This window comes from Streptomyces sp. G-G2 (assembly GCF_030063135.1).
In the GTDB taxonomy this organism is placed as follows: Bacteria; Actinomycetota; Actinomycetes; order Streptomycetales; family Streptomycetaceae; genus Streptomyces.
In genome coordinates, this window is the sequence record NZ_JASISO010000053.1 from 1 (window position 1) to 57,671 (window position 57,671).

Annotated in this window: 48 protein-coding genes and 3 pseudogenes (1 of these 51 running past the window's edge); 19 read left to right on the forward strand and 32 right to left on the reverse strand. The window is 70.6% G+C overall.

Annotated elements, in window-relative coordinates; genetic code table 11:
• From araA to QMF80_RS31775, 8 genes are all read right to left on the reverse strand, one after another.
• Nucleotides 1-1,491, reverse strand: a 1,491-nt coding sequence (araA, locus tag QMF80_RS31740; protein ID WP_283459588.1) for an L-arabinose isomerase, incomplete at its 3' end; no start/stop codon positions are given.
• Between the two features lie 320 nt (nt 1,492-1,811).
• Nucleotides 1,812-2,483: an L-ribulose-5-phosphate 4-epimerase gene (locus QMF80_RS31745; RefSeq protein ID WP_283459591.1), complete on the reverse strand. Its 672-nt coding sequence runs from the start codon at nt 2,481-2,483 to the stop codon at nt 1,812-1,814.
• Nucleotides 2,484-2,485: 2 nt separating this feature from the next.
• Nucleotides 2,486-4,210: a ribulokinase gene (locus tag QMF80_RS31750; protein ID WP_283459593.1), complete on the reverse strand. Its 1,725-nt coding sequence runs from the start codon at nt 4,208-4,210 to the stop codon at nt 2,486-2,488.
• 118 nt (nt 4,211-4,328) lie between these two features.
• Complete coding sequence (gene yjfF / locus QMF80_RS31755; RefSeq protein ID WP_283459595.1) at nt 4,329-5,303, reverse strand: galactofuranose ABC transporter, permease protein YjfF; 975 nt, start codon at nt 5,301-5,303, stop codon at nt 4,329-4,331.
• A complete protein-coding gene (locus QMF80_RS31760) occupies nt 5,300-6,346 on the reverse strand; it encodes an ABC transporter permease (protein WP_283459597.1) in 1,047 nt (348 codons plus the stop codon). The genes yjfF and QMF80_RS31760 overlap by 4 nt, the downstream gene beginning before the upstream one ends.
• A complete protein-coding gene (locus QMF80_RS31765; protein ID WP_283459599.1) occupies nt 6,343-7,878 on the reverse strand; it encodes a sugar ABC transporter ATP-binding protein in 1,536 nt (511 codons plus the stop codon). The genes QMF80_RS31760 and QMF80_RS31765 overlap by 4 nt, the downstream gene beginning before the upstream one ends.
• 73 nt (nt 7,879-7,951) lie before the next feature.
• Nucleotides 7,952-8,938 (reverse strand): ABC transporter substrate-binding protein, encoded by a 987-nt coding sequence (locus QMF80_RS31770; protein WP_283459601.1) that lies wholly within the window; start codon nt 8,936-8,938, stop codon nt 7,952-7,954.
• Nucleotides 8,939-9,405: 467 nt separating this feature from the next.
• Nucleotides 9,406-10,395: a LacI family DNA-binding transcriptional regulator gene (locus tag QMF80_RS31775; protein WP_502962963.1), complete on the reverse strand. Its 990-nt coding sequence runs from the start codon at nt 10,393-10,395 to the stop codon at nt 9,406-9,408.
• A 330-nt stretch (nt 10,396-10,725) separates the two neighbouring features.
• On the opposite strand from QMF80_RS31775, the gene QMF80_RS38455 reads away from it, so the two are divergent.
• Both QMF80_RS38455 and QMF80_RS31785 read left to right on the forward strand, forming a co-directional pair.
• Entirely contained in the window at nt 10,726-11,442 is a 717-nt protein-coding gene (locus QMF80_RS38455) for a transposase (protein WP_502962961.1), read from the forward strand.
• A 130-nt stretch (nt 11,443-11,572) separates the two neighbouring features.
• Entirely contained in the window at nt 11,573-11,773 is a 201-nt protein-coding gene (locus tag QMF80_RS31785) for a hypothetical protein (protein ID WP_283459604.1), read from the forward strand.
• A 186-nt stretch (nt 11,774-11,959) separates the two neighbouring features.
• Here the strand turns inward: QMF80_RS31785 and QMF80_RS31790 are convergent, their stop codons facing one another.
• Nucleotides 11,960-12,157 (reverse strand): hypothetical protein, encoded by a 198-nt coding sequence (locus QMF80_RS31790; RefSeq protein ID WP_283459606.1) that lies wholly within the window; start codon nt 12,155-12,157, stop codon nt 11,960-11,962.
• Between the two features lie 183 nt (nt 12,158-12,340).
• On the opposite strand from QMF80_RS31790, the gene QMF80_RS31795 reads away from it, so the two are divergent.
• The gene (locus QMF80_RS31795; RefSeq protein ID WP_283459608.1) at nt 12,341-12,586 is read left to right on the forward strand and encodes a hypothetical protein; all 246 of its coding nucleotides are present in this window, start codon (nt 12,341-12,343) and stop codon (nt 12,584-12,586) included.
• An 11-nt stretch (nt 12,587-12,597) separates the two neighbouring features.
• On the opposite strand, the gene QMF80_RS31800 is transcribed toward QMF80_RS31795, so the two are convergent.
• The gene (locus QMF80_RS31800) at nt 12,598-14,151 is read right to left on the reverse strand and encodes an alpha-L-arabinofuranosidase B (protein WP_283459610.1); all 1,554 of its coding nucleotides are present in this window, start codon (nt 14,149-14,151) and stop codon (nt 12,598-12,600) included.
• A 502-nt stretch (nt 14,152-14,653) separates the two neighbouring features.
• Between QMF80_RS31800 and QMF80_RS31805 the strand changes: the two genes are divergently transcribed.
• The 6 genes and pseudogenes from QMF80_RS31805 to QMF80_RS31830 all read left to right on the forward strand — a co-directional run bounded on the left by QMF80_RS31805 (nt 14,654) and on the right by QMF80_RS31830 (nt 24,208).
• Entirely contained in the window at nt 14,654-17,359 is a 2,706-nt protein-coding gene (locus QMF80_RS31805; protein ID WP_502962962.1) for a beta-L-arabinofuranosidase domain-containing protein, read from the forward strand.
• 155 nt (nt 17,360-17,514) lie between these two features.
• Complete coding sequence (locus tag QMF80_RS31810; protein ID WP_283459612.1) at nt 17,515-17,829, forward strand: hypothetical protein; 315 nt, start codon at nt 17,515-17,517, stop codon at nt 17,827-17,829.
• A 326-nt stretch (nt 17,830-18,155) separates the two neighbouring features.
• The gene (locus QMF80_RS31815) at nt 18,156-18,386 is read left to right on the forward strand and encodes a cellulose binding domain-containing protein (protein WP_283459614.1); all 231 of its coding nucleotides are present in this window, start codon (nt 18,156-18,158) and stop codon (nt 18,384-18,386) included.
• Between the two features lie 536 nt (nt 18,387-18,922).
• Nucleotides 18,923-20,332 (forward strand): annotated as a pseudogene (locus QMF80_RS31820) (glycoside hydrolase family 10 protein); the annotation flags it as partial.
• 112 nt (nt 20,333-20,444) lie between these two features.
• Nucleotides 20,445-21,860, forward strand: a pseudogene (locus tag QMF80_RS31825) (non-reducing end alpha-L-arabinofuranosidase family hydrolase).
• Nucleotides 21,861-22,414: 554 nt separating this feature from the next.
• Nucleotides 22,415-24,208, forward strand: a complete 1,794-nt coding sequence (locus QMF80_RS31830; RefSeq protein ID WP_283459616.1) for an alpha-L-fucosidase — start codon at nt 22,415-22,417, stop codon at nt 24,206-24,208.
• A gap of 56 nt (nt 24,209-24,264) precedes the next feature.
• Here QMF80_RS31830 and QMF80_RS31835 read toward each other — a convergent pair whose 3' ends face one another.
• The 11 genes from QMF80_RS31835 to QMF80_RS31885 all read right to left on the reverse strand — a co-directional run bounded on the left by QMF80_RS31835 (nt 24,265) and on the right by QMF80_RS31885 (nt 34,020).
• Nucleotides 24,265-25,056 (reverse strand): hypothetical protein, encoded by a 792-nt coding sequence (locus QMF80_RS31835; RefSeq protein WP_283459618.1) that lies wholly within the window; start codon nt 25,054-25,056, stop codon nt 24,265-24,267.
• Entirely contained in the window at nt 25,053-25,583 is a 531-nt protein-coding gene (locus tag QMF80_RS31840) for a SigE family RNA polymerase sigma factor (protein WP_283459619.1), read from the reverse strand. The genes QMF80_RS31835 and QMF80_RS31840 overlap by 4 nt, the downstream gene beginning before the upstream one ends.
• A gap of 128 nt (nt 25,584-25,711) precedes the next feature.
• The gene (locus tag QMF80_RS31845) at nt 25,712-26,680 is read right to left on the reverse strand and encodes an expansin EXLX1 family cellulose-binding protein (protein WP_283459621.1); all 969 of its coding nucleotides are present in this window, start codon (nt 26,678-26,680) and stop codon (nt 25,712-25,714) included.
• 234 nt (nt 26,681-26,914) lie between these two features.
• Nucleotides 26,915-27,226, reverse strand: coding sequence for an L-rhamnose mutarotase (locus QMF80_RS31850; RefSeq protein ID WP_283459623.1), 312 nt, complete (start codon nt 27,224-27,226; stop codon nt 26,915-26,917).
• The gene (locus QMF80_RS31855) at nt 27,223-27,855 is read right to left on the reverse strand and encodes a LutC/YkgG family protein (RefSeq protein ID WP_283459625.1); all 633 of its coding nucleotides are present in this window, start codon (nt 27,853-27,855) and stop codon (nt 27,223-27,225) included. The genes QMF80_RS31850 and QMF80_RS31855 overlap by 4 nt, the downstream gene beginning before the upstream one ends.
• On the reverse strand, nt 27,852-29,324 hold the full coding sequence (locus QMF80_RS31860) for a LutB/LldF family L-lactate oxidation iron-sulfur protein (protein ID WP_283459627.1): 1,473 nt from the start codon (nt 29,322-29,324) through the stop codon (nt 27,852-27,854). The genes QMF80_RS31855 and QMF80_RS31860 overlap by 4 nt, the downstream gene beginning before the upstream one ends.
• Nucleotides 29,321-30,061 (reverse strand): (Fe-S)-binding protein, encoded by a 741-nt coding sequence (locus QMF80_RS31865; RefSeq protein ID WP_283459629.1) that lies wholly within the window; start codon nt 30,059-30,061, stop codon nt 29,321-29,323. The genes QMF80_RS31860 and QMF80_RS31865 overlap by 4 nt, the downstream gene beginning before the upstream one ends.
• On the reverse strand, nt 30,061-31,047 hold the full coding sequence (locus QMF80_RS31870; RefSeq protein WP_283459631.1) for an aldo/keto reductase: 987 nt from the start codon (nt 31,045-31,047) through the stop codon (nt 30,061-30,063). The genes QMF80_RS31865 and QMF80_RS31870 overlap by 1 nt, the downstream gene beginning before the upstream one ends.
• Complete coding sequence (locus tag QMF80_RS31875) at nt 31,044-31,808, reverse strand: SDR family NAD(P)-dependent oxidoreductase (RefSeq protein ID WP_283459633.1); 765 nt, start codon at nt 31,806-31,808, stop codon at nt 31,044-31,046. The genes QMF80_RS31870 and QMF80_RS31875 overlap by 4 nt, the downstream gene beginning before the upstream one ends.
• Entirely contained in the window at nt 31,805-33,157 is a 1,353-nt protein-coding gene (locus QMF80_RS31880) for an L-fuconate dehydratase (RefSeq protein WP_283459635.1), read from the reverse strand. Before QMF80_RS31880 ends, QMF80_RS31875 begins: the two co-directional genes overlap by 4 nt.
• A gap of 11 nt (nt 33,158-33,168) precedes the next feature.
• A complete protein-coding gene (locus QMF80_RS31885; RefSeq protein WP_283459636.1) occupies nt 33,169-34,020 on the reverse strand; it encodes a fumarylacetoacetate hydrolase family protein in 852 nt (283 codons plus the stop codon).
• A 485-nt stretch (nt 34,021-34,505) separates the two neighbouring features.
• On the opposite strand from QMF80_RS31885, the gene QMF80_RS31890 reads away from it, so the two are divergent.
• From QMF80_RS31890 to QMF80_RS31905, 4 genes are all read left to right on the forward strand, one after another.
• The gene (locus tag QMF80_RS31890; RefSeq protein ID WP_283459637.1) at nt 34,506-35,558 is read left to right on the forward strand and encodes a sugar ABC transporter substrate-binding protein; all 1,053 of its coding nucleotides are present in this window, start codon (nt 34,506-34,508) and stop codon (nt 35,556-35,558) included.
• A gap of 97 nt (nt 35,559-35,655) precedes the next feature.
• The gene (locus tag QMF80_RS31895) at nt 35,656-37,224 is read left to right on the forward strand and encodes a sugar ABC transporter ATP-binding protein (protein ID WP_283459638.1); all 1,569 of its coding nucleotides are present in this window, start codon (nt 35,656-35,658) and stop codon (nt 37,222-37,224) included.
• A complete protein-coding gene (locus QMF80_RS31900) occupies nt 37,211-38,239 on the forward strand; it encodes an ABC transporter permease (protein WP_283459639.1) in 1,029 nt (342 codons plus the stop codon). Before QMF80_RS31895 ends, QMF80_RS31900 begins: the two co-directional genes overlap by 14 nt.
• 119 nt (nt 38,240-38,358) lie before the next feature.
• Nucleotides 38,359-39,078 carry a FadR/GntR family transcriptional regulator gene (locus QMF80_RS31905; protein WP_283459640.1) on the forward strand — a complete coding sequence of 240 codons (720 nt, stop codon included), beginning with the start codon at nt 38,359-38,361 and terminating at the stop codon, nt 39,076-39,078.
• A 60-nt stretch (nt 39,079-39,138) separates the two neighbouring features.
• On the opposite strand, the gene QMF80_RS31910 is transcribed toward QMF80_RS31905, so the two are convergent.
• From QMF80_RS31910 to xylB, 3 genes are all read right to left on the reverse strand, one after another.
• Complete coding sequence (locus tag QMF80_RS31910; protein WP_283459642.1) at nt 39,139-39,810, reverse strand: FadR/GntR family transcriptional regulator; 672 nt, start codon at nt 39,808-39,810, stop codon at nt 39,139-39,141.
• Between the two features lie 110 nt (nt 39,811-39,920).
• Nucleotides 39,921-41,072 carry an ROK family transcriptional regulator gene (locus tag QMF80_RS31915; RefSeq protein ID WP_283459672.1) on the reverse strand — a complete coding sequence of 384 codons (1,152 nt, stop codon included), beginning with the start codon at nt 41,070-41,072 and terminating at the stop codon, nt 39,921-39,923.
• Nucleotides 41,073-41,144: 72 nt separating this feature from the next.
• Complete coding sequence (xylB, locus tag QMF80_RS31920; RefSeq protein ID WP_283459644.1) at nt 41,145-42,575, reverse strand: xylulokinase; 1,431 nt, start codon at nt 42,573-42,575, stop codon at nt 41,145-41,147.
• Nucleotides 42,576-42,674: 99 nt separating this feature from the next.
• Here xylB and xylA point away from each other — a divergent pair, with 99 nt between their 5' ends.
• The 4 genes from xylA to QMF80_RS31940 all read left to right on the forward strand — a co-directional run bounded on the left by xylA (nt 42,675) and on the right by QMF80_RS31940 (nt 46,971).
• Complete coding sequence (gene xylA, locus QMF80_RS31925; protein ID WP_283459645.1) at nt 42,675-43,847, forward strand: xylose isomerase; 1,173 nt, start codon at nt 42,675-42,677, stop codon at nt 43,845-43,847.
• A gap of 835 nt (nt 43,848-44,682) precedes the next feature.
• Nucleotides 44,683-44,880: a hypothetical protein gene (locus QMF80_RS31930; RefSeq protein ID WP_283459647.1), complete on the forward strand. Its 198-nt coding sequence runs from the start codon at nt 44,683-44,685 to the stop codon at nt 44,878-44,880.
• Nucleotides 44,881-45,434: 554 nt separating this feature from the next.
• Nucleotides 45,435-46,292, forward strand: coding sequence for a helix-turn-helix domain-containing protein (locus QMF80_RS31935; protein ID WP_283459649.1), 858 nt, complete (start codon nt 45,435-45,437; stop codon nt 46,290-46,292).
• Nucleotides 46,293-46,548: 256 nt separating this feature from the next.
• A complete protein-coding gene (locus QMF80_RS31940; protein ID WP_283459650.1) occupies nt 46,549-46,971 on the forward strand; it encodes an STAS domain-containing protein in 423 nt (140 codons plus the stop codon).
• Between the two features lie 28 nt (nt 46,972-46,999).
• On the opposite strand, the pseudogene QMF80_RS31945 reads toward QMF80_RS31940, so the two are convergent.
• The 8 genes and pseudogenes from QMF80_RS31945 to QMF80_RS31980 form a co-directional block, all read right to left on the reverse strand.
• Nucleotides 47,000-47,527 (reverse strand): annotated as a pseudogene (locus QMF80_RS31945) (GNAT family N-acetyltransferase).
• Between the two features lie 192 nt (nt 47,528-47,719).
• The gene (locus tag QMF80_RS31950) at nt 47,720-47,857 is read right to left on the reverse strand and encodes a hypothetical protein (protein ID WP_283459652.1); all 138 of its coding nucleotides are present in this window, start codon (nt 47,855-47,857) and stop codon (nt 47,720-47,722) included.
• 204 nt (nt 47,858-48,061) lie between these two features.
• Nucleotides 48,062-48,628, reverse strand: a complete 567-nt coding sequence (locus QMF80_RS31955; protein WP_283459653.1) for a YcxB family protein — start codon at nt 48,626-48,628, stop codon at nt 48,062-48,064.
• Between the two features lie 41 nt (nt 48,629-48,669).
• Nucleotides 48,670-49,209: a hypothetical protein gene (locus QMF80_RS31960; protein WP_283459655.1), complete on the reverse strand. Its 540-nt coding sequence runs from the start codon at nt 49,207-49,209 to the stop codon at nt 48,670-48,672.
• Nucleotides 49,210-49,504: 295 nt separating this feature from the next.
• On the reverse strand, nt 49,505-49,999 hold the full coding sequence (locus QMF80_RS31965; RefSeq protein ID WP_283459657.1) for a CAP domain-containing protein: 495 nt from the start codon (nt 49,997-49,999) through the stop codon (nt 49,505-49,507).
• Nucleotides 50,000-50,466: 467 nt separating this feature from the next.
• On the reverse strand, nt 50,467-51,759 hold the full coding sequence (locus tag QMF80_RS31970; RefSeq protein WP_283459659.1) for a hypothetical protein: 1,293 nt from the start codon (nt 51,757-51,759) through the stop codon (nt 50,467-50,469).
• Between the two features lie 90 nt (nt 51,760-51,849).
• Complete coding sequence (locus tag QMF80_RS31975; protein ID WP_283459661.1) at nt 51,850-53,124, reverse strand: MFS transporter; 1,275 nt, start codon at nt 53,122-53,124, stop codon at nt 51,850-51,852.
• A 55-nt stretch (nt 53,125-53,179) separates the two neighbouring features.
• Nucleotides 53,180-54,448 carry a B12-binding domain-containing radical SAM protein gene (locus tag QMF80_RS31980; protein ID WP_283459663.1) on the reverse strand — a complete coding sequence of 423 codons (1,269 nt, stop codon included), beginning with the start codon at nt 54,446-54,448 and terminating at the stop codon, nt 53,180-53,182.
• 1,036 nt (nt 54,449-55,484) lie between these two features.
• Between QMF80_RS31980 and QMF80_RS31985 the strand changes: the two genes are divergently transcribed.
• The gene (locus tag QMF80_RS31985) at nt 55,485-57,134 is read left to right on the forward strand and encodes a Rossmann-fold NAD(P)-binding domain-containing protein (RefSeq protein ID WP_283459666.1); all 1,650 of its coding nucleotides are present in this window, start codon (nt 55,485-55,487) and stop codon (nt 57,132-57,134) included.
• Nucleotides 57,131-57,671, forward strand: the 5' portion of a protein-coding gene (locus QMF80_RS31990; RefSeq protein ID WP_283459668.1) for a Gfo/Idh/MocA family oxidoreductase. 548 nt of this gene lie beyond the right edge of the window; the window shows 541 of its 1,089 coding nt (coding positions 1-541); the start codon lies at nt 57,131-57,133; the stop codon falls past the right edge of the window. The genes QMF80_RS31985 and QMF80_RS31990 overlap by 4 nt, the downstream gene beginning before the upstream one ends.

Here is a 57,671-nt window from a genome sequence, read left to right on the forward strand (position 1 = left end):
GTGGTAGGCCTGGTTCCAGCGGATCTCCTTGATGAACTGGCGGATCGTGGTGTCCGCGTCGATGACCAGCAGCTCGGTGCCGAGGATGTCGGCGAGGTCGCCCAGCTCCTCGGTCCCGATCGCGCTCGACAGCACGGTGTGGTGGGGCGCGCCGGCTGTCAGCCACGCCTCGGTCGAGGTGCGCAGGTTCGGGCGCGGCTGCCAGACCGCGCGCGCGACGGGGAGGTTCGGCAGCGGTTCGACGGGCTCGACCACGTCGATCTCGTTGGCGACGAGGCGGAACCGGTCGCCCATGTCGGCAAGCCCGACCACGACGGCGGGACCGGTCCGGGCGTCGAAGACGAGGCGCACCGGGTCCTCGCGGCCGCCGATGCCCAGGGGGTGCACCTCGCAGGACGGTACGTCCGAGGCGATGGTCGGGCAGACCTCCAGCATGTGCGCGCCGAGGATCAGCTCCCGCCCCGGCTCCAGGTGGTAGGTGTAGTCCTCCATGAAGGAGGTGCCGCCGGGCAGCCCGGTGGACATCACCTTGAGCGTGCGCAGCAGGGCGGAGGTCTTCCAGTCGCCCTCGCCGCCGAATCCGTAGCCGTCGGCCATCAGCCGCTGTACCGCGAGGCCGGGCAGCTGGCGCAGTCCGCCGAGGTCTTCGAAGTTGGTGGTGAAGGCGTGGAAGCCGCCGCCCGCCAGGAAGCCGCGCAGGCCGATTTCGATCCTCGCGGCGTAGCGCAGTGAGTCGTGCCGGTCCCCGTCCGCGCGGAGCTCGGGCGCGAGGCGGTAGGTGTCCTCGTATTCCTTGACCAGTTCGGTCACTTCGGCGTCGGCGGTCGCGTCGACGGCTTCGACCAGGTCGTTGACGCCGTAGGTGTTGACCGAGACGCCGAAGCGGAGCTGGGCTTCGACCTTGTCGCCCTCGGTCACGGCGACGTCGCGCATGTTGTCGCCGAATCGTGCCAGTTTGAGGCTCTGCAGCTCGGCGCGTCCGGCCGCGGCCCGGGCCCAGGAGGCGATCCGGGCGGCGACCGAGGGGTCGCTGACGTGTCCGGCGACGGTCTTGCGGGCGACGCCGAGCCGGGACTGGATGTAGCCGAACTCACGGTCCCCGTGGGCCGCTTGGTTCAGGTTCATGAAGTCCATGTCGATCGACGCCCAGGGCAGTGCGACGTTGGCCTGGGTGTGCAGGTGGAGCAGCGGCTTGCGCAGCGCGTCCAGGCCCGCGATCCACATCTTCGCCGGGGAGAAGGTGTGCATCCAGGCGATGAGGCCGATGCAGGCGTCGTCGGCGTTGGCGTCCAGGCAGATCCGCCGGATCGCGGCGGCGTCGGTGAGTACGGGCTTCCAGACGATGTTCACCGGGATGTCGCCGTCGCCGAGCGCTTCGGCGATCCGCCGGGACTGCTCGGCTACCTGACGCAAGGTGTCGTTGCCGTACAGTCCTTGACTGCCGGTCAGGAACCAGACCTCGCGGCCCTCGATTGCCTTCTGTGCCTTCATGGGGGCGTGAGTCTCCTTAGTGCCTGTTTCTGAACCCCGTCACAGCAGGTCAGGGGCTATCAGTCTGAAATGAGAGCTTTGGGTGTGCGTTCGGGGAACGGTCACGGTGACCGCTCGCCGAACGGAAGCCGACGAGGCTCACGTGACGTGAGGGGAAGATGTGGCGTTCGCCGTGGCGCTGCTCATCAGCAGTGTCATCCAGAGGCCCCGAAGAGCCTGACAGCTTGATCAATCTCAAGTTGGTCACCACCAACTTGGTCCAGGCGCCGCCTGCTACCAAGCTACCGAACTCCCTGGCTCTGGGGTTCAGAAACAGGCACTTAACGGGCAGCGGACTGCTGGCCGTACACGTTCTGGTAGCGGTGGTTCAGGCGGTCGATGTCGTCCTGCGCTATCGGCAGGGGTTCGCCGAGCTGGCGGGAGATGTGGACGGTGCGGGCGACGTCCTCGCACATCACGGCGGCCTTGACGGCGGCCTTGGCGTCCTTGCCGATGGTGAAGACGCCGTGGCTTTTCATCAGGACGGCTGGTGAGCGGTGGCCCTGGAGGGTCTCGACGATGCCCCGGCCGATGGAGTCGTCGCCGATCAGCGCGAAGGGGCCGACGGGGATCTCGGCTCCGAACTCGTCGGCCATGGCGGTCAGTACGCAGGGCACCGCCTCGCCGCGCGCGGCCCAGGCGCTCGCGTACGTCGAGTGGGTGTGCACCACTCCCCCCACCTCGGGCATGTGGCGGTAGACGTAGGCGTGCGCGGCGGTGTCCGAGGACGGGGAGTGGTCGCCCTCGACGACCTTGCCGTCCAGGTCACAGAGGATCATGTTCTCGGGCGTCAGCTCGTCGTACGCGACGCCGCTCGGCTTGATCACCAGCAGCTCCTCGCCGGGGACGCGGGCGGAGACGTTGCCGGCCGTCCAGACGACGAGGTCGTAGCGGACCAGTTCCTGGTGGAGGTCGCTGACCTGGCGGCGCAGCAGATCGATCGGTGAATTCATGGTCAGACCTCGCTCGTCCGGGCGGCGGCCGGGGCGGCCTTCGGGTCGGCTTGTGCGGCGGTCAGCGCCGCGTTGCGCAGGGCGCGGAGGCGGTGGAGGAGCTTGTCGGGGCCGGTGCCGAAGTGGTCGTGCAGGGCGCGGTACTCGGCGTAGAGGAGGTCGTACGCGTCGGCGCGCGCGGTGTCCGGCTGGTAGGCGCCGCGCCACACCCGGCCCATGGCGGCGGCCGCGGTGCGTACGTCCGGGTGCGCGCCGGCGGCGACGGCGGCATGGATGGCGGAGCCGAGGGCGGGGCCCTGGGCGGATTCGGCGAGGGAGACGGGGCGGCGCAGCACGTCGGCGTAGATCTGCATGAGCAGGGGGTTCTTCTTCAGCCCGCCGGTCACGATGAACTCGGTGACGGGGACCCCGCCCTGCTCCAGGGCGTCGACGATGGTGCGGGTGCCGAAGGCGGTGGCCTCCAGCAGGGCCCGGTAGATCTCCTCGGGGCGTGTGGTGAGGGTGAGGCCGACGATGACGCCGGAGAGGTGGTGGTCGACCAGGGTGGAGCGGTTGCCATTCATCCAGTCGAGGGCGACCAGGCCGTGGCCGCCGACGGGCTGGTCGGCGATCTTGCGGGAGAGCAGCTGGTGGAGGTCCTCGCCGGTGGATTCGGCCTCGGCCAGGTAGGCGGTCGGCACGCCCTGGCGCAGCCACCAGGCGAAGATGTCGCCGACCGCGCTCTGCCCGGCCTCGTACCCGTAGGCGCCTTCGACGATGCCGCCGTCGACCACTCCGCAGATGCCGGGGACGTCGGCGAGGGCCGCTCCGTTGACGACGTGGCAGGTGGAGGTGCCCATGATGGCGAGGAGCTGCCCGTTCTCGACGGCCTGGGCGGCGGGGGCCGCGACGTGGGCGTCGACGTTGCCGGCGGCGACGGCGATGCCCTCGGGCAGGCCGGTCCAGGCGGCGGCCTCGGCGGTGAGGGAGCCGGCCCGGGATCCGAGCGGCGAGAGCGGGTGCTCGAGGCGGGTGCGCGCGAAGTCGGCGAAGTCGGGGTGCAGGGCGGCGAGATAGTCCTCGCCGGGGTACTGGCCGTCCTGATGGATGCCCTTGTAGCCCGCCGTGCAGGTGTTCCGGGTCTCCACGCCCGCGAGCTGCCAGACGATCCAGTCCGCGGCCTCGATCCAGCGCTCGGTGGCGTCGTAGGTGTCCGGGTCCTCCTCCAGCACCTGGAGCGCCTTGGCGTACTGCCACTCGGCGGAGATCCTGCCGCCGTACCGGGTGATCCACTTCTCGGAGCGCAGGTGGGCGAGGTGGTTGATCCGGTCGGCCTGGCTCTGGGCGGCGTGGTGCTTCCAGAGCTTGGGCCAGGCGTGCGGGCGGTCGCCCAGCGCCGTCTCGGCGAGCGGGGTGCCGTCGGCCCGTACGGGCAGGACGGTGCAGGCGGTGAAGTCGGTGGCGATGCCGATGACGGCGGCGGGGTCGATGCCGCTCGCGGCCACTGCGGCGGGGACGGCGGTGCGCAGCACCTCCCGCCAGTCCTCGGGGTGCTGAAGGGCCCAGTCGGGTGGCAAGGGCCGACCGGTGGTGGGGAGTTCATCCTCGATGACGCCGTGCGGGTACACGTGGACGGCGGAGCCGACCTCCTCTCCGTCGCGTACGCGGACCACCACGGCCCGGCCGGATAGGGTGCCGAAGTCGACACCCACGACATGGCTCTCCGTGGTCTGGGTGGGAGGAGTCACGGTCTTTCACATCCTTTCGTGCGGAGCCCGAGAGGGCGCAAGGGGCGCCGCCGGGGCGCCGCTCGTGATTGTTAGCGTTAACAAATTACCTGTCAAGGGCGAGCCTCCCGTCAGGCGATCAGACCTTGCGGCGGCCGGCGCTCAGGCGCTGCAGCAGGATGAAGGCGAACAGCAGGCCGCCGACCACGATCCTGGTCCACCAAGAGCTGAGCGTGCCCTGGAAGCTGATGACGGTCTGGATCAGGCCCAGCACGAGCACCCCCAGCGCGGTGCCGAGCAGGTACCCCGAGCCTCCGGTCAGAAGCGCCCCGCCGATCACGACGGCCGCGATCGCGTCCAGCTCCAGGCCCACCGCGTGGAGCCCGTATCCGGAGAGCATGTAGAAGGTCAGCAGCACTCCCCCGAGCGCCGAGCAGAAGCCGCTGACGGCGTACACGGCCATCTTCGTCCGCGCGACCGGGAGCCCCATCAGCCGGGCCGACTGCTCGCTCCCGCCCAGCGCGTACACGTTCCGGCCGAGCCGCGTGTAGTGCAGGACCACGAAGGCGATCACCAGCGCACCCACCGCGATCAGCGCACTGGGCGAGACGAACAGATCACCGGGGAGGGCGATCCTGGTCTGGGCGAAGGCCGTGTAGGTCGGGTCGGTGATGGAGATCGAGTCGATGCTGATCGTGTAGCAGAGGCCACGGGCCAGGAACATTCCGGCGAGCGTCACGATGAAGGGCTGGATCTCGAAGGAGTGGATCACCCATCCCATCGCGAGCCCGGCGCCCGTCCCCACCACCAGGACCAGCGGGATCACCAGCAGCGGCGGCCAGCCGTGCTGTTCCACCAGCCAGGCGGAGATCATCGTCGACAGCGCGACCATCGCGCCGACCGACAGGTCGATCCCTCCGGTCAGCACCACGAAGGTCATCCCGATGGCGACCACCAGCAGGAAGGCGTTGTCGATGAGCAGGTTGAGCAGCACCTGCCCGGAGAAGAAACCGTCGTACCGGACGGACCCGGCGCCGAACATCGACACCAGCAGGGCCGATGTGACCAGCAGCGGGACGTACGCACGGCCACGGGCCGCCGAGATCACGCTCATGCCCCCACCTCCGTTTTTTCTGCCGCCAGCGGACGCGGCTTCGTGCCGCGCCCGGCCCGGGCCCGCCGGCGCGCGGCCTTGGCCCGGAAGGCGGGTGACTGGATCAGGCAGACCGCGATCACCACGAAGGCCTTGAAGACCAGCGTGGTCTCCGGCGGGATGCCGATGGTGTAGACCGTGGTGGACAGGGTCTGGATGATCAGCGCACCGATCACCGTGCCGCCGAGCGAGAACCGCCCGCCGGTCAGCGCGGTGCCGCCGACCACCACGGCGAGGATGGCGTCCAGCTCGATCCAGAGCCCGGCGTTGTTGCCGTCCGCGCTGGAGACGTTCGAGCTGATCATGAGCCCGGCGACCGCGGCGCACAGCGCGCTGAAGACGTACACCAAGGCGATCAGGCCCATCGCCCGGATGCCGACCAGGCGGCTGGCGACCGGGTTGCCGCCGACCGACTCCAGCAGCAGCCCGAGCGCCGTACGCCGGGTCAGCAGCGACGTCAGCAGCGCGACCGCGCCCGCGAGCAGGATCGCGAACGGCATGGTGAGCCAGTAACCGCCGCCGATGAGCTTGTAGGGCTCGCTGGTGACGGTGACGATCTGGCCGTCCGTCACCAGCTGGGCGACACCCCGGCCGGCCACCATCAGGATGAGGGTGGCGATGATCGGCTGGACACCGATACCGGCCACCAGCAGGCCGTTGACCACCCCCAGGACGAGGGCCACCGCCAGGGCGATGACGACGGCGCCGAACACCGTACCGGGGCTTCCCGGGTCGGCCGCCCCGCTGATGTGCAGGCAGGCCAGCGCCCCCGCGATGGCGACGGTGGAGCCGACCGAGAGGTCGATTCCACGGGTCGCGATGACCAGTGTCATGCCCAGCGCCACCAGGATCAGCGGAGCGCCGAAGTGGAGGATGTCGATCAGGCTCCCGTACAGGTGTCCGTCCTTGATCCGGATCGCGAAGAAATCCGGAGTGAACACCACGTTGGCCAGCAGCAGGACCGCGAGTACGGCGGCGGGCCAGAAGAGGCGGTGCTTGGTCATGACCGGGCTCCGCTCGCGATCGTCGCCATGATGTGCTCGGGGGTGAGCGAGCCGTCGTTCGGCAGTTCGGCGACCAGCCGGCGGTCCCGCAGCACGCCCACCCGGTGGCTGAGCCGCAGCACTTCCTCCAGCTCGGCCGAGATGAACAGCACCGACATGCCGTCCTGGGCCAACGCGGCCACCAGCTTCTGTATCTCGGCCTTGGCGCCGATGTCGATGCCCCGGGTCGGCTCGTCCAGGATCAACAGCTTGGGGTCGGTGATCAGCCAGCGTGCCAGCAGTACCTTCTGCTGATTGCCTCCGCTCAGATGGCGTACCTGCGCCTCGGGGTTGTCCGGGCGGATGTCCAGTGACCGGATCCAGTGCAGCGCGATCTCGTCCTGCTTGGCGCGGGAGAGCGGGCGCGTCCAGCCGCGGGCCGCCTGCAGGGCGAGGATGATGTTTTCGCGTACCGTCAACTCCGCTACCAGTCCTTCGTTCTTGCGGTCCTCCGAGCAGAAGGCGATCCCGTACGAGATCGCGGTGCGCGGGGTGCGCAGCGCGACGGTGGCGTCCTCGATCCGCACCGAACCCCCGGTACTGCGGTCGGCGCCGAACATCAGGCGGGCCGCCTCCGTGCGCCCGGACCCCAACAGGCCTGCAAAGCCAACAACTTCACCGGGCCGGATGCTGAGGTCGTACGGCTCGATCGCGCCGCTGCGACCCAGGCCGTCGGCGCGCAGGAACGGCACGGCCGTGTCCGGTGCGGCGCTCTCGCGCCGGGCGGTGCCCGACAATTCCTCCAGGCTCCCCAGTTCGCCGCCGATCATGCGGGCGACCAGTTCGACCTGACTCAACTCGCTGATCGGGTACTCGCCCTCCAGCTTGCCGTTGCGCAGGATGGTCATCCGGTCGCAGATCTCGTAGATCTGGTCCAGGAAGTGCGAAACGAACAGGATCGCCACACCCTGGTCGCGCAACCGGCGTATCACCGCGAACAGTTGCAGCACCTCGTCGCGGTCCAGGCTGGAGGTCGGCTCGTCCAGGATCAGCACCTTGGCCGACACGTCCACCGCCCGGACGATCGCGACCAGTTGCTGGACCGCGATCGAGTAGCTGCCCAGCGGGGCGGTGACGTCGATGTCCAGGTCGAGGTCGGCGACCAGCTCGGCGGCGCTGCGACGGAGGGCCGCCCAGTGGATGAGTCCGAGGCGGCGCGGTTCCCGGCCGATGAAGATGTTCTCCGCGACCGACAGGTTCAGGCAGAGGTTGACCTCCTGGTACACCGTGCTGATCCCGGCCTGCTGCGCTTGCAGCGGGCCGGCGAAGCGCACGGGCCGGCCGCTCAGCGCGACCTCTCCGCCGTCCGACTCGTAGACGCCGGTGAGAACCTTGATCAGAGTGGACTTGCCGGCGCCGTTCTCACCCATCAGGGCGTGCACCTCGCCGGGGAAGATCCGGAAGTCGACCCCGTCCAGCGCCACCACGCCCGGGAACTCCTTGCGGATCCCGCGTACTTCCAGGACCGGTTGCTGTGCAGGGTGCGCAGGCATCCGCCCCTCCTCTCGTGGTCGAGACCGGGGCCGGCCGGGTCGGTCCGGACACAGCCCCTGGTCACCGGGCCGGTCAGTACTGGCGGGTCGGCAGGGCGGCCGCGGCCTGGTCCTGGGTGAAGACGCCCTCTTCGGTCTTGATCCGGCGCGGCACCTGCTCACCGGCCTTGACCTTCTTGATCAGGTCCATCAGCTGGTCGCCCAGGAGGGGGTTGCACTCGACTACGACGTTGATCTTGCCCCGGCTCATCGCGGTGAAGGCGTCCTTGACGCCGTCGACCGAGATGATCTTGATGTCGGTGCCGGGCTTCTTGCCGGCTTCCTCGATGGCCTGGATGGCGCCGAGGGCCATGTCGTCGTTGTGTGCGTAGAGCACGTCGATCTTCGGCTGGGACTTCAGGAAGGCCTGCATGACCTCCTTGCCCTTGGCGCGCGTGAAGTCACCGGTCTGGGAGGCCGTGACCTTGAACTTGGCGTCCGTCTTGATGACGTCGGCGAAGCCCGATTTACGGTCGTTGGCCGGGGCGGAGCCGGTGGTGCCCTGCAGCTCCACGATGTTCACCGCGTCACCCTTGCCCTGGTACTCCTTCACCAGCCAGTCACCGGCCTTCTTGCCCTCCTCGACGAAGTCCGAACCGAGGAAGGTGGCATAGAGCGACTCGTCCTTGGAGTCCACCGCGCGGTCCGTCAGGACGACCGGGATGTGGGCGGCCTTGGCCTCCTTGAGCACGGTGTCCCAACCCGACTCGACCACCGGCGAGAAGGCGATGACGTCCACCTTCTGCTGGATGAACGAGCGGATGGCTTTGATCTGGTTCTCCTGCTTCTGCTGGGCATCGGAGAACTTCAGCGTGACCCCGGCCTTCTTGGCCGCGTCCTGGACGGACTTGGTGTTGGCCGTGCGCCACCCGCTCTCCGCGCCGACCTGGGAGAAGCCCACGGTGAGCCGGCCGCCGGAGCCCTTGCCGTCGGCCGGGCCGCCGCTCCCGGAACCACAAGCGGACAGAGTGGCGATCATCGCGCCGGCGACGACCAGGGCCGCAGCAGCTCTCTTGGACATCTTGGGATCCTCTCGAGTGGGGAGTCCGCCTCCCCCGCGGCCGGATTGGCCGCGGGCAGATCGGCAGGGCAGAGCCGACCGGCGCGGGAGGCGGTGGGGAACACCGTCGGGGCGATGGGCGCCCGGTGCGGCACTGGTGCAGATGGCGATGCGGTCCGCGTGGTCCGTGTGAACGGGATGGTGCGGCGCCGTTTCGCCTGAGTGAAATTGTTAACGCTCACAATTTGTGGGACAAGAGGGCCGTCGTCCCGTTACCCAATCTTGACCACCCCCCGGGCCGTGCGGGCCCCGGCCACCCGCGGACCACGTACCACGTACCACGTACCACGTACCACGTACTAGTGTCCTGCGCCGGAAGTTCCTAGGTAGTTCCGGCTGAGCCGCGGGCGGTCAACGCGCCTGGTCGGCGGCCGGAGCCTAGAGGCCGGGACGAGGCAGATCTACCAACGGATTACTGGCGCAGGACACTAGCGGCGCGCCACCGGGCCGGCACTGCGGCGCAGCACCATCTCCGGCGAGATCAGCACGTGGCTGCGGGTATGGCCGACGCCGGTCAGCTCCTCCACCAGTAGCTCAAGGGCCCGGCGCCCCAGCTCGCCGAAGTCCTGACGCACGGTGGTGAGGGGCGGGGCGAAGTACGCGGCCTCGGGAATGTCGTCGAACCCGACCACGCTGATGTCGCCCGGAATCGCCCGGCCCGCCTCGTGGAACGCGCGGAGCAGGCCGAGGGCCATGTGGTCGTTGGCGCAGAAGACCGCCGTGACCAGGGGATCCTCGGCGATCCGCAGTCCGGCCTCGTACCCGGACCGCGCGCTCCAGTCGCCGCTCTCTACGGGCGGCACCTCGGCGCCGCAGGCCTCCAGGGCCCCCCGCCAGCCGTCTTCCCGGGTCTTGGTCTCCAGCCAGCCGGGCGGGCCGGCGACGTGGTGGACGGTGGCGTGGCCGAGGTCGAGCAGGTGTCGGGTGGCCGCCCGCGCGCCCGACTCGTTGTCGACGGCGACCATCGGCACGCGGGACTGACTGCCCGACCCGACCGCGACCACCGGCACCGCGCTGGACACCTTCGCCACCGCGCTCACCGCCGAGATCTGCGGCGCGATGACGACAATGCCCTCCACGCCCTGATCACGGAGCCGGTCCACCGCCTCCTGCACGGAACGGCTGTCCAGCGAACGCAGGCTCGCGACGCTGACGAAGTACCCGGCACTGCGCGCGGCCTGCTCGATCCCGTCCAGCATCGAGGCGGGCCCGTACAGCGCGCTGCCGAAACTCACCACACCGAGGGTCTGGGAGCGGCGGGTGACCAGCGCGCGGGCCGCCGAGTTGGGGCGGTAGTCCAGCTCCCGGATGGCGGCGAGCACCCGGTCCCGGGTGTCGGGCCGGACGTGCGGTGCACCATTCAGCACCCGGGACACGGTCTGGTGGGACACTCCGGCGACCCGCGCCACATCCGCCATCACAGGCTGGCGGGACTCCGGCTCGGTGCTTTCAGTTCCCACTCAAGGCCCCCTCATCGGTCGTACCAATACGGATCACAGCCGCACGGCAGAGACTACGACAGTCTCACGAGTGCTCCCGGGATTGTATTTGTTCGCGATCACAGGCCCGCACCAAACCCGCTCCCCGGGGCGGCCAGGACGTGTCCGATCGATCAGGTGACCGCTCTGTGCCGCCGTCGTTGATGTGGGCATGGGGCGGGGTGATCTGACGGATGGGGAGTGGGAACGGCTGCGGCTGTTCCTGCCGGTCGGCAACAGGCGTTGTGGCACGCGGCGGGACCACCGGCAGTGATCGACGGGATTCCGCACCGGGCGCGGACCGGGGCGCAGCGGCGTGAGCTGCCGGAACAGTTCGGGCCATGGGAGACGGTTTACGAACGCCACCGACTGCGGTCGGCCGACGGAACATGGGAACGTCTCCTCCAGAGGTCCAGGCCGCGGGTGACGCCGCGGGTGAGATCGACTGGGACATCTCAGTGGACTCCACCACCGTCCGAGCGCATCGGCACGCGCCTGGCGCACGCACCGACCCGCCGTCGTCCCCCGGACCAAAGGGGGTCGAACTGTCAGGACACCAGGTCAAAACCGCCTGCAGAGCCTTCACACCAGACTGGTGGAGGTGGTGCGGGAGGTGAGGGCCTGGGCCGCTCGCACGGTGGGTCCACCAGCAAGATCCACCTGAGCGCCGACGGCCGCTGCCGCCCGCTGTCCCTGACGACGCGGTATCCGCACGCCATTCCGGAGACCGACAGCCAGGCCGCCCGCCTATGCAGGGGATCACGTGGCGGACGGGAGATCTCGCCCACGTCGTGTCGAACGGCGGCGCTCCGAGGTCCTGCGTGGCAGGCACGATCTGCTCCTCGCCGAAGGGCTGGTCGTCGGCCTCCGACTCCCCCACGTCGACGACCTGCCAGCCGCCCCTCTCGCTCGGCGAGGGAGGTGGGCGAAAGCCCGGCGGGTGGGTTCCTGGGGTCCGCGAGCACCCCGTCATGGAACGCCTCGTAGAGCCCCTGGGCCCATTCCGCACCCCGATGGTAGATCAGGAAGGCCATCGGCTCCTCGTTTCCTCAGCGGAGGGGGAGAGGGCGAGATGTCCACCAGTGACGCTGTGTAAGCGCCCGGGCGGCAGCGAGCGGTGACACCCCCCTGCGGCATCGGTGACCGGAATCTGGCCAGTGGCGGCGCCGCGGTCGGCGACGGGACCACCACGGCGGCGTACTGGGCGACCAGCACCCCCGGGGCCACCCAGGGACCCGAGAGCCCCTTCACCGGGGTCTCCTCGCACGCGGACTGCTGGCGGGCAGCGCCGTCTTCTCGATGGCCGGGGCGGGCGTGACGGCGGCGTCTGCGTCTGAGCGCCCTGCACCCCAGCCGGCCGGCCGGACCGTCAGGCGAGCGGGCCCCTCACGGAATCCGAGGAGCCCGCCCGCGTGCGTCGCGCGGTCGTGCTCGGCCACCGAGAAGGCCCCGGCCTTGTGTCTGCGGTGGTCGTGCGGGACCGCCGACACCAGGACCAGCCGGATCAGCGCCGGGTCAGCCGGAGCGGGAGGCCCGCCCCGGTGCGGACCGGGGTGGATCGGTAGCCCTCGGCGTCGACCGTCACGGTGGCGAACTCGCCCCGGAACGGGAGGCCGCCGATGACCGGCACCAGCACCTCGCGTCCGAGCCCGCAGGTGTCGGCCGGCCTGACGGAGAGCCGCGCGCCGCGTCCGAGTGCCACCTGCCCTCGGACGCCCGCCCCAAATGACGACGGGCTGGACGACCCGGCGAATCCCGGCTTCCTGGACTCGGTCGGGCGCGAGCAGGACTCCTCGGTCCACAGCCGGACCGGTGCCATCGACCACTGGCGCCAAGCGGTGCGCGACCTGCCCAACCGCCTCTTCGTCCCGACTCGCGACGAGGAGTGCGTCCACCACGGCGTGGGGTCCACCTCACCGACCGGCTGCGCATCCTGCTCCCGCTGGCCGCCCACCGCCACCGGACCTCCCCGTCCGTGGTCTACCACGCCCTGATCCTGGGCCTGCTCGCCGCCCAGTCGGGCGCCCGCGCGCCCTCGTCCGCAGCCACTTCGCCGGACGCTCCCGCGAGGAGGAGCGGATCGTCGGCTGCTACGGGGCGGAACCGGCCGGTTCCGCCCCGCACCCGCTGAGCGGTTCGGGCTCAGCTCCAGGGTTGGGCGACCAGCCAGCTGGTATCAGCACTCCAACTGGTGCTGCTGTCCCAGCTGTTGGATCCTCCGTTGGCGGCGACGTAGACCGAGTGGTTGTAGTGGCGCAGGTACTTCGTCAGGTAGTTGACCGACTGGAAGGAGTAGCCCGTCCCGCTGTTGCCGGCGGTGGGGCAGAAGGTGGCGTCCTGGGCAAACAGGCTTCCCCCGTCGTCCACGCCGAGGTGGAGCTCGAAGTTGTAGTGCCGCAGGAACCGGCCGGGCTCGGCGACTGACTCGAAGGTGAGGCAGGAGCTGTTCGCAAGCCCGGCGCGGACGGTCCACGTGGCATCGGCCTTGAGGGCGGACGAACTCGAGGAGCTGACGGCCGAGATGGCGACCTTGTCGTCCGCGTCGTCGTGGGAGAGGTATTCGCCGGTGCAGCACGTGGTGGTGGCTCGCAGCGACACGTGCGAACCCGGGTTCAGCGTGCCCGTGCCGGTGGCGGCGCTGCTGTATCCGGTGGCAGCAATGTTGGCCTGGACGGCGTTCTCGGTGGTGTCCGAGGGGTAGCCGGAGGTCATCACACCCTCGTAGAAGGTACCCGCCGAGCCCTTGCTGTTGTCGCCGCCGATGCCGAGGATGATCGCGCCCTCCTTGTGCATCGGGTTGTAGCCCGCCGCGTTGGGCCGGGGCCCGCTGTAGTACGTGGACAGGCCGCCCGACTGGGCGTTGCCCGCGCGGATCGCCCACTGGTTCGGCGCGCCCTTGACGATCGCGGTCAGGAAGCGGTTGCTGACACTCGGGTCGTTGGCGTTGTAGCCGGCGTTCACCCCGGAGAACAGGCCGTTTTCCAGGTCCGCCATCACCCACGGCCCGGCGCCGGAGCCGTACCCCCAGACCTTGATGTTGCCGAAGTAGATTGCCTCCATGTGGCCGTTGCCTGTGTCGTTGCTGCTGGTCTCGGCGTTGCCGTAGTCGAAGCAGCAGCCGCCGTTGTAGTGCGTTCCGTCCAGGACCGCATACATGCCCTCGGGCTGGTCGCTGACCGCGATGCCGTTGGTGTGGTTGTTGCGGTAACCGGTTCCGGGCGCGATGTAGACGCCGTACGCCTTGTGGCCCCCCACCGTGACCGGGGCCTCGACCGCGTTGGCCAGGTTGTCCGGCCCACCGGCCGCCCCGCCGGCGGGCGCCTGGGTGAGGTGGTTGCCCTTGCCGGACTGGTCGTAGAGGACGGTGATCACGCAGCTGGTGCCGGCGCAGAAGGCATCCTGCGTGGCGGCGTTGGCGTACCCGCCTGCGCTCAGCACGCCGATGTCCATCACGGCGCCGTCCGACGCGCGCTTGACCTGGTAGAGCGCGCCACTGTACGAGGCGTACAGGGCGCGGGTGGTGCTGTGGGCCGCCACACAGGGCGTACCGCCAGCGGCGTAGATGTCACACGGCCCCTGCGTGGCCGCCTGCGAGGTGGCGGCCGTACCGGCGAGGACACCGGCGGTGAGTGCGGCCGTCGCCCCGGCCGCAAGAAGGGTACGCCGAGCACGGCGGATCAACTGATGGAAGGCCATGGAAAGCTCCTGCACGGGTGAGGGAAAGAGCTTTGTGAGCGCTAACATTTCCCGTTTCGAGCGAGGCAGACCGAAATCCTCGAGGGGTGGGTGAGCGGCTCACGTCAAGTGGCACTCACTATCGCCACCGGCTGACGTGACGTCAAGACATGATGCAGGCCCGTCCAGCACTCGCCACGCCGTCGAGGCGATACGGCGAAGGCCCAAGCGTGTCGTCGCATCGCCGCCCTGACCGGCCGGGCCACTCTGCGGGCCGACTGCGCTCAGCCCCCTGGACACGGTGGAGGCGTCGAGGCTATAAACGTGGCACCTGTTGACGGCAGGTGTCGCGGTCTCCGCGCCCCGGCGGCCCTTCGACGCCACCCGCACCGCTCGCTGCCCGCTCCGCCAACCAGGCCCCCCTCATGGCCCTTTTGAGTCACTCTGGTCTGAATCGCCTTGTTAGCGCTAACACTTGGGGTGTCCGCCTCCTCCCCTCCACCCGGAAGAAACAGGTTTCGCGATGTTGCCTCCTCCCCTGAGCCGCCGCAATCTGCTCAAGGCAACCGGTATTCTGGTGCTCGCACCGGCCGCCGACCTCGGTCTCGCCCCAGCGGCCGCCGCGGCGGCCGCCGTCGGAGTCCCAGCGTTGCCGTTCGACCTCGGCCAGGTCCGGCTCACCGCCGGCCGGTGGCTCGACAATCAGAACCGGACCCTGGCGTACCTGCGCTTCGTCGACGTCGACCGCCTGCTGTACAACTTCCGCGCGAATCACCGGTTGTCCACCGATGCGGCTGTCGCGCCAGGCGGTTGGGACGCCCCGGCGTTCCCCTTCCGGACTCACGTGCAGGGGCACTTCCTCAGCGCGTGGGCCCAGGCCTACGCGGGACTGGGCGACACCGTCTGTCGCGACAAGGCCGCGTACATGGTGGCGGAGCTGGCCAAGTGCCAGGCCAACAACGCCGTCGCGGGATTCGTCCCCGGCTACCTCTCGGGCTTCCCCGAGACGGACTTCATCCAGCTCGAGTCCGGCACGCTCAAGAACGGCAACGTCCCCTACTACTGCGTCCACAAGACCATGGCCGGCCTGCTCGACGTGTGGCGGCTCATGGGCAGCACTCAGGCCCGGGACGTACTCCTGGCGCTGGCCGACTGGGTCGACCGGCGCACCGGCGGGCTCGGACACACCCAGATGCAGGCGCTCCTGGGTGTCGAGTTCGGTGGCATGAACGAGGTCCTGGCCGACCTCCACATCCAGACCGGGGACGCGCGCTGGCTCGCGGTCGCCCAGCGCTTCGACCACGCCGCCGTGTTCGACCCGCTGGCTGCGGGCCAGGACCAGCTGAGCGGCCTGCACGCCAACACCCAGGTGCCCAAGTGGATCGGCGCCGTCCGCGAGTACCGGGCCACCGGAACCGCGCGCTACCACGACATCGCCTCCCACGCCTGGGCGATCTGCACCACCGCGCACACCTACGCCATCGGCGGGAACAGCCAGGCCGAACACTTCCACGCTGCCGACGCGATCTCCGCCTACCTGACCAACGACACCTGCGAGCTCTGCAACTCGTACAACATGCTCAAACTCACCCGTGAGCTGTGGCAGTTGGACCCCGGACGGGCCGCGTACTTCGACTTCTACGAGCGCACCCTGCTCAACCATGTCATCGGCGCACAGAACCCCGCCGACCCGCACGGGCACGTCACCTACTTCACCCCGCTCAAGCCCGGCGGCCGCCGCGGCGTGGGCCCGGCCTGGGGCGGCGGCACCTGGAGCACCGATTACGACACCTTCTGGTGCTGCCAGGGCACCGGAATGGAGTCCAATACCAAACTGGCGGACTCCGTCTACTTCCACGACGGCGCCACCCTCATCGTGAACCTGTTTGTGCCAACTGTCCTCACCTGGGCCGAACGGGGCATCACGGTCACCCAGTCCACCTCGTACCCTGCGGAGGACACCACGGCGCTGCGGGTCACCGGCAGCGCCGACGGCACGTGGTCGATGCGCATCCGCATTCCGGCCTGGACATCCGGTGCCACCGTCAGCGTCAACGGCGCGGTGCAGAACATCGCCACCACCCCGGGCAGCTACGCCACCGTCACCCGCTCCTGGACCTCCGGCGACACGGTGACCGTCAAGCTGCCCATGCGCACCGCGCTCCGGGCCGCCAACGACAACTCGGACGTCGCCGCGATCACCTACGGTCCGGTCGTCCTGTGCGGCAACTACGGCAGCACCGCCCTGACCGCCCTCCCGGTCCTCGACCCGGCGTCGATCACCCGGACCGGCACGACCGGCCTCGCCTTCACCGCGACCGCCAACGGCTCGCCCGTCAGCCTCACCCCGTTCCAGGAGGCGCAGGGCTTCAACTACACCGTCTACTGGAGTATCAGGAGCGCCGGATTCCGCCTGGTCAACGCAGCCAGCGGGCTCGTGCTCGGCATCCGGGACATGTCCGGCGCAGACGGTGCGCCCGCCCTCCAGTGGTCCGACTCCGGCACCGCCGACCACGACTGGGTGCCCGTGGTCGACGGCACCGCGCTGCGCCTGCGCAACGCCAACAGCGGCAAGGTCCTGGGCGTGCAGAACATGTCCACCGCCGACAACGCCTCCGTGCTCCAGTGGTCGGACAACGGCACCGCCGACCACCGGTGGTCCGTCACCGAGGCGGCCGATGGTGCGTACGGACTGCGGAACGCCAACAGCGGCAAGCTGCTCGGAATCGCCGGCGCCTCCCTCGCCCAAGGGGCCCTGGCCGTGCAGGTCCCGGACACCGGCTCGCCGACCAGCCGGTGGCTGTTCGTTCCGAGTGGCACCCGGCGCATCCAGAACGTGGCCGGCGGGCTTGTGCTCGGCGTGCTGAGCATGTCGACCACCGACGGCGCGCCGGCGATCCAGTGGAGCGACAACGGCACCGCGGACCACCTGTGGACCGCGGTGATCGACACCGGAGGCTACCTGCGGCTCAGGAACTCCAACAGCGGCAAGGTACTTGCCGTGGAGGGCGGCAGCACGGCCAACGGCGCCAGGATCGTCCAGTGGACCGACGACGGAGCCGCCGACCACCGGTGGCGCCTACGACACGGCGGCGGCGACACCTTCCGCATCCAGTCCGCCGTCAGCGGCCGCGTCCTCGGAGTCTCCGGGGCCTCCACCACCGAAGGAGCCCAGGTCGTCCTGTGGGACGACAACGGCACGGCCGACCACTTCTGGCGCTTCATCTGACCGGATGATCTCTGCATGGAGCAAGCGGTACGACGTGTGCGAGCCCGGGCCCGTGTCGATCACCGCTACCGTCGCCCCCCCACCCCCCCACCACCAACCCGCTCAACCAGCAACTGTTCGGCAACACGTACTCCTTCGCGACGCTGCGCTGCGCCGTGGAAATCCACCGTGCCGACAACGTGGACCGGGCCGCCCACCCGACCGGCTCGGCCCACGTGTTCTGCTACTACTACGCCGTCCGGCAGCCGAGCCGGCCGGGCACCATCGTGGTGCGCAAGCACGTGCTGGGCACCACCGGGGCACAGCCATTCACCTTCGACGGCCACCTCTCCTACAACCCTGGCGGCCTCTTCCAGTCGGCCGCCGGGCCCGGCTCCGACGGCGAGCAGACCTCTTCCAGCGCGCGGCGACCACCGAGACCAGGCCGCCGTGGACCGTGCAGGAGCAGGTGCCTGACGGATGGACCATGACCGCGCTCGCCCGCATCTCCGCCAACGGCACCAGTACCAGCACCAGCACCAGCGGCACCCGGGAGTCCGTCGACCTGACCGCCGCCGGCACGGTCACTTGCGCCTACACCGACGCGCCGAGCGACAGAGTCGCCGCTCACCCTGCTGAAGCAGACCGGCGGCGGCACGGGCGGGCCGTTCGGCTTCACCACCGAGGACGGCACCGCGCTCGGCCAGGCCCCCACCACGCAGCAGGACGTCCCCGCCGCCGCTGGTACGACCTACCGCGGACTCGTGCGGTCGGCCGGCGTCGACCTGCACGCCGTCTGCCCGTCAGGCCTCCCCCGGTGACCGTGCTGCACCTGACCTTCACCCTGCCCTCCGGCCAGACCGTCACGTCCGACTGGAACACCACCATCACCCCGGTCGGCGGCCAGGTCTCCGCCAAGAATCTCAGCTACAGCGACCCTACCGCCCCCGGCGGGTCAACCTCCTTCGGGTTCCAGGCCAACCACACCGGCAACGCCGGAGCCGCCACCCAGATCAGCCTGAACGGCACTCCCTGCACCACCGGCTGACAGCCACTCCCCCATGGGGCCCGCACCCCCCAGCCCCCACGAGGCGCGGGCCCTTCGGCGGGGGGCTGGGGAAGCCGAAAGCACAGCAGATCATCTCGGATGTCCGCCGAACTGCCGACGCTCCTGTGGACGTTGGTTCCGCTTCACGAGAACGGCCCGGCCGTGCAGAAGTTCTTGACAGTCGATTCCGCCCCGTGCTTTTCTCCCTTCCAGACACCGGATGTACATGTTTCAAATTGTTAACGCTCACAACTCGCTGGCACCCCAGAACGCGCGCTCCGGCGCCCCACCTCAGAGAGCGGCGCGTCGACCGACAGCACGGCTCTCGGGCGGGACCAGGCACCGTCCTGGACACGCACCGGCCGCCCTGCCCGGCAGGAACGGCTGGGCCGAGTACGCGCTCGCACGGCCGTCAGGACGAGGCGCCGGCTCCCGACCGGTGCGCAGGCATCCCCCACACACAAGGAGAACGATCCGTCATGCCATGGCCCAACAAGCAGCGCCGTCTCCGCAAGGTCCTGACGGCGGCCGCATGCATGGTCGTCAGCTCGGTAACGGCCGTCACCGCGAGCACCGCGGCCCATGCCGCCGGGGCGACCACGCTGGGTGCGGCAGCGGCCGGCAGCGGCCGCTACTTCGGCACGGCAGTACCCGCGGGCAAGCTCGGCGACTCGATGTACTCCACCATTCTCGACCGGGAATTCAACATGATCACCCCGGAGAACGAGATGAAGTGGGACGCCATCGAACCCTCGCGCGGGTCGTTCAACTTCGCCGCCGCCGACTCGATCGTCAGCCACGCCACCGCGCACGGCCAGCGCACGCGCGGCCACACCCTGGTCTGGCACTCCCAACTGCCCAACTGGGTGAGCTCCATCACCGACGCCAACACCCTGCGCAGTGTGATGAACAACCACATCACCACCGAGATGACGCGCTATAAGGGCAAGATCTACGCCTGGGACGTGGTCAACGAGGCCTTCGCCGACGGAAGCACCCAGCACCGCAGCTCCGTGTTCCAGAACCTGCTGGGCAACGGCTTCATCGAGGAGACATTCCGCACCGCCCGGAACGCCGACCCCTCGGCCAAGCTCTGCTACAACGACTACAACATCGAGAACTGGTCCGACGCCAAGACCCAGGGCGTCTACAGCATGGTCAAGGACTTCAAGTCCCGCGGCGTACCCATCGACTGCGTCGGCCTCCAGAGCCACTTCGGCACAGGCGGCCCGCCGGCGAGCTTCCAGACCACGCTGTCCAACTTCGCCGCACTCGGCGTGGACGTCCAGATCACCGAGCTCGACATCGCCCAGGCGTCCACCACCGCGTACACCAATACCGTGCGGGCCTGCCTCAACGTCGCTCGCTGCACGGGCATCACGGTCTGGGGCATCCGCGACAGCGACTCGTGGCGCACCGGTGAGAACCCGCTGCTGTTCGACAACAGCGGCAACAAGAAGGCCGCCTACGGCGCAACACTCACCGCCCTGGGCGGCAGCGGCAGCGGCACGCCGGGCGGAGGCATCGTCTCCGGCACGGTCTACACGCTCTCCGCCGTGGCCGCCGGACGCGTTCTCGACGAGCCCGCGGGACAGAACGACAACGGCACCCCGCTCCAGGTCTGGGACGCCAGCGGTGCCTCCAACCAGCAGTGGCGGGCCGGCCAGAACGGCGACGGCTCCTACACGCTGACCAACGTCGCCAGCGGCCGGGTACTGGAGGAGCCGGGCAACCAGACGGGCAACGGGACGCGGCTGCAGGTCTGGGAACCCAACGGCGGCGCCAATCAGCGCTGGCGGGCCGGCCAGAACAGCGACGGCTCCTACACGCTGACCAACGTCGCCAGCGGCCGGGCGCTGGAGATCCCCGGCGGTCAGACCGCCAACGGCACTCCCGTCCAGATCTGGGACTCCAACGGCGGCGCCAACCAGCACTGGCAGTTCAGGTGAGCCGAGCCGCGGGGCGAAGGCCTACGCCAGATCGCCTCGCCCCGCCCCGCCGGGAAAACCGCCGCGAGCCGGCCGCGTGACAGCTCCATCCGTTCACAAAGGAGGTCCCATGCGCAGACGAAGTTCCAGCCGCAGGCATCTGTCTGTGGCGCTCACCGCCGTGGTTGCGGCCGTGGCGGCGTTGGTGGCGACGCTCGTCGCCAACCCGGCTCAGGCGGCCACCAGCGGCGCCCTGCGCGCTGTGGGTTCCGGTCGGTGTCTCGATGTGCCGAAGGCCGGCCAGACCGACGGCACGTACCTGCAGATCTACGACTGCTCGAACGGGACCAACCAGCTGTGGACGTTGACGTCCGGCAACCAGCTGACCGTGTACGGCAACAAGTGCCTGGATGTTCCGGGCCACGCCACCACGGCCGGTACCCGGGTGCAGATCTGAACCTGTAGCGGCGCCGCGAACCAGCAGTGGCGGGTGAACTCCGACGGCACGGTGGTCGGAGTGGAGTCCGGGCTGTGCCTGGACGTCAAGGGCGCCGGTACGGCCAACGGCACCGCGGTGGAGGTCTGGACGTGCAACGGCGGCGGCAACCAGAAGTGGACCGCGCCGGCGCCGACGGGCGGCACGTGCGCCCTTCCGTCGACGTACCGGTGGACGTCGACGGGTGCGTTGGCGCAGCCTGCGAACGGGTGGGCCGCGGTGAAGGACTTCACCGACGTGGTGTACAACGGCAAGCACCTGGTCTACGCGTCGAACGTATCGGGATCGTCGTACGGCTCGATGATGTTCAGTCCCTTCACGAACTGGTCGGACATGGCGTCGGCAGGCCAGAGCGGGATGAGCCAGACAACGGTGGCGCCCACGCTGTTCTACTTCGCGCCCAAGAACATCTGGGTGCTGGCGTACCAGTGGGGTTCGTGGCCCTTCATCTACCGCACGTCGAGCGACCCCACCAACCCGAACGGCTGGTCCGCGCCGCAGCCGCTGTTCACCGGCAGCATCCCCAACTCAGGCACTGGCCCGATCGACCAGACCCTGATCGCCGACGGCCAGAACATGTACCTGTTCTTCGCCGGTGACAACGGAAAGATCTACCGGGCGAGCATGCCGATCGGGAACTTCCCGGGCAACTTCGGCTCGTCGTACACGACGGTCATGAGCGACTCGGAGGACAACCTGTTCGAGGCGCCGCAGGTCTACAAGGTCCAGGGGCAGAACCAGTACCTCATGATCGTTGAGGCGAAGGGTGCGAAGGGGCGCTACTTCCGCTCGTTCACGGCCTCCAGCCTGAACGGTTCGTGGACCCCGCAGGCCGGCAGCGAAAGCAACCCCTTCGCCGGCAAGGCCAACAGCGGTGCCAACTGGACCAACGACATCAGCCACGGTGACCTGGTCCGCAACAACCCCGACCAGACCATGACGATCGACCCCTGCAACCTGCAGCTCCTCTACCAGGGCAAGTCCCCCACCGCGAGCGGCCCCTACGACCAACTGCCCTGGCGGCCGGGTGTCCTTACCCTGCAGCGCTAACCTGCCCGGTCCACGGTGATCGCGATCGGGTGGCGCCTGTCGGCGCGTAGACGAGCGGTTTACGTCGTGGGCACTCCACCTGCTGACCGATATTCACCGCTTCGAGGAGCCCCAGCCGTGCGTCGGCCGGGGCTCCTCACATTTTCCGCCGGCCCGCCTCCCGTCCCGCACCCAGCGGGCGGCCCCCATCGGCTCTTGAACCTGGAGACACGTCGACTGACACCGACTCGACAGCGACATACATCCCATGACTAGCCTTGCGTTATCGCTAACAACGCCCGGATTACGATCCAATCGAAGATTACGCCACAGATTCATCGGACCTCCCTCTTGTCCGCCAGGTTTCGGGCTCGTAAAGTCCTCGGTACCGCGAGCCACCCGACGACAACGGCGCCGGGGCGGGTCCGCCAGTCCCGGACGGCTCGCACTGCGCCGTCGCGCTGCGTTCCGCGGCCGCCGGCAACCAGGGAACCGTCGAGGACGGCCCCCTGCCGGGCGACCACACCGGCGAGCGGCCCAACGATCAGCAGCACCCCTCATTCCAGGAGCCGCACATGTCCCCTCACCACCTGAATCGCCGTCAGCTGATCCGGGCCGCCGCCATTGCCGGGGGCGCCGTGGCCTTCGGCCTGCCCCAGATCGTGCTGAGCGACACCGCCGAGGCGTACTCGGTGCCCGCCAAGATGGCCTGGTGGTACCAGGCGCGCTTCGGCATGTTCATCCACTTCGGGTCCTACAGCCACCTCGGCCACGGCGAGTGGGCCTTCTCCTCCGAGAACTGGACCAAAGCCACCTACCAGCCCCAGGTGTCAGCACCCTTCAACCCCACCGGCTTCAACGCGAACACCATCGCCGACCTCGCCCTGAACGCCGGCATGAAGTACCTGGTGATCACCGCGAAGCACCACGAGGGCTTCGCGATGTACAACTCGAACGTGGCGGGCTTCACCGACACCGCCGGCACGCCGTACAACCTCCCCGAGTACACCGTCTACCAGAGCGACCTGCTGGCCGCTCTCAAGAACGCCTGCGACGCCCGCGGCATCAAGTTCGGGCTCTACTACTCGATCATGGACTGGAGTCACTGGTCCCAGACCATCAACCACCGCACGACCTACACCGACATGGCGTCGATGAGCGCCCGCTCCTCCTACATCGGCGACATGAAGGCGCAGCTGCAGGAGCTGCTCACCAAGTACGACCCGGCCATCCTGTGGTTCGACGGCGACTGGGGCGGCAACCCCGCCTCCCCCACCCTCACCGACTGGTGGACCTCGGCCGACGGAATCGACCTCTACAACTGGCTCATCGGCATCAAGCCCAGCCTGATCATCAACGAGCGGGTCAAGCGGGACGTGGGGCTCGGCGACTTCGCCTGCCCGGAGCAGACCGTGCCCGCCGAACCGCTCGGCCGCCCCTGGGAGACCTGTGCCACGATGAACGGCGCCTGGGGGTACGCCTCCTGGGCCGAGAACTCCTACAAGTCCGTCCGGACCATCCTCCAGGAGTTCGTCACGGTGGCCTCCCGTGACGGCAACTACCTGCTCAACATCGGCCCCAAGGGCGACGGCACGCCCACCCCGGGCTCGGTCACCATCCTCCAGGGGCTGGGCGGCTGGATGGCCGACAACAGCGACAGTATCCACGGGACCAACGGCAGCCCGTTCACCGCCGAACCGTCCTGGGGGAAGCTCACCAGGAAGTCGGGCAAGCTGTACGCCCACGTGTTCAGCTGGCCGAACAACGGCACACTGCAGATTCCGCTGGTCCACAACACCATCAACCGGGTCTACCTGATGAGCAACCCCACAGCCTCGCTCTCCTACTCGGTCAGCGGCGGGAACCTCAACGTGTCGGTGCCGGCCACCGCCCCCGACGCCAACGACTCGGTCGTGGTGGTCGAGGTCAACGGGATGCCGGCCGTCGTCGCCGACGGCGTCTACCAGCTGGTGTGCGCACGCAGCGGCAAGGCCCTCGACAACGGCAACACCTCCACGTCCGGTGGCCAGGTGATGCAGTGGACCGTCAACGGCGGCATGACGCAGCAGTGGACCCTGACCGGCCTGGAAGCGGGGCGGTTCAAGCTGGTGTGCTCCCGCAGCGGGATGGCCCTCGACAACGGGAACAGCACGACCGCGGGCAGCACGCTGGTCCAGCAGCCCTACAACGGGAGCGACCGGCAGCAGTGGAGCATCCTCGCGCTGGGCGGCGGCTACTACCAGCTCACCAACCGGCGGAGCGGGATGGCCCTGGACAACGGGAACGGCACGGTGGACGGCCAGTCTGCGATCCAGTGGAACGTCAACTGGGGCAGCCAGCAGCAGTGGCGGCTGGTCAAGGTCGGCTGAACCGCGCCCGGTCGAGATGAGCGGCAGGGGAGGCGTCCCCTGCCGCTCATCGGTGTTCACCGGGCCGGGACGAACCCGCCCCAGACCGCGGCGGGGCCACCCTGCCCGTGGGCGTCGACGCGGTAGCTGTCGCCCGCGGCGATGCGCGCGCCGGTGGCGTGGTTGAACTGGGCGGCGAACTCGTGCTGCCCGGCAGGCACGGTGAGGCCCGGCTTGAGCACCCAGCGGTAGACCAGCGAGCCGCCGGCCGCCTTGACGGTGACGGTGAAGTCCTCGCTCGGCAGGGTCCGCCAGCTGCCGGTGTTCTGTACGTTGCCGGTCAGCGCGATGCGCAGTTCCACGGTGAGAGAGGTGAGCGGCTGGGTGGTCCTGAGGGTGACGTTGTTCTGCTCCCAGTACACGGTGCTGTGCGCGTCCACCGAGCCGGCCGACCGCAGCGGCCCGTTCTGGACCTGACCGGCAGCCGAGGGCGTCGGGCGCGAGCTGCTCGGGGGCACGGCCGGGGCCGCACCGGGGCTGGTGGCAGCGTCCGACGGCATCGTCGACGTGGTCGGAGGGGACGGCACGGTTGGCGACGGTGTGGCGGGCGTGGTGCTGGGCGTCGTGGCGGTGCCCGACGTGGGCGGAGTGTGGACGATGCCGGCGACGGCGAAGCCACCGGTCGCCAGGATGCCGACCGCGGCCAGGCCGGCGAGGACGACCTTCGGTCCCGACCTGGCGAGCGGGCGCGCGCGGTGCCGGATGGCGGGGCCGGCCACACCGCGCTGGGCGCGGGCGAGCATCCGCGCGCGATCCGGCTGGTGGGCCTCACCGGCCTCCCGCAGCCGACGGGCGATCTCCTCGTTCACCGGTTCCTCCTCCCTGCCACCAAGTCGCCGACCGCTCGTGCACCCAGTATCGCTTCCAGCTCGGCCATGCCCTTCGAGGTCTGGCTCTTCACCGTGCCGACCGATATGCCCAGCGCCGCCGCGGTCGCCTTCTCCGACAGGTCGAAGGCGTGGCGCAGCACCACGCAGGCCCGCTTCCGGAAGGGCAGGCGGGCGAGCGCCGCGCGCACGTCCAGCACGGCCGCAACGTCCGGCCCCTCCAGCTTCTCCGGACTACGGGACCAGAACAGCGCGATCCGACGACGCTCGCGGACCGCGCTGCGGATCCGTTCGAGCGCCATGTTCGCCACCACGCCGCGGGCATAGGCCAACGGATGGTCGGCGCTGCGCAGCCGGTCCCAGCGCTGCCACAGGGCGACCAGGGCGTCGGCTGCCAGGTCGTCGGCCGCATCGGTCTCTCCGGTCAGGAGGTGGGCCAGGCGGGCGAGCTCGGCGTAGTGGCGTTCGAAGAAGTCGTGAAACTCCGCGGACGTGTCATCGAGGAGCATGTCCCTCGGTCGTCCTCTCCCTGCATTGTGCGCGTTAACAAGAGGGCGCAGCATAACAAGACCCGACCTCGGATCCGGACGGCGGTCGCCCCAGGCTTCGGGGTGGTGGCGGCACGCGGGCGGGCTGGTCAATGCCGGGCGAACTGGACGCTGGTGGGCTGCGCGACGTCAGGTTTTATGGCGATGCGGTCGACGGTCAGCTGTTCCCCGTAGATGTCCGTCATGCGAATCGGCCCGCCGCAGCCGGTGCCATCGGTGGAGAGGAAGTGGTTGAAGTCGGCACGTGGCAGCTTCCGCCAGCCGTCCCCGGCTCGGACTTCGAGCGTCGCGAGCGGGTTCCGATGCCCGATCACCTGGATCCCGCACCACCAGCGGTTGGAACCGGTCTTGTAGCGGACCGAGACGGTGCCCACCGCCTCGGGGCTCAGCAGCTTCCAGGTGATCGGGAGACGGCCCACCGAGAGTTCGGCGAGCTTGGCGAAAGCCTGTTGACTGAGGTCGATTTGGCCGGGTGCGCAGGGCAGTGGGCAGACGTTGACGATCCGGACCGTGAGGGAGGCCCCATTGGCGGCGTGGATCTGCACGTACGCCCCGCACGCCTTGGCCACCTCGTAGTCGGTGAAGTTCATCGCCGCGACCATGAGGTCGTCGGACGGGCCGTACAGGCAGGAGCCGTTGCCGTCACCCGCCGCGTAGGCCGTCGCGACGCCGTGGTAACTGACTCCGGGCTTGATCCGGCCGGGCGAGGCCGCTACCGCGGACGCCGGGCTCGTGGCACTGGCCACCGGGGGCGTCACACCGGCCGAGACCGAGGGTGACGGCGCGGCCGAGCTCGGCGGCGGCGCGGAGGTCGGCGCTGTCGGCTGCCCCGCCGCACCCGTACCCTCGGCGGCATCGGACCCGGCAACCGGCGGCCTGCTCGCCGCAGTGGCCCCGGCGGACGGGTCGAGGGCCCGCCCGGCCATGGCCCCGCCCCCGGTGGGGGAGGTCAGGACCACACACACCAGCACCCCCACGGCCAGCAGCACCAAGGGAATGCCCGCGATCAGCCCGCGCCTGCGCCACGGCTGCGGAGCGGCGTGCTTCGTTGCCTTCATGCCCATCCATTCGGTCGTTCGAGTCGGTGGTTCGCTCCCCAGTTGCCACCGCGCCGGGAAAGGTTGCCGCTCGCCACCGAGCCGTCGCCCTTCAGGTGCCACTGCCGGCCGGCCTGACCGGGAAGGTGTTCCAGCTCTACGTCCACGACGAAGCCGCCGTGGTAGCGGCCGGACGGGTCGAGGATCACGGTCGCGGACGACGAGTCGACCGGACGTACCGTCAGATCCTGCCCGTCACAGCTGCCACACCACGGGCAGACCGGCGGCGGCGCCGTCGGCGGAGTAGTCGTGGACCACGTCCAGGAGCTCTGCCATCCGGGCCTGCCAGGTGACGTTGACCGGCAGCTTCTCCAGCTCGGCCAGCAGCCGGGCGTAGTCCTCGCACTCGAGCAGGTGGAAGATCTCGGTGCCGCTGCGCCAGATGGTCCACTCGGTGACGCCGGCGGCGCGGATGGCGGCGGTGAGTTCGGCGGGGACCTCGCGGTGGGCGGCCTCGTACTCGGCGATCCGGTCCTCGCGGACACGGGTGTGCAGGGCGACTCTCATGGCGACTCCGGTTCGACGATGACGACGTGCAGGGTGCGGGGGCCGTGCACACCCTCGACTCGATCGAGTTCGATGTCGCTGGTGGCGGACGGGCCGGAGATGAAGGTGAGGGGGCGGGTGGGGTCGAGGCGGGCCAGCGCGTCGGGGACGTCAGCGGCGATCTGTTCGGCCCGGATCACGCACAGGTGGTAGTCGGGGACGAGGGAGAGGGCGCGTCGGCCCTGCCCGGGGCCGGCATCCAGCACGATGGTGCCGGTGACCGCGATACCGCCGGCGGCCAGGGTCACGACACCGTCGAGCCGGTCCAGCTCCGGGACGGTGAGCGGCTCGTGGTGCCACTGCCGATCGGAGTCGGGCGGCAGCAGCTCGGCCGGGAAGCCGGTGGGCAGTGCCAACTGCCTTACTGCCCGACCGGCGAGGGCGGCCTCGATGGCGGCGGGCAGGCCGGCGGGGTCGGTGCGGGTGACGGCGGCGCGGTAGTCGGCGACCCGCTCGGCGAACAGGCCGACCACGTCCTCGCCCGGGGACAGGTGGCTGCGACGGTAGGCGCGCGGGATCGGCGCGTCCTCGGCCGGGGTGTCGGCGAGGGCTGCCCTGATCCGTCCCAGGATGGCCTCACGGCTGCTCAACTTCGCTCTTCTTCACGGTTTTTGCGCCACCAGCCGCGGAACGACTCGGTGGGCGGGGCGGGAGTGTCGCGGGTGTCGGTCCAGCCGTGCAGCGGTCCGGGGATCCGACCGATCCGTCCGTCGCGGGCCAGCACCTTCCCGCCGAGTGCCGCCGCCTTCTGGGCGGCGCCGAACAGCCGCGGCGAGTCGAGCACCTTGCCGGCCGCCTTCATCGCCAGCGCCTCCACCGTGTGGCCGCCCTTGGCCTCGACGACTTTGGCCCGCAGGTGGGCGAGCACCTCCGGGATGTTGATCTTCACGGGGCAGGCGTCGTAGCAGGCCCCGCACAGGGTGGAGGCGAACGGGAGCGAATCGGCACTGCTTTGATTGTCACTGCCGATGCCGACCAGCTGTGGGGTGAGTACGGCGCCGATCGGCCCCGGGTAGACCGAGCCGTAGGCGTGCCCGCCGGTGCGTTCGAAGACCGGGCACACGTTGAGGCAGGCCGAGCAGCGGATGCAGCCGAGCGCCTGGCGGCCGACCGGGTCGGCGAGGGTGTCGGTGCGGCCGTTGTCGAGCAGAACCAGGTGAAAGCTTGACGGGCCGTCACCTTCCGTGGTGCCGGTCCAGGCCGAGGTGTACGGGTTCATCCGCTCCCCCGTTGAGGAGCGCGGCAGCAGCTGGAGGAAGACCTCCAGATCGCTCCAGGTCGGCACCACCTTCTCGATGCCCATCACGGTGATGAGCGTCTCCGGCAGCGTCAGGCACATCCGGCCGTTGCCCTCGGACTCCACCACGAGCACGGTGCCGGTGTCGGCGCAGGCGAAGTTGGCTCCGGAGACGGCGACCTTGGCGGTGAGGAACTTCTGCCGCAGGTGCCGGCGCGCCGCCTCGGCGAGCTCGCGCGGTTCGTCGGTCAGCCCCTCGGGGGCGGGCTGTCCCCAGTGCCCCATCTCGGCGCGGAACAGGTCGCGGATCTCCGTTCGGTTCTTGTGGATCGCCGGGACCAGGATGTGCGAGGGGCGGTCGTCGCCCAACTGCACGATGAGCTCGGCCAGGTCGGTCTCGTAGGCGGTGATGCCGTGCTCCGCCAGGTGCTCGTTGAGCCCGATCTCCTGGGTGACCATCGACTTGACCTTGACCACCTCCGACTCACCGGTGGCGCACACCAGTTCGGTGACGATCCGGTTCGCCTCGGCCGCGTCGCGCGCCCAGTGCACGGTGCCGCCCGCCCTGGTGACCGCTTTCTCCAGCTGAACCAGGTGGCCGTCGAGGTGACGGGCCGTGTGCTGTTTGATCGCGGCGGCCGACTCGCGCAGCTCCTCCCAGTCGTCGAGTTCGGCGGCCACGGCGAGACGCTTGTCACGGATCGTGCCGGTGGCACGCTTGAGGTTGGCCCGCAGCTGGGTGTCCTTCAGGGCAGTGCGGGCGGCCTCGGGAAAGGCCGGGGAACCGAGCCAGACCACGCCGCGGTCGCCGGGAGTGCTCATCGGGCGGCTCCTTCCGAACCGGCGAGGATCTCGGCCAGGTGCATGGTCCGCACGGCGCTGCCCTGGCGGGACAGGCCGCCACCGATGTGCAGCAGGCAGGAGTTGTCGGCGGCGCACAGCACCTCGGCACCGCTGGCCCGGACCGCGTCGGTCTTGTCGGCGAGCATCGCGGCGGAGGTGTCGGCGTTCTTGACCGCGAAGGTGCCGCCGAAGCCGCAGCAGGAGTCGGCCGCGGGCACCTCGACCAGTTCGATGTCCCGGACCGCGCTCAGCAGTTCGTAGGGGCGCTCGCCCAGGTGCAGTCCGCGCAGCGAATGGCAGGTGGGGTGGTAGGCGACCTTGTGCGGGAAGCGGGCGCCGACGTCGGTGACGCCCAGTACGTCGGTCAGGAACTCGGTGAACTCGTGGACCCTGGGCACGAGGTCGGCGACGTGGCGCTGGAGTGCCGCGGGTGCGTACTGCGCGGCCAGCACCGGGTGGTTCTCCCGGACCATGCCGGCGCAGGAGGCGGACGGGGTGACGATCGCGTCGTAGTCGGCGAAGGTGCGCGCGAAGCGGGCGACCAGCGGGACGGCGTCGGGGCGGTAGCCGGTGTTGAAGTGCATCTGGCCGCAGCAGGTCTGCTCCTGCGGGAAGTCCACCGTGTGGCCCAGGCGTTCCAGGACCTCGACCACGGCACGTCCGGTGCCGGGGAAAAGCGTGTCGTTGAAGCACGTGATGAACAGGGCGATCCGCATCAGCGCACCTCGTCAGGGGTCGGAACCTCGGGCGGCAACAGCCCGAGGTCCTTCAGTTCGGTCCACAGCGGGGCCGGCACCGGGTGCCGGACCATCGCGGCCGCGTCCTCCACCTCGGCGGCGCTGCGGGCACCGACCAACACGCTCGCCACGGCCGGGTGGCCGAACGGAAAGCGCAGCGCGGCTGCCCGCAGCGGCACCCCGTGGCGTGCGCAGACCGCTTCGAGCTGCAGGGCACGGTGCACCAGCTCCTGCGGCGCCGCGGCGTAGTCGAAGGTGGCGCCGGGTTTCGGGTCGGCCAGCAGGCCGGAGTTGAAGGCTCCGCCGACGACCACGCTGACGCCACGTTCGGCGGCGAGCGGGAGCAGCTCGGTGAGGCCGCGCTGGTCGAGCAGGCTGTACCGGCCGGCCAGCAGGACCACGTCGAGGTCGGTCTCGCGCACGAAGCGCGCGGGCAGCTCGGCCTGGTTCATGCCGATCCCGATCGCGCCGAGCATGCCCTCGTCGCGCATCCGGGCCAACGCCGGGTAGGCCTGACTGAGCGCTTGCCCGGCATGGTCGACCGGGTCGTGCAGAAACGCGATGTCGATCCGGTCCAGGTCGAGCCGGTTCAGGCTCTCCTCGATCGAGCGGCGCACACCGCCGACGCTGAAGTCCCAGCGCCGACGGTGGGTGGCGGGCACGGCGAAGCCGTTGGCCAGGTCGTCACCGCGAGCTCCCGGGACCGGTTCCAGGAGGCGCCCGACCTTGGTGGATATGACGTACTCGTTCCGGGGGTACGAGTGCAGGGCGCCGCCCAGGCGGCGCTCGGAGAGGCCGAGCCCGTAGTGCGGGGCGGTGTCGAAGTAGCGGATGCCGGACGCCCAGGCGGTGGCCACCGCTTCCTCGGCATGCGCATCGATGACCGGGGCGAAGAGGTTGCCCAGGGCGGCCGCACCGAAGGCCAGCCGGCTCACTTCGACCGCGCTGCGGCCGAGCGTCGTCACGGTGCGGGCTCCGGTCGCAGGCGCAGCCCCGCCATCCCGCCGTCCACCGCCAGCGCCGTCCCCGTGGTGCTGCCCGCGGCCGGCGAGGCGAGGTAGGCGATGGCGGCCGCCACCTCCTCCGCGGTCACCAACCGCCCCGTGGGCTGACGGGCCTCCAGCGCGGCGCGCTCGGCCTGTGGGTCGGCGGCCGCGTCCAGCAGACGGCCGACCCACGGCGTGTCCACCGTCCCGGGGTTCACGCAGTTCACCCGGATGCCCTCCCGCACGTGATCGGCCGCCATCGCCAGCGTGAGCGAGAGGACCGCCCCCTTGCTCGCCGAGTAGAGGGCGCGCTGTGGCAGACCTGTGGTGGCGGCGATCGAGCAGGTGTTCACGACCGCCGCGCGCCCGGAGTGCCGCAGGTACGGCAGGGCCGCACGCGTGGTGCGCACGATGCCGAGCACGTTGACGTCCAGGACCCGGTGCCACTGCTCGTCGGGGTTGTCCTCGACGGTGCCGGCGGCGCCGATGCCGGCGTTGTTGACCAGGATGTCGATCCCGCCGAGGGCCTCGGCCGCCCCTTCGACGGCCGCGCGCACGGACTGGTCGTCGGACACGTCTGCGGTGTACCCGCGCAGTGGGGCGGGCGTACCGCTCGGGTCCAGGTCGAGCACGGCGACCCGCGCGCCGCGCTCGCCGAGCAGTTGGGCGGTGGCCAGCCCGATACCGCAGGCGCCGCCGGTGACGAGCGCCTTGAGCCCGTCGAGGTCGCGGGTGGTCATGCGGTCAGCTCCGTTTCGGCGAGGGCGGCCCCGGCCAGGTCGGCGGCCCAGAACGAGCCGTGCGGGTAGACGAACGTGTCGATCGCGCCCTGGTGCATCTGCGCGGAGAAGCCGGGCAGGGTGGGGGCGCGGTAGTGTCCGGCCTCGATCACCACGGGGTCCAGGAAGTGCTGGTGCAGGTGGTCGACGTACTCGATCACCCGGTCATGGGAGGTCCCGGAGAGGGCGACGTAGTCGAACATCGACAGGTGCTGGACCAGTTCGCACAGGCCCACCCCGCCCGCGTGCGGGCAGACCGGCATACCGAATTTGGCGGCCAGCAGGAGGATCGCCAGGTTCTCGTTGACACCCGCGACCCGGGCCGCGTCCAGCTGGAGCACATCGATCGCACCGGCCTGGAGCAACTGCTTGAACACGACCCGGTTCTGCACGTGCTCGCCCGTGGCGACCTTGACCGGGGCGACCGCCCGCCGGATGGCCGCGTGCCCGAGCACGTCGTCGGGGCTGGTGGGCTCCTCGATCCAGTACGGGTCGAACTCCGCGAGCGCGTTGGTCCAGTCGATCGCCTCGGCCACGTTCCAGCGCTGGTTGGCGTCGATGGCCATCCGGATGTCGGGCCCGACGGCGGCGCGGGCTGTGCGGCAGCGACGGATGTCGTCGGCCAGGTCGGCGCCGACCTTCAGCTTGATCTGGGTGAAGCCGTCGGCGACCGCCTCTTTGGCCAGGCAGATCAGCTTCTCGTCGGAGTAACCCAGCCAGCCCGGCGAGGTGGTGTACGCGGGGTACCCGCTCCGCAGCAGTTCGGCGGCCCGTTCGCCGGCACCCGCCTTGCCCCGGCGCAGCAGCTCCATCGCCTCCTCGGGGGTGATCGCGTCGGCGATGTAACGGAAGTCCACCTGGGAGACCAGCCACTCGGGCTCCGCATCGGCGAGCAGCTGCCACAGCGGCTTGCCCTCGCGTTTGGCGGCCAGATCCCAGGCGGCGTTGACCACGGCGCCGATCGCCATGTGCATCACGCCCTTCTCGGGGCCCAGCCAGCGCAGTTGGCTGTCACCGATCAGGTCCCGGTACAGCGCCCCCGGATCGGCGCACAGCTCGGCCACCGGGCGGCCCACGACGTGGCCGCGCAGCGACTCGATCGCGGCGACCTGCACGTCGTTGCCGCGGCCGATGGTGAAGGTGAAGCCGTGGCCCTCGTGGCCGCCGTCCGAGGCGCGCAGCACCAGGTAGGCGGCCGAGTAGTCCGGGTCGGGGTTCATCGCGTCGGACCCGTCCAGCTCCCGGGAGGTGGGGAAGCGGATGTCATAGGTGTCGACGGCGGTGATCCGCACGGTGGAATCAGCAGACAACGGGGGGCCTTTCACGCGTTGGCGAAGGTCTGGCGCTGGGTGCCGAGGCCGTCGATGGACAGCTCGACGGTGTCGCCCGCGCGCAGGTACGGGGTGCCGGGCAGGCCCAGGGCCACGCCGGCCGGGGTGCCGGTGTTGATCACGTCGCCGGGATTGAGCACCATGTACTGGCTCAGGTACCAGACCAGGTGATCGACGGCGAAGACCATGTGCTTGGTGTTGCCCGCCTGCCGGACCTCACCATTGACCGCCAGCCCGAGAGCCAGGGCCTGCGGGTCGGCGATCTCGTCGGCCGGCACGAGCCACGGACCGAGCGGGTTGAAGCTCTCGCAGGACTTGCCGAGGTCCCACTGCCCCGAGTACTCCAGCTGGAACTCGCGCTCGGAGACGTCGTTGCTGATCGCGTAACCGGCGATCACCCCGGCGGCGTCCTGCGGCGAGGACAGGTAACGGGCCTGACGGCCGATCACCACCGCGAGCTCGACCTCCCAGTCCGTCTTGACCGAACCGCGCGGGATCAGCACCTGGTCGTACGGGCCGACCACGGTGGCCGGGTCCTTCAGAAAGACCACCGGACGCTCCGGGATCGCCGCCCCGGTCTCCTCGGCGTGGTCGCGGTAGTTGAGCCCGATGCAGACCACCTTGCCCGGCCGGGCTACCGGGGCGCCCACCCGCAGGCCGGCTGGGTCCAGCTCCGGCAGTGTGCCCGCCGTGAGCGCCTGACGGACCCGCTCTACGCCGTCCCCGGCGAGGAAGCTCCCGTCGATCTGTTCGGTCAGACCCGACAACGCATACGTGCGCCCGTCATCGGTGAGGACCGCAGGCGTCTCCGCAGCGGGATCGCCGAGCTGAATCAACTTCATGTGCGCGTCTCCTTGTCGCTCCGAAGGCCACCGCCTCCATCGCTGAACACCTCTCGCGGTACCGGTCTGCCCGCAGTGCGTCGCTCCGGACGACTGGGCACTGACCCCGCGAGATACATCCGATCTATCGGCGCCCTCCGACCATACGAGCAGCATCCCCGCTATCGCAAGAAGTCCTCCGATGTCTCTTCTCGCATCTCGCACCGACCCTCCCCCGCTCTCCGTGTGAGCAGCTGGCACAGGTCGCGGGCTGCGGCTCGTCACTCGAATATCACGGTGGAATTCATCAGAGGTCTCCTCTTGTCAGCTTTGTTTCAGGCTCGTAAGGTCCTGCCTACCGCGATCCATCCGATGACTGCGGGAGATGCTCCGCCGCCAGCTCGGCAACAGTGCTCCCGGTTCTCGCACCCACACACCGGCTGCCGCGGCCGCTTCACCGCTCCCCTGCCTCACAGGACCCAGGCCTTCCAAGGAGACCAAGCACCATGAAGCCTCGCTCCTCCAGAATCGCGGCCGCGGCCGCCACCCTCGTCGTGCTGGCGGGCTTCGCCACGGCCTGCAACCGCGGCAGCGACTCGAGCTCCGCCGCGTCCGGTGGCGGGAAGCCCAAGATCGGCATCGACCTGCCCCGCGCCGACTCGGACTTCTGGAACTCCTACGCGCAGTACCTCAAGTCGGGCGTCTCGTCCGAGGGCCTGAACATCCTGCCGGTGAGCAACTCCGGCAACGACGTCACCAAGCTGGTCGCCAACGTGCAGATCTTCCAGAACACCGGCGCCAAGGCGATCGTGATGGCCCCTCAGGACACCGGCGCCATCGCCACCACCCTGGACGCGCTGGCCGCCAAGAAGATCCCCGTGGTCAGCGTCGACACCCGCCCGGACCAGGGCCAGGTGTACATGGTGGTGCGCGCCGACAACAAGGCGTACGGCACCAAGGCCTGCGAGTTCCTGGGCAAGCAACTCGGCGGCAAGGGGAAGGTGGCGGAGTTCCAGGGCTCGCTGGACTCGATCAACGGGCGCGACCGCTCGCAGGCCTTCGCCTCCTGCATGAAAAGCCAGTTCCCCGGCATCCAGGTGATCGAGCTGCCCACCGACTGGAAGGGCGACGTGGCCTCCGCCAAGCTGCAGTCCACTCTGGCCGCCAACCCCGACCTGAACGGCATCTACATGCAGGCGGGCGGCGCCTTCCTGCAGCCCACCCTGGCCCTGCTGCAGCAGAAGGGTCTGCTCAAGCCCGTCGGCCAGCCCGGCCACATCGCCATCGTCTCCAACGACGGCATCCCCGCCGAATTCGACGCGATCCGCCAGGGCCAGATCGACGCCACCGTCTCCCAGCCCGCCGACCTGTACGCCAAGTACGCGCTGTTCTACGCCGAGGCCGCCGCGGAGGGCAAGACCTTCCAGGCCGGCCCCACCGACCACCAGTCCACCATCATCTCGCTGCCCAACGGCCTGGAGGACCAGCTGCCCGCCCCGCTGGTGACCAAGGACAACGTGGACGACACATCCCTGTGGGGCAACAACGTCGGCCACTGACACACACCGATCCCCCGCGAGCGGCGAGCCCTCGAACCCCTGCCCCGACGGGGGCTTGCCGCTCGCGGGCACCTCCGCGGAAAGGACCCCAGCCGCCATGGCGGACCCCAGCCCCAGCCGGGCCCCCGTCGTCCAGGCCGACGGGATCAGCAAGCGCTTCGGCGCCACCGTCGCCCTCAGCGACGCCCGGATCACCGTCGCCCCCGGCGAGTCGCACGCCCTGGTCGGCCGCAACGGCGCCGGCAAGTCCACGCTCGTCTCCATCCTGACGGGCCTTCAGCAGCCCGACACCGGCATCCTGCGCTTCAACGGCGAGCCGTCACCGGCACCGGGCGACACCGTGGCGTGGCGGGCCCGGGTGGCCTGCGTCTACCAACGCTCCACCGTGATCCCCGCACTCACCGTCACGGAGAACCTGTTTTTGAATAGACACAGCCTGGACCGGCAGAGTGACAGGACGCTCCGCCCGATCAGCTGGAAACAGCTGCGTCTCCAGGCTGCCGAGCTGCTCGCCGAGTACGGCGTGGACGTCGACCCCACCGCCCGAGCCGAGCAACTCACCGTCGAACAGCGCCAGTTCGTGGAGATCGCACGGGCCCTGTCGTTCGGTGCCCGGTTCATCGTCCTGGACGAACCGACCGCCAAGCTCGACGCCCGCGGCATCGAACGCCTCTTCACCAAGCTGCGCGAACTCCAGCAGCACGGCGTGGCCTTCCTCTTCATCTCACACCACCTCCAGGAGGTGTACGAGCTCTGCAGCACGGTCACCGTCTACCGCGACGCCCGGCATGTCCTGACCGCCCCGGTCGCGGATCTGGGCCGACTGGCACTGGTGGAGGCGATGACGGGTGAGCGCGCAGAGGGCACCGGGCCCGTCTGGTCGGTGGGCAACCGCACGACGGCAGCAGGCAGTGCGCTGCTGGAAGTGACGGGCCTCGCCCTGCCCGGCAGCTACCAGGGCTGCTCGTTGACCGCGCACGCCGGTGAGGTGGTGGGCCTGGCCGGCTCGGCCGCCAGCGGGAACGTCCAGCTCGGCGAGACCCTGGCCGGGTTGCACCGTCCGCACAGTGGCACGATCACCGTCGCGGGCCGCCAGGTGCGCACCGGCCGGGTCCCGGCCTCGCTCGCCGCCGGCATCGGCCTCGTTCCCGAGGACCGGCACATCCAGGGCCTGATCCCGCAGCGCAGCGTGGCCGAGAACGCCACCCTCACCGTGACCGACCAACTCGGCCCGTTCGGCTCCGTACTGCCCTCGCGCACCCGGGCCTTCGCCGAGCGGATGATCACCGGCCTGGACATCAAGACACCCAGCCACGCCACCCCCGTCGCGGCACTCTCCGGCGGCAACCAGCAGAAGGTGGTGATCGCCCGCGCCCTCGCCACCGAGCCGCACGTCCTGGTCGCCATCCGCCCCACCAACGGCGTGGACGTCAAATCCAAGGAAGCCCTGCTCGGCACCATCCGCCAGGTGGCCGAGGCCGGCAGGACCGCCCTCATCGTCTCCGACGAGCTCGACGACCTGCGCGCCTGCGACCGGGTGCTGGCGATGTTCCACGGCCTGATCGTCGCCGAGTTCCCGGCCGGCTGGCGCGACGAACAGCTGGTCGCCGCCGTGGAAGGCATGGCCGACCCCACCGAACCGAAGGACCGTCATGACACCCACTGACCTCGGCCGGCGCCCGGCCACGCTCGCCCCGGCCACCGGCGGTCGCCGCTTCGACCTGGCCCGCTACCGCGACCTCTCGCTCGTCCCGGTCCTGCTGGTCCTCGGCCTCATCGGCTTCGCGGTCTCGCCCGCCTTCCTCACCACCGACAACCTGCTCGGCGTTGGCCAGCAGGCCACCGAGCTCAGCCTGCTGGTACTGGCCGAGGCGCTGATCCTGATCGCCGGACGGATGGACCTCTCGCTGGAGTCCACCATCGGCGTGGCACCGGTGATCGCGATATGGCTGGTGCTGCCGGACCACGGCGGGCGCTTCAACGGCATCGGACTCTTCCCGAGTTGGACCGCCATCCCGCTCTGCCTGGCCGTCGGGGCGCTGATCGGGGCGGTCAACGGCTTCCTGATCCTCAAGCTGCGCCTCAACGGATTCATCGTCACCCTCGGTGCCCTCACACTGTTGCGCGGCCTCCAGGTCGCCATCTCCCAGGGCCAGTCCATCGTCAATGTGCCCTCCTCCTTCCGCTACCTGGGCAGTGCGAGCTGGCTCGGCGCCCCGGCCGCGATCTGGATCTGCGCGCTCCTCTTCCTGCTCGGCGGCTGCGCGCTGGCCTGGCTCCGCCACGGGCGGGCGCTGTACGCGATCGGCGGCAATGCGGAGGCCGCACGCGCGGCCGGCATCCGGGTCGACCGGATCACCTGGACCGTGCTGATCCTCGGCGGCACCCTGGCCGCGTTCGCCGGTGTGCTCTACTCCGGCCACTACGGCTCCCTCTCCGCCGAGCAGGGCAACGGCTGGATCTTCCAGGTGTTCGCCGCCACCGTCATCGGCGGGGTCAGCCTCAACGGCGGGCGCGGCACGCTCTTCGGGGCCCTGACCGGCGTACTCACCCTCCAACTGGTGGTCAACGTCATGACCCTGGCCGGAGTGCCGCCGCTGTGGAACCAGTTCCTCAACGGCGCGATCATCATCGTCGCGCTGATCATCTCCCGCTTCGCCTCCGGCGAGAGGCAGGAGTAGCCGCGGGCCCCGGGCCCGCACCCCAAGCCGCCGGAGTGGCGCGGACCAGCAGGTCGGGGTACTCGGATCGGTCCGCTCCGGCACCAGCCTTTCACCAGCGCCACGGAGAGAGCAGCGTCATGACGGTCACCGACCAGGCCATTGAGAAGATCAAAGAGATGATCGTCGGCGGTGCGCTGCAGCCAGGCTCCCGACTGCCCGCCGAGGCGGAACTCGCCGACCAGTTGGGCCTGTCCCGCAGCTCGCTGCGGGAGGCCGTGCGCGCGCTGACCGCGATGCGGATCCTGGTCACCAAGCAGGGCGACGGCACCTACGTCTCCGGCCTCGAGCCCCACCTGCTACTCGAATCCATGGCCTTCGCCGCCGACGTCTCCCACGGCCACTCGACTCGCCAACTCCTCGAAGTACGCCGAATGTTGGAACCGCAGGCGGTTGCGCTGGCGGCTGGTCGGCTCACCGACCGTCAGCTCGCCGACCTGCGTTCCATCCTCGACCGGTGTACCGGCGCCATCACCATCGAGGAGTTCATCAAGCTGGACATCGAGTTCCACCGCACCATCGCCGACTCCGTCGGCAACCCGGTCCTCTCCACCATGCTCGGCATCCTCTCCACCCACACCCAGCGCCTGCGCATCGTCCGCGGCACCAGCCACGCCACCTCCCGCGAGCAGACGCACCGCGAACACGAAGCCATCTGGCGCGCCCTGTTCGCCCGCGACGCACAACTGGCCTCCGGTGCCACCGCGGTGCACGTGGCCGCAGTGGAGGACTGGCTCGCCGACGGCACCCCGATCGACTCCGCCGCTCTCGATGCGGCCCCATGGCGGTCCGCCCCTTGAATCTTGTCCGGGGGCATCGCCGCCGAGCACCTGAACGTGCCGCCGCTCACGCAGTCGGCCTCACAGTGCCTTCCGCAGCCACTCCACCACGCCGCTGACGTGCACCGTGGCCCGGGCCTTGGCCGTCTCCACGTCGCGCGCGGCCAGCGCGTCGAGCAGCCCGCGGTGCTCGGCCATGGTGCGCTCCACCGCCTGCGCCTGCGTCACGCCGCGCCAGATCCGGGCCCGGGCGGTCCGGTGTGCCAGCGAGTCCAGCAGCGAGGCGAGCACGGCGTTGCCGCCCGCCCGGGCGATCAGCCGGTGGAACTCCAGGTCGTTCGCCACCAGCTCCTCGACCGTCGAGTCCGTCCCGAGGCCGTCGAGCAGCTCGGCCATCTCGGCCAGCTGCTCGTCGGTCGCCCACTGGGCGGCCATCCCGGAGGCGGCCGACTCCAGCACCGCCCGCACCTGGAACAGCTCCACCACCGACTCGTCCTGGTGCAGGTCCAGGATGAAGCTGAGCGCCTCCAGCAGCAGCGACGGCTCCAGGCTGGTCACGTAGGTGCCGTCACCCTGCCGCACGTCCAGCACGTTGAGCAGCGACAGCGCCTTCACCGCCTCCCGCAGCGAGTTCCGCGAGAGCCCCAGCTGCGCCGCCAGATCGGGCTCCTTGGGCAGCCGGTCGCCGGGCTTGAGACGGCCTGAGAGGATCATCGCCTTGATCTTCTCGATGGCCTCGTCCGTCACGGCCACGTCAGTGCCTCCCAGTACTCCGATGTCCGACCTGTCATTATGCCCGTCGCCTGACCGGCTCGGCCGGTCGAGCCGGTCGGCCGGTCGAGCCGGTCGGCCGGTCGAGCCGGTCAGGCGATGGGCAACCGGGTCGGGTCGGCGATGATCTGCCGGGTCGTCATCAGCGCCGCGCCGAGCAGCGCGCCACGCCGCCCCAGCGCCGAGCAGCGCAGGGCTTCCGGCGGCCAGGGCCGGAGCGTGACCCGGACGGCCAGCTCCGCGCGGACCGCCGGCAGCAGCCACTCGGCGAGCTCGGCATGGGCGCCGCCCAGGACCAGGCCGTCCGGGTCGATCAGGTTCACCGCCGAGGCGAGGGCGAGACCCAGGGCGCGCCCCGCCCGTTCCAGGGCCCGCAGGGTCGCCGGGTCCCCGGCGCCCGCCCGATCGGCCAGCAGGGCGACCGGGTCGCCGGTCCCCGTAAGCCCGGCCTCGCGCAGCACCGCCGCCTCGCCCGCGTACTGCTCCAGGCACCCGCGCGCACCGCAGGGGCAGGGCACGCCCTCCGGGTGGACGGGGATGTGTCCGAGCTCGCCGGCGAAGCCGCGGGCACCGCGGAACAGCTGCCCGTCGACGATCAGGGCGGCGCCGATCCCGGTCCCGGCGGAGACGTGCACGAAGGTCTCGGCACCGCGCTCGGCCTGCCAGTACTCGGCCAGCGCACCGAGGTTGGCCTCGTTCTCCGGTACGGGCACGATGGCCGGGTCGGGCCAGCTGTCGGCGGGGCGGACCGCGTGCCAGCCGAGGTTGGGGGCATGCTCGACCAGGCCTTGCCCCGCGTTCGGCACCACCCCGGGCACGGCCAGCACGCGGCCCTCGACGCGCAGTCCGAGCCCGGCCGCCTCGGCCTCCGCCTCGGCGCCCAGCGCGGCGACCTCCGCAAGCACCTGCCCGGCCGGGCGGCCCGCGTTGGCCCGCTCCACCCGGCGCCACACCCGGGGTTCGCCGCGCAGGTCCACGACGCACGCGCCGAGGTGCGTGACGCCGACCTCCAGTCCGAGGCCCGCTGGTCCCCGGTCGTTCACGGCCAGCGCCCGGCCGGGTCGGCCGACCCGGCCGCTGGGCGCGGTCTCCGTCTCGGTCAGCGCGCCACGGCCGATCAGCTCGTCGGCCAGCGAGGAGACGGCAGCCCTGGTCAGCCCGGTGCGCCCGGCGACGTCCGCCCGGGAGAGCGGGCCCTGCGAGGCGACCGTGCCGAGGACCACCGCGAGGTTCCGCCGGCGCATGTCCTGCTGCGAGGCCGGCCCGCCCTCCGGGTTCCTGAACGCTTCGCCGACCGCCACCTCGCGCCTTCTCTCCTACTGATCCCGCGTCGGGGCGCCCTGCAACGCCCCCGCCCGACGCAGGGTATCCGTGATCCTCTCAAGGGCCTCTCCGTCCCGTGCCACCGGCTCCAGCAGCAGGCCGTCGGCGGTCCGCCAGCGGCGGGCCACGGCGTCGGCCGGCTCACCGGTCAGCAGTGCGGCAGCCTGCGCGGCGGCGCCGAGCGCGACCAGTTCCTCGGCGGCCGGCACCTGGACCGCGCGGCCGCTCAGGCGCAGCACGGTCCGCTGCCAGGCCCGCCCGCGGGCGCCGCCGCCGATCAGCAGCAGCGGTACGTCCCGGTCGGGGCTCTCGCCCGCCGCGCGCAGCACGTCGTCCAGGGCCGTGAGCAGGGAGTGGGCGGCGCCGTCGTAGGCGGCCTGGAGCAACTGGCCCGGTGTGGTGTCGTGGCGCAGGCCGTGCACCAGACCGGAGGCGCCCGGCAGGTCCGGGGTGCGCTCGCCGTCGAGGTAGGGCAGCACCACCACCGTGCCGCCGTCCTCGACCTCCTCGCGGCCGCGGCCGAGGAGCGCGGCGAAGCGATCGACAGCCAGGGCGCAGTTGAGCGTGCAGGCGAGCGGCAGCCAGCCGCCGAGGGCGTCGGCGAAGCCGGCGACGGTACCGCGCGGGTCGGTGGGCCGGTTCCGGCCGACGGCGTAGACGGTCCCGGAGGTGCCGAGGCTCAGCACCGGCTGACCGGGCATCAGGCCGAGCCCGAGCGCGGCGGCCATGTTGTCGCCGGTACCCGTGGCGACCAGCGCCCCCTGACGCAGCGGCAGACCGGGGCGGACAAGTCCGGCCCGAACGCCGGGCGACAGGACCGGCGGCAGCAGTGCGGGGTCGAGGCCGATCCGGTCGAGGACCTCCCGGTCGTAGCCGTCCGGGCCCCACCAGCCGGTTCCCGAGGCGTCCCCGCGGTCCGTCGCCGGCTCACCGGTCAGACGCTCCGTGAGGAAGTCGTGGGGTAGCCGGACGGCCGCGACCCGGTCGGCGGCGGCAGGTTCGTTGGCGCGCAGCCAGGCCCACTTGGCGGCCGTGAAGGCGGCGGTCGGAACGCTGCCGGTGCGGCGGGCGATCTCCTCCCGGCCGAACTCCGTCCGCAGCCGCGCGGCCTGGGGTGCGGACCGGACGTCGTTCCAGAGCAGTGCGGGGCGGATCGACCGGCCGGCCGCGTCGAGGGTGACCAGGCCGTGCTGCTGGCCGGCCACCGACACGGCGGTCGCGCGGTTCGCCCAGCCGGTCTGGGCCACCGCCTCGCCGAACGCCACCCACCACTGTTCGGGGTCGCTCTCACGTGCGGCGCCGTCGCTGACCGTGTGCGCGGCGCGCCCCTCGCCGAGCACGGACCCGGTGTCGAGATCGACAGCGAGGGCCTTCGTGGACTGGGTGGAGCTGTCGACTCCGATCACAACTCGCTGCGCTGCCATGCGTTCCTCCATCGGGGGGGGTTCCTTCCCGTGCCTCGGCATACTAATTTGTTTTTTGCCATTACAAACACCCTTTCCAGGCAGTGATCGGAGCCCCCAGTGACCAGCGACCCCCTCGTCCCGACCCCGGCCCACAGGTTCACCTTCGGCTTGTGGACCGTCGGCTGGCAGGGCCGGGACCCGTTCGGCGACGCCACCCGGCCGGCCCTCGACCCGGTCGAGACCGTGCAGCGCCTCGCCGGGCTCGGCGCGTACGGCGTCACCTTCCACGACGACGACCTGATCCCGTTCGGCGCCTCGGAGTCCGAGCGCGAGCACACCGTCAAGCGGTTCCGCTCCGCCCTGGACTCGGCCGGCCTCAAGGTGCCGATGGCCACCACCAACCTGTTCACCCACCCCGTCTTCAAGGACGGCGCGTTCACCGCCAACGACCGCGACGTGCGCCGCTACGCGCTGCGCAAGACCATCCGCAACATCGACCTGGCCGCCGAGCTCGGCGCCTCGGTCTACGTCGCCTGGGGCGGGCGCGAGGGAGCCGAGTCGGGCGCCGCCAAGGACGTGCGCACCGCACTCGACCGACTCAAGGAGGCCTTCGACCTGCTCGGCGAGTACGTCGAGCAGCAGGGCTACGACCTGCGCTTCGCCATAGAGCCCAAGCCCAACGAGCCGCGCGGCGACATCCTGCTGCCCACCGTCGGCCACGCCCTCGCCTTCATCAACGAGCTGGAGCGGCCCGAGCGGGTCGGCGTCAACCCAGAGGTCGGGCACGAGCAGATGGCCGGGCTGAACTTCCCGCACGGCATCGCCCAGGCCCTGTGGCACGGAAAGCTCTTCCACATCGACCTCAACGGCCAGTCCGGCATCAAGTACGACCAGGACCTCCGGTTCGGCGCCGGCGACCTGCGCCAGGCCTTCTGGCTGGTCGACCTGCTGGAGTCCGCCGGCTACGAAGGCCCCAAGCACTTCGACTTCAAGCCGCCGCGCACCGAGGACATCGACGGCGTCTGGGCCTCGGCGGCCGCCTGCATGCGCAACTACCTACTGCTCGCTGAGCGTTCCCGCGCCTTCCGGGCCGACCCCGAGGTCCGGGCCGCGCTGGTCGCGTCGCGGCTGCCCGAACTCGCCGTCCCGACCGCCGAGGACGGCCTGGCCGGCCTGCTGGCCGACCGTACCGCCTTGGAGGAGTTCGACGTCGAAGCGGCCGCCGTCCGCGGCATGGCCTTCGAGCAGCTGGACCAGCTCGCCATCGAGCACCTGCTCGGTGCCCGCTGAGCGAGTGAACGCCGCTACCCGGGTCGTACGGTCCGCACGACCCGGGGGCGGAGCAATCGCCGACTGGCCATCCCCGCGCCGGCCGGCCCGCCTCGGCTTCGGGAACAGGCCGGTGTTTGGTAGGAGCAGCTGCGCGGTACAAGGGTCGGTCGCCGGTCGATGTGGCGCCGCGTGACCGTTCCGTCATGAACCGAGGCCGTGAAGGCGGCAGGGCCCGGGAACGACGACGGCCCCTGCCGCCGGGGGCGGGGCAGGAGCCGTCACATGAATTCCGGCCCGGGGGGAGCGAAGGGCCGGGGGCACGTGTCGCCGCTCTCAATGCCTGGTGCTGCACCGGGTCACGCCCTTTGGGACGTTCGGTCAGCAGGCGGCTGTTGAGGCCGTCGGGGCTGTCGGCGTTCCCCTCGTCGAACCAGTAGTCGCCGGCCGCGAGGTAGCGGAAGGAGTGCTCTCTCGTCCCGGGCAGCGCGAGGGTGACCACCCGGGTGCCGTCGCTGCGCGGCGTGAGCGCGTGGGTGCCGGGCTGCAAGTCGTTGAAGTCGCCCACCACGCTGACCGGGCCGGGCGGGGTGCCGGCGGGCAGGACGAAGGTGACCTCGGTGCGATCCTTGCGCGGCGTGCGTTCCATGGCGGTGCACTCCTGACGGCAGGCGACGGGCGAGGATCTCGCTCATCCTCGGCCACCCCGCGAACGGTCCGCATTCCGACGCAGCCGCCCCGTCTCGCGACATCACCCTTACGCCACGGTCCGTAGCGGAAATAGTGCGGTGCGCAACCATCCGTGTGAGCGTGAGAAAGAGGAATTCCTAACCCCCGCATCAGAGGAGTCGCCGTCATGGGCGGTACGCAGGACAAGCGCCAGGAGCCGGGCAAGGGCCGCGAGGAGCAGGAGCGCCCGCTGCGGCCCGGCCAGGACCCGGTCCACCCCGAGCCCGGCCAGCCGTCCCGCGGCAAGAGCCCCGAGGAGACCAAGCGGCGCCGCGAGGACAACCCGCTCCACGAAGAGCGAGACCTGCGCGACGAAGAGCTGTAAAGCAGAGCAGTACCCCGCGCACGCAGAGCCCCGGCCGGTTCACAGTCGCCCCGGCCGGGCTCTGTCATGTCCCGCCCATCGCCGACCGGCAGGCAGGGCCGCCTGCTCCGCCTCTCCGGCGAGCGTCAGGAAAACGAGAAGTACGCCCGTGCAGCCGCCCTGTTCCGTGCCGTCGAGGCGGCTTGGCGGGCGGCCGGGGGCGGAAGTCGGCGTGGGCCCCGGAAGACGACCGTCCGGAGCCCACCCTCAGCTGACCCGTGCCTCGGGATGCTGAGGGAATGGGCCGCCACAATGCTGGCTGCCGCACCCCCGGCCCGGGCGGCTCGCCGTAGGGCGGCCAGTCATTGCCTCCCCCGCAGGAAGCAGTCGTCCTCCGGGGAAGGGGCCGCGCAGCTGGCTGCTCGTCCAGGGCTACCTGGGTGAGCCCGGCCCGTGGCAGGGTGACGCCGTGCAGAAAGACTCGTTGATCATTTCTACACGGCGAATGCGTTCGCCCGCCCGGCCGTGGCAGTTCCGCGGCTGGTAGATGGTCCCGAGCCGGAAGTAGAGCGCCTGTGGCGGTGAACGGAAACCCCACCGTCAGAAGACGCCGGCTGGGCGCGGAGCTGCGCCGGCTCCGTCTGGCCAGTGGCTTGACGAGTATGCAGGTGGCCGAGCAGCTGTTGATCTCCCAGCCCAAGATCAGTCACTTGGAGAACGGCCGCCGCGTCATCAAGCCCCGTGATGTGCGGGACCTGTGCGCCCTGTACGGGGTCACAGACCCGCAGGTCGTCGACTCGTTGATGCGGGCGGCCGGCGAATCGGACCGGCAGGGCTGGTGGGTCGCCTTCGGCGAAGTCCCCTACGCCGTCTACATCGGCCTGGAGACGGCAGCCTCCTCCATCCGCTCCTACGAGCCGCTGGTGATCCCCGGCCTGCTGCAAACGCCCGCCTACGCGGCCGGCGTCATCGCGGAAACGATCCCTCAGGCCACGCCTGAACAGATCGCCACGCGCCTTGAGGTACGTCTGCGCCGTCAGCAGCGGATCCACCACCCGGCCCGCGCCTTGCGCTTGTGGGTTGTGCTCGACGAATCAGCACTGCGCCGTGTGGTCGCCAGCCCCGCCATCATGCGCGATCAGCTTGAGCACCTGAACTACCTCAGTACCCAGCCGCACATCACCGTGCAGGTCCTCCCGCACGGCGCGGGAGCCCATCCGGGCATCTTGGGGCAGTTCTCCATTCTGCACTTCGCGGATGCTCCCGGGTCGGGGACGGTGTATCTGGAACGGTTCACCAGCGACCTCTACCTGGAGAAACGATCCGACGTCGAGCGCTACAGCGTTATGTACGAACGCCTTCAGGCCCAGGCCCTGAACCCGGACAGCACCCGCCGGTTCATCAGCCGTGCCGCCGAGACCCACACCGGGTAGCGGGCGCACACCCCTGAGCGCGGCGTATCGCCTGACCAGCCCCGCTGGCCAACCAGGAGTCAAACGCATGGCCGCCTAGGGATCCATTCACCTGGCCTGCCTGCGAACCTTCCGGGCTCGCTGGCCAAGCGTCGATCAACGTCTCAGCTGGCCAAGTTGGTGCCCGCGCGTCAGCGAGCCTCGCACCCGTCCGGGGGAACGCCGCGCAAGGATGGGGCCCTGAGGGCCCCGGCGCCCCAGGCGGGAGGAGAGCGCATTGATCACCACGGACGTCCAGCGGCACGGCACGGTCTTGGTCAGCATCACCGGGACACTCGACGAGGACGCGGGCGCGGCGCTCGGGCGGGCGCTGGACGACGTCACCGCTGACGAGCGGGACCTCATGGTCGACCTGCACGGCGCTGTGTCCATGGATTCCGGCGGTCTGCTCCACCTCCTGGCCCTGCACCGGCGGGCGGAGAACCTGGGCCTGCGCGTCCTGGTCGTCGGCTGGCAGCCCCAGCCCCAGCAGCTCATGGCAGACGTCGCGGGCATCCGCGGCCGCCACTCGGCCACCGGCGAGCGGTACGCCGTGGCGGGCTTTCGCCGGCTGATCGAGGAACGGGCGCAGCGCGCACGAGACTTCTCCCCCGACTCGTCCATCCGAACCTGGGACCAGCATCCAGCCCGGGCTGCTTGAACAGCCTCCCGCCGGGCCAGCGGCCCGCTCACCCTTGCCGGACGGTCGAGGCCCTGACCGTGGCGGCCAGGCGGCGGGTCAGCACGCGAGTGGTGCTGCCGTCGTCCTCACTGATGTCCCGGACGTGCTCGAAGCCGATCCTGTCCAGCAGGGTCAGCGAGACGCCGTTCGGTGCAGCTACGGTGGCGTGCACCTCGGTCAACGCGAGAACGTCAAAACCGTAGGCCACGACGGCCTGGGCCAACTCTGTCCCCAGACCCGATCCCCACGCCGCCGGAGCCAGCGCATAGACGATCTCGTGGCCCCCGACCACATCGGTCGGTTTGATCTCGGCATGCCCAATCAACAGGCCCTCTCTGCGAACGGCCCAGACATCTTACAGGTTCTGGGCGTAGACCTTCGTGAAGATGCGCCCGAACAGGGCCCGGTCCTCTTCCTCGGAAGCGGGACCGTCACCCATCCACTGCGACACCCGCACATCCTGGAACAGCGCCACGAAGCCCTCTTCGCCCTTGCGGGTATAGGGGGCCAGGAGCAGGCGCTCGGTGCGCAGAATCGGGGTCCTGAACAGCGACGCTACCCACCCGACGTCAGGCCCGGCAAACCCCTTTCACCAGCGCACACTCCGACTGGCTCGGCCCCGCCGCCACAACACCGGCGATCGCCGTCCGCGCCGAGCAATAGCCTGGGGCGATTACCAGGTCGGCCATCCGAGACAAGCCACTAGCACGGCGGCCCGGTCCGTTCCTCACACAGACGGTTCCCACTCCTCGGGGCCGGCACCCCGCCACTGCACGAAGCCGGGGTCAGTGAGGTCCACGTCCTCGGTGTTCTCGAGCCCGGCCGCGGCGAGGAAGACGCGGATGTCGGCCGGGCGGTGGGCCACCCCGATGGTGGTGCCGTCGTAGCGGACCCGGCGCCAGCCTTGTGCGTCCGGCGGTAGACGATCAACTTGCCGGCCATGCGCCCAGCCTCCGCTCCGTCCGCTCCTTTCAACAGGGAAACGTCACACCTCTCGGCTCGGTGGAAGGACAAGCGGCAACGGACGCAGCCGGATCGACTACCCGTCGCTGGGTGCCTTTCAAGTTCGTCACACGCGAGTGGTGTGCTGCTCCAGGATGGCCCGCAGCTGGTGGAGGCCCTCGGCCTCGCGCACGCCCCGCTTGGGCAGGACACCGAGGTACATGATGTTGGGGTCCCGGCTGAGCAGGACGAAGTGGCCGGCAGTCTCCCGGTAGCCCTGGAAGACGGACCACTTCAGGACCAACGTGCTGTGTTCGGTGCGGCAGATGATCCCGGCCGAAGACACGGTGGCGCGGTACTCGCCCTGCCATCCGACGAGCCGCTGCACACTGGCGGCCTGTAGGCGCGGGTACCCCCACACCACCAGAATGGCGAACAAGAACAGAACGGTCGAGACTACGTCGAAACTCCCGCGACCCACGGTGGAGAGCAGCCACTGCCCTACCCACAGGGTGAGAAACACACCCCGCAGCAGCAACCCGGTCCGCTTGATCCGCTCGCGGACCCGCAGGCCGACCAGTGTGTCGGCAGACTGAGGTCGGTACACCAGCTGGACCGCGGTCTGCTCGTCCACGACGTCGTCAGAGGATTGTGCGCTGTTGTTCGTGCCTTCGGCACCGCGGCCCTCGGTCATGATCCCTCCCCGGTACGAAGACCTGCGGATCCTATCGAACCTTAGTGCTGGGGCAGACGGCCGCCGTGGCGGGGCAGGTGGCGGTCGAGTATGCCGCGCAGCCGGTTGGTGTCGTCCCTGCCCATGGCGCGCTTGGGCAGATAGTGCGCGACGAGCAGGTACGGCGCGGGCGTCAGCAGCACGAATCCGGCGGCGGTCTCCACGTACCCGCCTAGGCTCCGCCAACCCCGGCGCGTCTCCATGTGCGTACCCGTAAAGCACACAACGTCGTTGGAGTCGGCGACGGTCACGGTCCAAGGCCCCAGCGGGGCGCCCATCTTGGCATGCCGCGCGGCCAGGACGCCCGTCCTGACAACGAGGCCGAACAGGCTGCCAAGGAAGGCGCCTCCCGCTGCCAGGACGCTGTCGGCGAGCAGCCACACCGCCACTGCGAAGAGCACCGGCAAGAGCAGCGCTTGCAGCCGGCCCTTGATCCCCCGTACCCGCCCGCGTGCGTGGAACGCGTCGGACCAGTCCGGCTGCCCCAGCTCATATCTCAGCTCGACGACGGCACCCGCCGCTGCGCTCAGCCCTTCTGTCACGACCCCTCCCGGTGCTGCTCGGTGACGAGCCATGATCCTATCGAGCGAGCCGCCCTCAGCCCAGGTCGAGGACCGTCAGGCCATACGACACCACGAGTTCAACCTCAGTAACCGCATGAGACATACAAGAAGGGACGGCAACTGCCGCCCCTTCTTTCACCTATTCGGCCGTCATCGGCTCTGCCGCTCACAGCTCCCACCCTCGGCTCAGACGCCGCTCTCAGCCCGACTCAGCCCAACTCTATTTGGAGCTAGTGTGCGGTACCTAGCAACCCTAGGGCTTGATCTTCCGCGTTTAACGAGCACCGGCGGTGATGACAGCCGTCCATTTGGTGCCATCGGTGGTGTAGACGGCGCCAGCGTCAGTAGTTGTGCAATCCGTAAAGGCATTGCGGTGACCATCTTGCGACCATGCGTCGATCGCGGCCTGCGGCGAGGCGGAGCCCCCGCCTCCAGCTTGGATCTCACCTATAGAGCTGCCGGTCCAGCCATTGGCGGCGGCGCGGGACCCCGGGGTGGAGCCGTCCGAACCGGTATGCCCGTCTTTCGTGCCGTTTTGCATTATGTCGTCGGCGTGCGACTGCGCCGCAGCTTGCAGCCCGGGGTTCGACACCCAGGCGGGGCACCCGTTCTTCGCTCGTTCAGCGTTGGCTGCGTCGAGCATTCCGCCGTCACCTGCCCGGGCCAGTCCCGCACCGAAAAACAGAATCATCAGTGCCACGGCGGCGGCAACGACTGCGCTCACCGCCCACGCGACCAATTTGTTGTTCCGTTCAGGAGTGGTGGCCATAAGGTGTCCCTTTCCCGCTCTGTGGTTCGCGAGCGGCCTGGCCTTTTGAGCTGTGAGCGGGCTATCCGCCCCAGAATCTGCTTGGAGTGCCACGGCCACCGTGGCACAGGTGGAGATCAGCCGGCCCAGGCCTCTGATGTGCCACATCCTGGCCGTCGCCTCGCCCAAGCAAGCCGCAATCAGGCGCGTAACCCCGGGGTCGTGTCGAGATCGATCTCTCCGAACAAGCCCAGGACTAGCCAGTCCCCGCCCTTACGGCTCGCGCCGCGGTGGCCCGTACCGTCCACCGGACATCCGTCGTGGGCGGGGATCGCCCCGGCTCACCCGGAGCGTACGCTCGGCCTGCCGATGATCACGCTGCCGCTGGCGACGGGGGCGAACACGGCCGGCCCGCGCGGACCTTCGCGGCGAGGGCCGCCGGGCCCCTGGCCGGGCGGCCGTCCGGGGACGCGCAGGCCCCCGGGGGCTCACCAGAACTGGCGGAGGTTGAAGCTCCGCAGGGAGACGTGGCTCGACGGCTCGGTCGAACTCCTGGCGTAGAGCACCGGCATCGCCGTCCGGGCCGATCCGTACGCGGCGTTCCACGCGAGCCACTGGTACGCGTCCCATCCCCGCTCCATGCCGATTCCCACGCTGTCCCTGCTCAGCGTGGTCAGGGCCAGTCGGTGGTGGAAGGCGACGTCGTACCGGGCCCGGACCTCCAGCGGCTGCCGCTGGTGCCGGTCGAACCAGTGGAGCGCCGACACGGCGCGCTCGCTGGGGTTCTCGGAGGCCGCGTGGACCGCGAGCAGGTGGTCGAGGTCGTGCGGCTCGTTCCGGGTGAACCGCAGCATCGTCCCCTTCGCCGCCTGAACGGCCGAGTCCAGCGTCCCGCCGCTCCTCCAGCGCGGCTCGCCGGGCGCACCGGACCAGTCCGGGCCGAACGCTCGCGCCATGTCACGCTCGACCAGCTCGCTGAAGGGATCGAGCGGCGTGAACCGGAACTCCGTGTCCGAGAGGGCGCTGTGCCGCGTCAGCAGCGCCCGTATGTCGTCCGCGTGCTGGTCGAGCGTGCGCAGGAGGTGCTCCATCCTGCCGTCGAGCGCGTACCGCGTGAAGACGAGGGAGTGCACGGTGCCCGCGGCCCGGTCGGTGGCCGTCTGCTGGGACACGTTCACCGTCCGCCTCCGGGCGAGCGAGTTGTCGAGCAGTGAACTGACGAACGCCACCATGCGGCGCGAACCCGTCCGGTCGACGTGGGCGGGCAGCGCGGGGTCGCCCACGCCGGCCCGGTGCGCGCACAGCCCGATCTCCACGTCGAGGGCCTGCCTGTCCTCCAGCAGCGCCGAGAGGAACCGCGCGCCTTCCAGGTAGCGGTTCGCCTCCGGGTTGAACGTGTCGCCCTGCCGGCTGAAGCGGAATCCGGCGATCATCGTGGGGACCAGCGCCAGCATGCGCGGGACGGTGAGGGCACTGCGATCGGCCCGCGGGAGCCGGTCCAGAAGCTCGCGCGCTTTGATGACCTCCTGCCGGGCGGCGATCTGCCCGCTGCACGCGTAGATCGCCGCCCCGATGGCGGCCTCCCACCGGCTCGGCCGCTTGAGGGCCAGCGGATGGATCTCCGCCATCGCGTCCGGGGAGGGGAACTCGGCGTCGACCGACTCGGCGTCCTTGCGGATGCCGCACAGCTCCGCCATCTCTCGCGCGTCGATCTTCGAGCCGTTGTAGCGGCTGAGCGCCTGGGACCTGGAGTAGTCCCAGAACGCGATCTCTTCGGCCATCTCTCTTCTCTTCCTGCTGACGATCTCTACGGGCGCCCACCGCTCCGGTGCACGGCGGCGGCCGGCCGGCGCCGTGTTCTCCGGCCGTTCTCAGGCCCCTGGGCCCTCTCCCGCCGGGAGGAGCGGGCCGATGGCGCGGCGTACGGCGGACAGGGCGACGGCCGCGGCCACCGCACCGGTGGCCAGCAGGGCCCACGGCCACCGGGGGCCCAGAGCCAGTGCCGCGGTCAGCGCCAGCGGGGCGATCGCGGAGCCGACCCCCCAGGACAACTGGTGCAGGCCGAGGTGGCGGCCGGGCGTGTCCTGGGGGGCCATGCGGACGGCCACGACGTCGCTGGTGGGGGCGTGCATCAGTTCCGCCGCGGTGAACACCAGTACGGCGAGGGCGAGCAGGGACAGGGCCGCCGTCCGCGACAGGCCGCTCGCCGCACCGAAGAGCACGGCCGCCGCGGCCCAGACCAGCGCCGCCCGTTGAAGGGTGCGCAGGTGCTCGCGCCGTTCCAGGTACCGCACCACCAGGGACTGTCCGACCGTCACCAGCGCGGTGTTCAGTGCGAACACCGCGCCGACGACCCAGGCGGGCTGGTGGAGCCCCTGGACGACGTAGAGCGGCACGAGCACCGGAAGCGCCGCGCAAACGACCACGAGCACCGTATTGGCCGCCACCATGGTGACGTACGCCCGGTCGGGCCGGGGCCGGGCCGCGCGGCGCCCGGGCAGCGCCGGCACGCGACCGGCGGACGGGCGCCGCCCGGTGTGCGGCAGCAGGGCGATCAGGACGGCGGCGAGGACGTAGCTGGCCGCGTTCGCCGCCAGGACCAGCCGCAGGCCGCTCTCCCCGTGCCCGGCCAGGACGCCCGCCGCGAGGCCGCCGACCGCCATCCCGACGTTGCGCAGGGTGCGTTCGAGGCCGTACCAGCGGATCAGCTCGCCGGGGTGGCAGCGGCGGGCGAGGAACGCCCGGTTGGCGGGCCAGAACAGGTTGTCCCCGAGCGCCGCGAGCGTGGCCGCGAGGAGCAGCGTCGTCGTGGAGCCGGTCGACGCATAGACGAGGAAGGCCGTCGCGCGCAGTACGTGGGCCGCCTGGACGAGGGGCACCGGGCCCCACCGGTCGATCAGCGGCCCGGACAGTGGCCCCGCGGCCAGGGCGGCGGCCCCGGCCACCGTCAGGAGGGTTCCGGCGGTGGTCGCCGTCATGCGGTCCTGCCACGTCAGGTAGAGCAGCAGGAAGGGCAGCGCCAGGCCGCTGCCCGTGCTGTCGATCACCACGGCGGCGAGCAGGCGCCGCTGACCGTCCAGCCGGGGCAGGCCGAGCGCCGTGCTCAGCCGCCCCGGCCGCGGCGGCGCGGACGGCGGCGTGCTCATCGCGAGGTGACCTCCCGGGGCGGCCGGCGGCGCGGTGCCTGGAGCGCTACGGACCTCACAGCTCCGCCATCGCGTTGCCGAGGTAGTTGGGCAGTCGGGACAACTGGCCCTGGAGTTCGTCCAGGTCCACGGGGTAGCTCTCCCGGTAGCGCCGGGTCACGGCCTCCACCTCGGACCACGTGCTCGGCATCCTGCCGTCGTTGTAGCGGGGCGCCAGCTGGTCGTACAACTTGGTGCCGGGACGCAGGAAGAGCTGGTTGAGCCCGAAGTAGCCGGGCAGGTTCGTCGCCCAGTCCAGCAGGTCCCCGTTCTGGCAGGCAGGATCGTCGGGCAGGCCTATGAGGATGAAGGCAAACGGCGTGATCCCGGCGTCCTGCAGCTTGCGCACGGCCGCGTTGGTCACCCCGGGCTTGATCCGCTTGCCGACCGGTGTGTCGGCGATCCCCGGGGACTCGGCGCCGAGCCACATGCCCTTGCAGCCGGCCCGGGCCCACTGCTCGACGTCCGTGCGCAGTACCACCTCGGCCCGGCTCTGGCCCGTCCAGCCGATGCCCTGCCCGGTCAGGCCCCGGCACAGGTCCTGGTAGTAGGTGGGGTGGAGCCCGAAGACGTAGTCGAGGAAGAAGATGAAGTCGACGTCGCGTTCCCGCATGGCCGCGATCTCGGCGAGGGTGCGCTCCACGGGCTGCGGGCGCATGCGGGTGCCGAACGGCAGGTGGCAGAAGGTGCAGCCGTACGTGCAGCCGCGCACCCCGAGTACGATGCCGCACGAACCGCGTTTCACCTGGCCGTCCATGAACACCTCGGCGGTGTAGGAACTCAGGTCGAACAGGTCGTAGGCGGGCAGCGGCCACTGCTCGGGGGCGAGCTGCGGATAGCTGTCGGCCAGCGGCATCACCGGCAGCGAGGGCAGACCGGCGGCCAGGTCGCGTACCGCCTGTACGGCGGCGGAGTCGGTCTCGCCGCGCGCGACGTAGTCGACGCCCAACTCGGCGCGGGTGGCCTGCGGCATCTGGGTGGCGTGCGGCCCGCAGGCGATTAGGGTCGCCCGCGGCCACTGCTGACGGGCTCGGTCCACGAGCGCCTTGACCGGGTCCAGTACGAGGGGATAGCACTGGGCTCGGTCGGCTATGGCGGTGATCACGACCACGATGTCGGGGTCGCCGTCGGTGTCGGGCGGGGTGTCGGCGAGGCGGTTGTCCCACACCGACACGCGCATGCCCTCGGCGCGCAGCGCCGCGCCCGCGTTGGCCGCGTCGAGGGGCAGCTGGAGGAATTCACGGTCGAATTCGTCATCGGGAATGGCGAAACAGACGTGGGTCATACGAGGCTCCCGGGCGGGTTCGTGGGCGCGTGAGGGCGGGGACCTGGGGACACGGGGCGGGCCGGAGCCCGGTCGCCTTCGGTCCCGCCGCCGCAGCGCCGTGGGATGTGGGGAAAGGGTGCGTGCGCGACGGGGCGCTCGAAGCGAGGCGGCGCTCCGGCACGCGGGGGTCCGTGGACGGTGGGGGCCCGGTGAGGACGCGGTGGACCCGGCACCGGAACCGGCGTGCGGCAGGCCCGTCGGCCGACGGGTTCACCGTCCGTCGCTCCGGCCGCGTCGGGGTCCATTCCGTCATCTCCACCTTTCTCGTCATGGACCGGGCCACCGGCCCCACCGTGGACCGGACTCCCGTACGGAAGCGGCCGGCACACCGGCCCCGTCATGGACGGGGCATCGGCCCGGCGGCGCCCGGCACACCCGCGGGGAGCGGCCGGCGCCCCTCCGCGAGGCGGGTATCCGTGCCGGACGGTGATGCGGGAGGCCGACCGCACCTGGGCTGTCCCGGCACGGCGACCCTACGAAGACCGGCTGCCGCTCCCCCAGCCCCTACGACCCCTACCACCCCCTACGGGGGGCCCGGCGGGAGGGCGGCGCGGACATCCCGCGACGCGCGGAGCCGGGAGGGCCGGTCGGCCTCCGCCCCGTCCCAGCGACGCGCTGCGCGCCGTAACCGGGGCCGCGGTTGCCCGCCGCACCCCCACCGCGCGACCACCGCACCCCGCCGCGCGGCCCCGCCCGTTGGCCGGTAGGGGGTGGTAGGGGGTGTAGGGGCTGGGGAGCGGCGGACGATCTCCATAGGCTCCCGATGTGCCGACCGGACCCCGTGCGGCCCGACCGCAGCCGGGGCCTCCGGCCGCCGGCTCCAGGACGCCGGCACCCGGCTCCCGGCCCCCGGTTCCGGGCCCGCGAGCCGTCGCTCCGTCTACGCCCCCCGTGCTCGGCACGCCCCTCGGGAGGGGGGCGCCGACTGCTCTCCGACGGTGTACCGGACGCTCCGGGCCGATGGCCCGATCCACGACGAGAAGAGGTTGAGACGATGACGTTGGTTGAAGGAGAGTCCAGGGGTGTCGCGGTGGAGGACGGCGCCCCGGCGTGTCCCGGCGCGAACCGCTACGAGATCCTCGACGGTCGTATGACGCCTCACGATGTGGACGAGACGGTCCGTTCGGTACTGCGGGGGGAGGGCGTACCACTTCAGGAGCCCGCGGAACGGGGGCCGGGAGACCTGCTGATCGACCTGGACGGCACCGCCGTACGGCTGTCCAGCCGGCTGGTCGCCGGTGCCGCCCCGGACACCCTCGACGCCGTCGTCCCCGCGGCCGCTCGCACGCGGGTGCTGCTCTCCGCCTCCGGACCGCTCTCCGCGCGGGCCGGGGCCGTCTTCGACCGCGTCGTCGAGGCGCTGACCTTGCGCGGCCAGTGCTACACCGACGCGGAGGTCGAGACGATCGTGGGGGGCATGCCCCTGGTCGCCCGCTACGCCACCGAGGAGCCGGCCTTCCGCGACTGGGCGCTGATCTTCCGCGACCACTACGTGGAGAACAGCGTCGGCTTCCTGCTGGGCATGGAGCGCGCCGGGATCGACCCGGAGTGGATCTTCGCGCTCTCCAAGGGCGACCGGACCCTGCACCGCGACCGCGTCCACGCCTGGTTCCTGCACCGTGGCTACCGGAGCGACACGCTGGACAACTCGGTGATCAACGGCTCGGCCGACACCACGGCGCGCGCGTACGCCCTGGCGGCCAATGAGCGGGTGGACGACTTCGTGCGCCAGGCGCACGCGGCGGGTCGCAAGGTCCTGGTGATCGACGACGGTGGTCTGCTCGCACAGGGCTACGGAGCCGAAGGCGTCCTGGAGGACGGCGTCGACGGCGCCCTGGAGCTGACCGTGAGCGGGCTGAAGCGGATCGCGGGCGCCCCCGGTCAACTGACCATCCCCGTGCTGAACATGGCGCGTTCGCGGCTGAAGAGCATGCTCGGCTACAACGAGATAGCCGATTCCTGCGTACGCCGGCTGCGCGCCATCCTGCCGGGCGAGAAGTTCATCGGCCGTCACGTGCTGCTGCTGGGCTACGGCACGCTGGGTGGCCGGGTGGCGCACGCGCTGCGTGCGCTGGGCTGCCGGGTGGCCGTGGTGGACACGGAGATCCTGGCGCTGATCACGGCCGCGGAGCACGGGTACGAGACGTACACCAGCGTGGGCGAGGCACTGAGCGCCCACGCGCCGTTCCTGATCGTGGGCAACACCGGCGAGCTCGCCCTCACCCACGACGACCTGCCGCTGCTGCCCGACGGTGTGTACCTCGCGGGCTTCGCCACGAAGGACTTCAGCCTGCTCAGCGAGGGGTTCGACGGACTGCGGTCCACCGTGGTCCCCCAGGTCGGCGTCCGCCACACACTGCCCACCGGCACCACGGCCACCCTGCTGGGGGACGGGCGCTCGCTCAACCTCTACGAGTACGAGGGCATCGCCAACCGGGGGTACGACGCCTACCGCGCGGGCACCCTGATCGCGGCGAAACTGCTGTGCCGCGAGGCGGACACCCTCGCCCCCGGCATCCACCTGGAGCCCGTGGACCGGGAGATCGACGAGGCCGGCCTGTTCGCCGCCTACTACGCCGAGTACCTGGCCTCCGGTGCCCGTCGCCCGGCCGCCCCGGCCGCCCCGGTCCCGGTGGTCCGGTGAACCCCCGCACGTCCGGGACCCGCGTGTGCGTCATCGGGTACGGGGCCGCCGGCCGGCTGCACCAACGGCTGCTGAGCGAGCTCGGGTTCGACGTCAGCGTGGTCGACCCGGCCCCGGGCGCGGTGCCCAGCGCGATCTCCGTCTTCGACGGGGTCGAGCAGGCCGCCCGCAGACCCGTCGACGTCTGGTCGGTGTGCTCGCCGACCGCGACCCACATCGCGATGGTGGCCGAGGTGCTGGCCGTCGACCCCGCGGCCCGGCTGCTGGTGGAGAAGCCCGTGTGCCGCACGTGGGAGATCCCCGAGCTGAACGCCTTGCTGGACCGCCACCCCGAGGCCCGTCTGGTGGTCATGGACCAGTACCGGCACTCCCGGGCGATGACCCTGCTGCGGACCATGCGGCAGGAACTGGCGCCCCAGCACCCGCTGCGGGCGGTCCGCGTCGGGTTCGGGAAGGACCGGCGGGCCGACATCGCCGCCGGCCGGTTCGTCGACCACGACTACGGCATCTTCGGCTACGAGTGGCTGCACATGCTGG

Coding starts and splice junctions, on each gene's coding strand:
- QMF80_RS31760 (WP_283459597.1), bottom strand. CDS start 6,346: ATGACCAAGCACCGCCTCTTCTGGCCCGCCGCCGTACTCGCGGTCCTG.
- QMF80_RS31930 (WP_283459647.1), top strand. CDS start 44,683: ATGGGCGGTACGCAGGACAAGCGCCAGGAGCCGGGCAAGGGCCGCGAG.
- QMF80_RS31860 (WP_283459627.1), bottom strand. CDS start 29,324: ATGAGCACTCCCGGCGACCGCGGCGTGGTCTGGCTCGGTTCCCCGGCC.
- QMF80_RS31970 (WP_283459659.1), bottom strand. CDS start 51,759: ATGGCCGAAGAGATCGCGTTCTGGGACTACTCCAGGTCCCAGGCGCTC.
- QMF80_RS31900 (WP_283459639.1), top strand. CDS start 37,211: ATGACACCCACTGACCTCGGCCGGCGCCCGGCCACGCTCGCCCCGGCC.
- QMF80_RS31875 (WP_283459633.1), bottom strand. CDS start 31,808: ATGACCACCCGCGACCTCGACGGGCTCAAGGCGCTCGTCACCGGCGGC.
- QMF80_RS31845 (WP_283459621.1), bottom strand. CDS start 26,680: ATGAAGGCAACGAAGCACGCCGCTCCGCAGCCGTGGCGCAGGCGCGGG.
- QMF80_RS31955 (WP_283459653.1), bottom strand. CDS start 48,628: ATGACCGAGGGCCGCGGTGCCGAAGGCACGAACAACAGCGCACAATCC.
- QMF80_RS31805 (WP_502962962.1), top strand. CDS start 14,654: ATGTTGCCTCCTCCCCTGAGCCGCCGCAATCTGCTCAAGGCAACCGGT.
- QMF80_RS31890 (WP_283459637.1), top strand. CDS start 34,506: ATGAAGCCTCGCTCCTCCAGAATCGCGGCCGCGGCCGCCACCCTCGTC.
- QMF80_RS31975 (WP_283459661.1), bottom strand. CDS start 53,124: ATGAGCACGCCGCCGTCCGCGCCGCCGCGGCCGGGGCGGCTGAGCACG.
- QMF80_RS31775 (WP_502962963.1), bottom strand. CDS start 10,395: ATGGCGGATGTGGCGCGGGTCGCCGGAGTGTCCCACCAGACCGTGTCC.
- QMF80_RS31915 (WP_283459672.1), bottom strand. CDS start 41,072: ATGCGCCGGCGGAACCTCGCGGTGGTCCTCGGCACGGTCGCCTCGCAG.
- QMF80_RS31830 (WP_283459616.1), top strand. CDS start 22,415: ATGTCCCCTCACCACCTGAATCGCCGTCAGCTGATCCGGGCCGCCGCC.
- QMF80_RS31840 (WP_283459619.1), bottom strand. CDS start 25,583: ATGCTCCTCGATGACACGTCCGCGGAGTTTCACGACTTCTTCGAACGC.
- QMF80_RS31765 (WP_283459599.1), bottom strand. CDS start 7,878: ATGCCTGCGCACCCTGCACAGCAACCGGTCCTGGAAGTACGCGGGATC.
- QMF80_RS31965 (WP_283459657.1), bottom strand. CDS start 49,999: ATGGCCACCACTCCTGAACGGAACAACAAATTGGTCGCGTGGGCGGTG.
- QMF80_RS31905 (WP_283459640.1), top strand. CDS start 38,359: ATGACGGTCACCGACCAGGCCATTGAGAAGATCAAAGAGATGATCGTC.
- QMF80_RS31885 (WP_283459636.1), bottom strand. CDS start 34,020: ATGAAGTTGATTCAGCTCGGCGATCCCGCTGCGGAGACGCCTGCGGTC.
- QMF80_RS31770 (WP_283459601.1), bottom strand. CDS start 8,938: ATGTCCAAGAGAGCTGCTGCGGCCCTGGTCGTCGCCGGCGCGATGATC.
- QMF80_RS31745 (WP_283459591.1), bottom strand. CDS start 2,483: ATGAATTCACCGATCGATCTGCTGCGCCGCCAGGTCAGCGACCTCCAC.
- xylB (WP_283459644.1), bottom strand. CDS start 42,575: ATGGCAGCGCAGCGAGTTGTGATCGGAGTCGACAGCTCCACCCAGTCC.
- yjfF (WP_283459595.1), bottom strand. CDS start 5,303: ATGAGCGTGATCTCGGCGGCCCGTGGCCGTGCGTACGTCCCGCTGCTG.
- QMF80_RS31980 (WP_283459663.1), bottom strand. CDS start 54,448: ATGACCCACGTCTGTTTCGCCATTCCCGATGACGAATTCGACCGTGAA.
- QMF80_RS31985 (WP_283459666.1), top strand. CDS start 55,485: ATGACGTTGGTTGAAGGAGAGTCCAGGGGTGTCGCGGTGGAGGACGGC.
- QMF80_RS31895 (WP_283459638.1), top strand. CDS start 35,656: ATGGCGGACCCCAGCCCCAGCCGGGCCCCCGTCGTCCAGGCCGACGGG.
- QMF80_RS31865 (WP_283459629.1), bottom strand. CDS start 30,061: ATGCGGATCGCCCTGTTCATCACGTGCTTCAACGACACGCTTTTCCCC.
- QMF80_RS31850 (WP_283459623.1), bottom strand. CDS start 27,226: ATGAGAGTCGCCCTGCACACCCGTGTCCGCGAGGACCGGATCGCCGAG.
- QMF80_RS31800 (WP_283459610.1), bottom strand. CDS start 14,151: ATGGCCTTCCATCAGTTGATCCGCCGTGCTCGGCGTACCCTTCTTGCG.